The following is a 56779-nucleotide window of genomic DNA, read 5'->3' as shown; positions in this document are numbered from 1 at the left end:
GTTATTCTTGTCGGACAGCGTGATGGTGCCGCCGTCGTCGTCGAGGATGACGGTTCGTCCGCCCGGCGTGCTGATCGTGATCGAGGGCTTGTCGGCCTCCGACAGGACGATGCGCGTGTTCTGCTTGCCGACGAGACCCTTCTGCTTGGCATCGGTGAACCCCTCCGGCAGCTTGTTCTTGCTGCCCCAGAGGCGGCCGAGCACGACCGGATGCCTGGGATCGCCGCCGAGAAAGCCGACCAGCACTTCGTCGCCCGGCTCCGGCCGGACGCAGAAGCCGCGCTTGTCGCCGGCATCGGGACTGGCGATGCGCGCCCAGAGCGGTTTGGGCGGATCGGTGAGGACGGAGGAGACGCTGACCTGAATTCTGCTCTCGCCATCCGGATCTTCGTCCGAGGAGTCGGCAATGGTGCCGAGATGCAGCCCCGAGATCGGCGGCAGCAGGCCCCCGGCGGCCATGTCCGAAAGCTCGGGCAACCGGCCCGCGGGCTCGGCGGCGAGACCGAATTGCAGGTCGGTCGAGAAACCGTGCGTATCGATGCGATGGCGTACGCCCGTGACCAGCACCTTGCCGTCGAACAGGTCGCCGAGCCCGTTCAGCTCGGCAATGTCCATCGGCTTTGCAGCGGGAAGTCCTGCCACCGACATGCGGCCGCGGATCAGCGCGAGCCTGGCACGGGCCGCGCGCGCATTCGTCCAGGCTTTCACTTCGTCGGGCTGAAGAGGCACCATATGGGTGAGGCGAACGGGCCCCATCCCGAGTTCATCGCCGATCGATGCCGTTCCGATCTCCCCCTGCGGCAGGCTCAACGTCTCCGCCGCGGCAGGCTCGGCCGCCGCGAGCGCCTTCGGGTCCCACGCAACGCCGTCGATGCTCGGCGCCTGGCTCGCCGCGTCGAGCTCGAAATGCAGGTCGGTGATCGGGTCGAGCCCGAGCGAGAAGCTGTGCGCCGGCTCGCCGTCGACGGCGAGTTTCTTCAGCGACACGGCCCCGTCGAAGGCGACGACGCCGAGCCCCTGCGCATCGGCGCGGGTCAGGATGAAGTCCCAGTCGGTGCAGTCATGCTGCACCAGGGCTTTGTGCGTTGGCGTCGTATCGGGCGCGTCATCGACGGTCAGCTGCGCGTCGCCGACGATGGCGCGGATCGCGTCGCTATCGGGAGTGTCGGTCCAGATCCGGTTGTGGCGCGCGCCGGTGAGCTTGACCGTCTTGTCCTTGACCACCACGTCGAGCGTCGGCAGGCCCTCGCGCGTATGGACGAACAGAGCGGTGACGAGGCCCTTGAATACGCTGACGTCGTCCTCGCCGGCGCGGCGCAGCTTGATCTCGACCTCGGCCGCCGGCTTGAACGGACCGCCCGCCATCAGCGGCGCCTCGTCGGCCACGGGGCCCTTGGCGTGAATCGACAGCATCGCGGTGGGAATGCGGTTCACCGCCCGCATCACGTCGATCGACAGCGGCGCGAGGTTCGGCGGCAGCGCAGCTCCCGCGACGAGAATGGTGGGAATGGTGAAGCCGTCGGGCACCTCGAGCTCCTAGCGCGACAGCGGCGGAAAGATCAGCGTGCGGCCCGGCTCCAGGCCGCGCAGATGATTGAGCCCGTTGGCACGCGCGACCCGCGGCGTATGCACCGCGCTGCCGTAGACGGCATGGACCAGCAGCGGCAGCGTATCGCCGCCGCGCACCAGCCGGGCATGGGACACGTCGGGCGAGGTGAAGGCAAGCTGCGACTGCTGCTTGGCGACGTCATCGTCCGCCGCCAGGCTCAGCACCAGCTCGGCCCGCAGCGGCGAGCCGTCGCGCTCGAAGCTCGTGTAGTTGATGGTGACGGTGGTGAGCCGGCAGTTGAAGCTGAACTTGCCCCATTTCAGGTTCAGATAGCTCGGCTCGTGCGTCTCGCTCTGCGGCTGGTAGGCGATGGCAAGGAAGCTGTCGATGCGGTCCTTCACCGTCTTGGTGTCCGAGAACAGATTGACGAGGCCCATCTCCTCGACGCCCGTGCCATCGAGCAGCAGAGTGAGCTCGATCGCGCTCGGCTGTGTCCGGATGAAGGTCGCGACCTGCTCGGCGCCGCCGGCCGCCTTGCCCGGCTCGAACAGGTTGCTGTTGGTCTGGCTCAGGGTCTGCGGGTTGAACATCGCCACGAAAGGCGAGCCGTCGATCTCCTTGCTCTTCGAGCGCTTGGCATCGGCGAAGGCGGAGATCTGCAGCTTCTCGAGCTTGAACAGGTCGGGAAAACCCATGATCAGCGCTCCTTCTCGCGGCGCAGGATGCGCAGCGTCTCGTCGACGCAGGCCTGCACCAGTGCGTCGCGGTCGAATGCCGGGGCGTTCGCGGCAGGGCTCCGCGCGTCGACCTTGTGCGGATCGACCACGGCGCGGATAATCAGCTCGCGGATCTCGACAGGCATGGCTCAGAGCCTCATGATCTGCATGCGGGTGTAGGCCAGCTCCATCGTGTCGATCACGACGCCGGTCTGCCCGGCATCGAGATCCGAGGTCGCCCACCGCACCGGATAGGTGTTGAGGAACATCCATCCCGCCGTCGGCGCGCCGCCGTCGTCGAACAGCGTCACCAGCACGTTGGAGGCGGAGAATTTGAACAGCGACAGCGAGACGTTGAACTCGATGTCGAGCGGCGAGATCAGCGGTGCGCTGCGCTCCAGCACCAGGTTCTGGTAGCCGATGGTCTCGGGAAAGCGGTGCGTGTAGAGGTTCTGCCCGCCCTCGGCGTGGGTCTTCAGCGACACCGTCGCGCCCAGCCCCGACACCTTCTGGAAGCGGATGTCGATCGGGTTGGGCACGAGTCCGCCGACGAAGAAGAACACGCCGAAGCGGAAGCTTAAGGGGAGGTCCTTGACCGGCATGTCACAGATACTCGACGGAGATTCCACTGGCGAGCAGGTCGATCGTCTCGATGGCGATCTGCGTGCTGTTGACGTCGAAGCTCGGCGCTGAAAGCTTGACCGGGATCGCCTCCTTGACGTGCCAGACGACGACCGGCGTTCCCGCCTCGTCGCACAGGCTGATGGCGAGCGCCCGTGCGGTTGGCGGATCCGCCGTCAGCCATTGCGACAGGAAGTTGCCGCCGGGCATCACGCCCTTCTTCAGCGTCACCGTGCTGTGGCTTCGCTTGGGGACGCGCGTCACGTCCTCGCCCTCCCAGCGGCTGAAGCCGTGCCGGTAGGTCACGGTCTCGTACTCGCTGGCGAGCCCGGACACCTCGACGAAGCTCGCCGAGTCCGAATCCACGGCGACCTGGAAATTGTAGCCGGGCAGCGGATAGAGCAGCTTCTGCGTCGTCTTGTCGTCGGGCATCGGCGTGATCAGCCTTCGGTCATGGTGATGGCGTCGGCGCGCAGCTCGAGCGACTCGACGGCGACCTCGTTCGACTTGGCATCGAAGGCGGGTCCGTCGAGCTTGGTCGGGAAGGCGTTGATCACGGTCCAGCTGATGACCGGCTTGCCCTGCTCGTCGCACAGCCGGATGACGACGTCCTTCTTCTCGACCTGGTTCAGCGAGACGGTCTTGATCCAGCTGTAGAGCGCCGAGACGCTCGCCGTGCGCGCCACGCCCTTCTTGAGCGTGATGTTCACCGGCTGCGGCTGCGATGGCATGTGGATGATGCGCGGGCCGGCGCTGCCGCCGCCGGTCGGGCTTTCCTTGAAGGTCGTGACCTCATAATGGATCGACAGGCCGGACACCTCCGAGAACGCCACGGCGTTCGGACCGATCTCGACGCGGAAGTTGTAGACCGGCAAGGGATAGGTGGCCTTGATTTCGCTGGCGCTGACAGCCATCGGTGCGCTCCTCTATCGGTTCTGGTCGATCAGGCTTGCTGTAGCTTGTGCATGAAGCGCAGCACTATGAACTCGGCCGGCCTGACGGCGGCGATTCCGATCTCGACGATCAGCCGGCCCTCCAGCACGTCCTGCGGCGTCATGGTCTTGCCGAGGCCGACATTGACGTAATAGGCCGCTTCCGGCGTCGAGCCGGCGAGCGCGCCGCGCTCCCACAGCGAGTAGAGATAGCTCTCGATCATGCCCCTGACCTTCAGCCAGGTGGTGGCATCGTTCGGCTCGAACACGGCGAAGCCGGAGGCCTTGCGGGTGTTTTCCTCGATGGTGATGAACAGCCGCCGCACCGGCACGTAGCGCCATTCATTGTCGTTGCCGGCGAGCGTGCGAGCGCCCCAGACGATGGTGCCCTTGCCGGTGAAGTCGCGGATCGCATTGATCGATTTGCCGGCGGTCGGGTCGACGTTGAGGGATTCCTGATCGGCATCCGTCATCTTCTTGTCGACGCCGATCATCGCCATCACGCCGACATTGGCCGGCGCCTTCCAGACGCCGCGGTCGCGGTCGACGCGGGCGTAGATGCCGGCGATCGCGGCACTCGGCGGCAGGGTCACTCGCTGTCGGCTGAGCGCATCCTTGATCTGGTTGTAGCGCGCGGTGTCGCTGAGCTTGATGTCGCCGAGCGCGGGCGTCGGCGGCGCGCCGCCGCCGACCTTGACGAGATCGGCGCCGTCGCCGGCGGCCGTCGGCTGCAGCGCGGCCGTGCCATTGCCCTGCAGGCGGATGTCGAACCCCGACGGCGCCAGCGCGGCCTTCACGACGGCCCAACGGTCGACCACCTGCTTGGCAGTCTTGCCGCCGGCGACGTTGGTGATCACCAGCGTCGGCTTGCCGTTGACGATGGTGATGTCGATCGCCTGCGCATTGTCGCCGCCGACGAGCTGGACCTTTGGCGCGATCGCCGGATCGTTGCTCTGGAACGAGACGATCATGCCGTTGGGGTCGTTGGCGGGGAACTGCACCTCCTTGATCGTCGGCGGCACCTGGGCGTCGGTGATCTTGACCTGGATCTTGCCTTCGTCGACGGCGAAGTTCAGCGACGTTCGCAAATACGGGTGATAGGCGGCTCCGTAGGACAGGTAGTCGACGCCGATCTGGTTCCGGAACGTGGCGATGTCGCCCTTGGGAACATCCAGGATGGCGAAGCGATCCTTCAACCGCGCGCACTGGCTCAGCGCGGCCTGCGCAATCTCGAAATAGTCGCCGGCGGCGAGCAGTACCGCGTCGGTGAGGACGATCAAGGTCGGCTCGTCTTCCAGCGCCAGCAGATTGAGCGCTGTCAGGAAGTCGGCCTTGGCGAGGGCGCTCGCATAGTCGCCGAGCGAGAAGACGTAGCAGGGGCCGCCGCCATTGGCGAAGTAGTGGCTGACGGCATAATACAGCAGGCGGTCGGGGCTCGGTCCATTGGCGGCGGCGGGATCGGACAACGTGATCGTCGGCAGGCCCGTGGCCGCATCGGTCGTCGACGTGGCGACGAAGGCGGTCGGCTTGGCGCCGCCGAACGTGGCCGTGTACTCCAGCAGCGAGCTGATCCGCGCCATCGCGGGGCCCTTCTCGGTGTAGCCGAGGAACGCCGGTATTGCGGTCGACACTTCGGCGACGGATGGCGGCAATCGGGAGATCTCTTCGACGTAGACGCCCGGGGTCTTGTAGATCGGCATGACAATGCACCTTCGGAACGTGGTGAGGAGAGGTGGAAGGAATCAGTTCGTCAGCAGCGATAGGACCTGGTAGCGGACCATCTGGCGCGGCGCGGCCGCGGCGGTTTGCAGCAGCGTCAGGCGGTCAGGCGGCGGATTGGGCAGGCGCGTCAGCAGGGGCGTGTTGTCGAGGCGGAGCTCGAGCGCACCGAGGGGGACGTCGCGCGTCGGAATCGGCGCATCCGACAGCAGCCGGATGACCCGCCGGCCCGGATAGCGTCCGAGCAGGTCCATGCCGACCGGATCGCTGCCGACCATCGCCAGCGTCAGCTCGGTGCGGCCGGCGTCGGATATGGTGATGGCACGCGGCCCATTGCCCGGCGTCGCATCGACGACGCCGAGCGTGGAGAGGTCGCCGGCAAAATCCGTCACGACATAATAGGCCCAGCGCGAATCGGCGGAAGCCAGCGGGATGACATAGGCCCGCGGCGCCGGCGATGGTTTCAGCGCCTGCGCGGTCAGCGTCAGGGTGATGTCTGCGAGCGCGCCGCGCGCCGTCGCCGCGCGGACCGGATAGGAAACCTGAAAAGTGGTGGCTGGCAGAAGCGCCGATGTATCGATCGTGATGCGCTTGGAACCGGGCATGACGCTCGTGACGGCGCCTGCGCCAGCGACGGTGACGTCCGCCGGTGTGGTGCCGTCGAGCGGCGTGCCGGAAAGCACGAACGGCTCGGCGACAGCTGGAGCCGAGACGATGAGGCGCTCGCTCGCCGTGGCGCGGCGCGTGGTCAGGCGTAGCGGCAGCGGGTCCGCCGGCTGAACTCCCTCATTGGTGAAGAGGGGGGCGGGCTGCTGGGTGAGCTCACTGAGCCTGGTGATCGCGGCGTAGCCGGCCCCGCGCGGTTGCAGGGCGAACTCCAGCGACAGCGGCGCCGCGGCCGCGGCGATGGCGTTTCCCTTGGCGTCGAGCTCGGCATAGACGCGCAGGCGGTCGGCGAAGCTCTTGTGGGTGAGCCGCAGCCGCGCCATCGCGGATTCCGTCTGCGCCGCCGGCACGATCGCGAAATCGCCGCAGCGCAGATCCGCGTAGTAGTCGTGGGTGACGCGAACGTCAAACAGAGCGGCCGAGGGCATGTTCCAGCCTCCGTTCCGGCGGACCGGAGACCGGCCGCGTCATCTCTTCCTGACGATCCTCGAACACGAGCATGCGCACGCGATAGAGCAGGGAAGGCTGGAACGCGGCACGCAGCGCATTCCACAGATCGTTCTGCTCGTTGAGCGGAAGGGTGACCAGCTCGAGCGCCAGTTGTGGAATGCCTGCCGGCATGCTTGGCACGGCCTGGCGATCCAGCACCGGGTGCGACTGGAAGAAGGTGATGATCTGCGACAGCCGCGCCAGCGCCTGCTCATATTGCTTGAAGCGCGCCACGAACAGCACGCGCATGTTGAGACGGACATCGGGCTGGATGCGGTAGGCCGTACCGTCGGCAGCCAATCGCTGATAGGGGTTGGCCGCGCGCAGGATCGGCTCCTGCTCGACATTGATCAGCATCGTGGTGACGGCGCCCATGCGGAACGAGATCGGGTCGGTCTTGTCGCCGTCGAGAAAAATCACGGCATCCTCGGCCGGCGCCGCGTGACCCGGAACAGCGGGCCCCGTCAAATGCGCATTGAGCAGGTCGCGAAGGAAAATCATCGCTTGATCAATCACGTCCCGCTCCGCAACTAACAGCTGGCAACGACGTAGCGAAGGCTACCGCGACCAAGCGGTCGCGATATAACGCTCATGGCCGCCGACTTGGCGGCTCGATCAGGCCGTGAGTCTCGCACAACATGATCATTAAGCGTGTGTGTGCGGACCAGTCGATGTGGTTCAGGTCGTTCAATGAGGTTTGCGTCGAAAACAACAAATAGAAAGCATCGAAATATTCAACCACGATAACTTCAGTCGCCGAACGCGTCAAGTTGCAGCGATGCCACCTGAGGCTGATCGACGTCGAGCTATCATGCGAGCGAACGGAGATCGAGGGCCGGGTCAGAGAGTGCGACACGCGCGTGACAGACGCCGCATGACGGTGTCATGCAACCTGTGTCGGATCCGCGCAGCGGGCGGGTTCGTTGCGATGCATAGTGGAACGAAACGTCGCACTCTCGACAGATCGAGAATGCTCATGAGTTGTGGACGCAGGGACCGACGGTCGCTCGCGCAAACGGGAAAGGGCAGGCCGATCATCGGGCGGGATGAGGCTCGCCGTCCTGCAGGATCTTCGGAAGCGAGAGGCGTGCACCGTCCAGGAAGAGCGCGATGGCGTCGCGCACGGTCTGCTCGAGATCGGACGGCACCGGTGTTTCATAGATGAACTTGCGGATTGCAAGATAGAAGATGCGGCCGTGCAGGCCCCAGAACATCTCCGTCTCGCGGCTGCCGAGCGGGCAGGTCAGGGTGTCCGGCAATGCCAGCTCGTGGCGCAGTTCGATCGCCGCCGGCTCGATGATCTCGCGTCGGACGAGGTCGAGATAGCGTCCGGCGATTCCGAACGACTTCATTCCGGAGAAGACGAAGATCCGCACCCAATTGTACTCGAACACCCGGGCGACGTAGTCGAGATAGAAGCTCGTGAGCCGCACCTGCAGCGGCTGGCGGCGGTCTCGGATCAGCGGGGCCCAGTCCTGTGACCAGCGGCTCAGATAGACCTCCTGATAGACCCGTTCGATCAGCGCTTCCTTGCTCGGAAAGTGCCGGTAGATCACCGAATGGGCAATGCCCATGCGCTTGGCGAGCTCTCTCGTCTGGCCCTCGAAGCCGCGCTCGGCGAAGAAGCGGATCGCTTCATCGACGATCAGCCGCTCGCGGTCGGCCGCGCGCATGTTGCGGCGCCGCGTCTGCGAGGGAGCATCAGCTTGCCGCGTGCGTCCTGCACGTACACCGCTCGCCGCCTTGGTGGCGCTCGTCGTCTTCGGAGGTCTGGCCATGTCCTGAATCGTTGCCGCAGGGAGTTGCTTGATAGCTGAAAGCAGATTTGTGACCAATCGTTCGTTTCTGGTTGACCGCGAACCTATGACCGTGCAACTGTTTTGAGACCAGATGGTCACAAATCTGGAGTTCGGGCAGGCGAGCCCAGGCAGCGAGGAAATGGATGAAAGCGAGGGCTTTCAGCTATCACCGTGCACATTCGGTCGACGACGCGCGCGACGCTCATGCGCGGAGCGGCGACGATGCGCGCTACATCGCCGGCGGGCAGAGCCTCGTCCCCGCCTTGGCGTTGCGCCTTCAGGCGCCGCGAATTCTAATTGATATCAACCACATCGAAGAGCTGCGCGGCGTTCGTTGCGACGGCGAATGGCTTCGCATCGGCGCCCTGACGCGGCACTGCGAGATGTTGACCGATCCGCTCATCGCTGAGTTTGCGCCGCTGTTGCGCGCCGCAGCTCCGTTCGTCGCCCATCCTGCCATCCGCAATCGCGGCACGCTGGGCGGCAGCGTCGCGCTGGCGGACCCGGCGTCCGAGTTTCCCGCCATGATGCTGGCGCTCGATGCCGAGATCGAGATCGCGGGCACCTCGGGCCGGCGCCGCGTCAAGGCCGATGACTTCTTCATTGATCTGTTCGAGACGGTCGTGAGGCCGGGCGAGATCGTGACGGCGATCTTGGTGCCGCGCTTCCGCTGCAACCAGCGCATCTGCTTCGACGAACTGGCGCGGCGCCGTGGTGATTACGCGCTGGTCGGCTGCGGCATGTTGGCGACCTGCAAGGATGGCCTGGTCGAAACCATCCGCATCGCTTTCTTTTCGGTCGGCAACGTGCCGACCCGCGCCAGGTCGGCCGAAGCTGTGGTGAGTGGTGCTCGTATCGATGCCGATCGGATCGTTGCGGCTCAGGCCGCACTCGACCGCGATCTCGCGCCGCCGGAGAGCGACGAGGTGCCACCGGCCATGCGCCTGCATCTGGCGCGGGTGCTGCTCGGCCGGCTGCTGGCGCGGATGAGCGAGGCGGCATGAGCAGCGAGATCGACGATGCGGAAGAGGCGGTGCGGGTTCGCTTCACGGTCAATGGCCGTAAGGTCGCCTGCGAGGTCGCACCGCGTGACACGCTGGTCGACTGCCTGCGCAATGCTGTCGAATTGACCGGCACGCATGCCGGCTGCGAGATGGGGGCCTGCGGCGCCTGCCTGGTGCAGCTCGACGGCCGTGCCGTGCATGCCTGCCTGATGTTCGCCGTGCAGGCCGATGGCGCCCGGATCGATACCATCGAGGGGCTTTCCGAAAGCGGCGCGATTGCCGATCTGCAGGCTGAATTTCATCGACGCAATGCGCTTCAGTGCGGGTTCTGCACGCCGGGCATGCTGATCAATGCCCACGAGCTGCTGTCCCGGCTCACGGAGCCGAGCCGCGCCGCGATCCGCGATGCGCTCTCGGGAAATTTCTGCCGTTGCACCGGCTATGAGGCGATCGTCGACGCGATCGCGGCGGTGGCCGATGCTCGCGCCGCGAAGGCGTCGCAAGAGGGCTCGCCGGGATGAACGCGCTCACCTCGCTCGATCGTCCGAATTCCTATATCGGCCGCTCGGTGCCGCGGCCGAATGCGAAGCGCCTGCTGGCCGGGCGCGGACGCTATGTCACCGACATTCGCCTGCCGCGGATGCTGCATGCGGCATTTCTGCGCAGCCCATATGCGCATGCACGGATCATCAGCATCGACGTCGATGCCGCACGTGCGCTCGCAGGCGTGCATCTGGTTGCCACCGGCGCTGATCTCGCCAAGATCTGCGCGCCCTGGACCGGCACGCTCGATCATTTCAAGGGCATGACCTCGGAGCCGCAGCTGCCGCTGCCGCTCGATCGCGTGGTTTGGGCTGGGCAGGCCGTCGTCGCCGTCGTCGCCGAGAGCAGGGCGCTTGCCGAGGATGCGCTGGAGCTGATCTCGATCGGCTATGAGGAGCTGCCCGCCGTGGTCGATCTCGACGCGGCGCGCCAGCCTGGAACGCCCACGGTCAATCCGTCCGGAACCTCCAACATCTGCTTCCGCACCCAGCTCGACAGTGGCGGAGTCGACGAGGCTTTCGCCTCGGCAGCGCATGTCATCGAGGAGGAGTTCAGTTTCGGCCGTCACACGCCGGTCACGCTGGAACCGCGCGCCATCGTCGCGGACTACGATCCCGAGAGTGCCTCGCTCACCGTGCACCACGCCACGCAGACGCCGTATCAGTTCCAGGATCTCTACGCGCGTCACTACGACATCCCGGAAGCCCGCGTGCGGGTCATCGCACCTGATATCGGCGGCTCGTTTGGCATGAAGCTGCATGTCTACCACGAGGACATGGCGGTGGTCGGACTGTCGATCCTGCTCGCACGCCCTGTGAAATATGTCGCCGACCGGATCGAGTCGTTCGTGTCCGATATCCATGCCCGTGATCACCATGTCCGGGCGCGGATGGCCGTCGATGCGGACGGCAAGATCCTGGCCATGGACATCCACGATGTCACCGCGATCGGCGCATTCTCGACCTATCCGCGCACCAGCGTGGTCGAGGGCAACCAGGTGATCCGCCTGATCGGTGCGCCCTATGACTTCAAATCCTATCGCGCCGTGCTGGAGGTCGTGTTTCAGAACAAGGTGCAGACCAGCCAGTACCGCGCCGTCGGACACCCGATCGCTTGCGCAGTGACTGAGCGCATGGTCGATCTGGCGGCAAGCCATGTCGGGATCGACCCGCTCGCGATGCGCGCCAGGAACGTGATTGCCGACAATGCCTATCCGACGGCATCGCCGACGGGTTACAAATTCGAGGCGCTGTCGCATGAGAGATGCCTGTGGCGGCTGCGCGAAATCATGGATTACGACGCGCTGCGGACCGAGCAGGCCGAGCTGCGCCAGCGCGGCATTCATCGCGGCATCGGGATCGCCACCTTCGTCGAGATCACCAATCCGAGCCCTGCCTTCTATGGCGTTGGCGGCGCGCGCATCTCCTCGCAGGATGGCGCGACCCTTAGCCTGACGCCGTCGGGCGAGGTACGCTGCGCGATCTCCGTCACCGAGCAGGGGCAGGGCACCGAGGCGATCATCAGCCAGATCGTCGCCGACCAACTCGGCGTCGCCCAGGACCACGTCAAGGTCATCACCGGTGATACCGAGGTCACGCCGCATGGCGGGGCAACCTGGGCCTGCCGCGGCGCCGGCATCGGCGGCGAGACCGCTCTGCAGGCCGCGCGCCGGCTCAAGGCCAACATCCTGGAGATCGCGGGCCTGATCCTGCAGGAGCAGCCGTCAGCGCTGGACATCATCGATGGGCAGGTGGTCGGTGTCGCCACGGGACAGCCGCGACTGCCGGTCGCCGAGATCGCGCGCATCGCCTATTTCCGGTCCGACACCTTGCCGCCGGGCACCCAGGCGCAGCTCACCGTCAGCCATCACTTCGCGCCGCAGGGCTATCCGTTCGCCTTCACCAATGGCATCCAGGGCTGCTATCTCGAGGTCGACGTCCACACCGGCTTCGTCAAGCTCTTGAAGCATTACGTCGTCGAGGATTGCGGCCGCATCATCAATCCGATGCTGGTCGACGAGCAGCTGCGCGGCGGCGTCGTGCAGGGGCTCGGCGCTGCGTTGTTCGAGGAATGCCGCTACGGTGAGACCGGTCAGCTGCTCAACGGCTCGCTTGCCGATTACCTCGTGCCGATGGCGATGGAGATGCCCGACATCATCATCGACCATGTCGAGACGCCGACGGCCGACACCATTCTCGGCGCCAAGGGCTGCGGCGAGGCCGGCACGGCGGCGGCGTCCGCCTGCGTGCTCAATGCGGTCAACGACGCATTGGCGCCGCTTGCCGCGTCCATCAATGCCATTCCGATCACGCCCGCGCGTGTGCTCAAGGCACTCGGTCGATACTAAAACAACAAGTTGAGGGAGGACATCATGCCAAGCTACGAGACGAAGTCGCGACGAGCAGGACTATCCCGCCGTACGGCGCTGATGGGACTGTCGGCGGGCGTCGCCACGCTCGCGATGCCGCGGCTGGGCCGCGCCGCCGACGACACCATCCGCATCGGCTTCCCGACGCCGCTGACCGGCCCGTTCGCGGCCGAAGCGCGGGACCAGGTGAAGTGCGCGGAGCTTGCGGTCAAGCTGGTCAACGACAAGGGCGGCATCGGTGGCCGCAAGGTCGAGCTGCTGGTGCGCGACGACAAGCTCAACGCCGGAGAGGCCGCGACGCGGACGCTCGAGCTGATCGAGAAGGACAAGGTGCACGCCATCGTCGGCGCACTCTCCAGCGCGGTCCAGCTCGCCGTCAACGAGGTGACGCGCGCACGGGGCGTGATCTATGTCTCGATCAGCCAGTCCGATACCATCAACGAGGCCAAGGATTTCAGCAAATACACCTTCCACGAGGCGCTCAATCCGCACATGACCACGGCGGCGGTTGCGCGGCAGACCATCAAGAAGGGCATGAAGGTTGCGCACCTCGTCGCCGACTATGCCTATGGCCACGAGATGCTGCGCGGCTTCAAGCGTGCGCAGGCCGCGATCGGCGCCGAGAGCGTCGGGGAGATCCTGCATCCGTTCGGTGCGGCCGACTATTCGACCTTCATGCCGCGTCTGATGTCGCTGCGCCCGGACGTGCTGTGCATCAGCAATTTCGGCCGCGATCAGGCCAATGCGATCAAGCAGGCGGTCGATTTCGGCATCAAGCAGCAGATGAAGATCGTGGTTCCCGTGATCCTGCACAACCAGCGCCTCGCCGTCGGTCCGGACGTATTCGAGGGCGTCGTCGGCGGCGCCAACTACTATTGGGGTCTGGAGACACAGAACAAGACCGCGGCCGAGTTCAACAAGGCGTTCCGCGCAGCCAATGGTGGCGCGATCCCGACCGACTACGGTGCCTACGGATATTCCGGCGTCGGCTCCCTGCTGCAGGCGATGCAGGTGGCCGGCGGCACGGAGACCGACAAGGTCGTCGCGGCGCTGGAGGGTCTGCAATACGACCTGACCAAGGGGCCGCAGCATTACCGCAAATGCGACCACCAGTCGGTGCAGTCGGTGCTGGTGCTGGAATCCAAGAAGAAGGCGGCCATGGCCAGCGACAACGATCTGTTTGCCATCGTGGCCAGCGATCCCGGTGCGGACGAGATGCTGCGCAGCTGCGGCGAGCTCGGCCACGCGACCTGATCCCGGCCTCATGGACCTCTCGCTGATCATCATGCAGCTGTTTTCCGGCATCGCCCTCGGGGCGGTGCTGGTGATCACGGCGCTCGGCCTGACCATCGTGTTCGGCATGCTGGGCGTCGTCAACTTCGCCCATGGCGCGCTGTTCATGATCGGCGCCTATGCGGGTCTGTATCTGGCGTCGCTGACCGGCAGCTTCTGGTGGGGGCTGCTGCTCGCCCCCGTGCTGGTCGGCGCGTTCGGCATGCTAATCGAGTTCGTCCTTGTTCGCCGCCTGTACGGCCGCTCGATCGATGATCCCCTGCTGCTCACCTTCGGTCTCAGCTACATTTTGGTCGAGGGCGTGCGCATCGTGTTCGGCAGCGACGGCATTCCGTTTCCGACGCCGTCGCAATTGATCGGCGTCGTCGATCTCGGCGTCGGCTTCTTTCCGAAATATCGTCTGTTCGTGATTGCGCTGGTGGCGATCGTGCTGCTGCTGCTGTGGCTGATGCTGGAGAAGACGCGCGTGGGCCTGATCGTCCGCGCCGGCGCGCGTGATCCCCAGATCATGCGCGTGCTCGGCGTCGACATCGGCAGGGTGTGGCTCGCGATCTTCGGCCTCGGCGTCGGCCTCGCCGCGCTCGGCGGCGTGTTGGCCGGGCCGATGCGCAGCGTCAATCCGGAGATGGGCACGCTGGTGCTCGCGGAAGCCTTCGTCGTCACCGTGATCGGTGGACTCGGCTCGATCGTCGGCGCCGTCGTCGCCGGCCTGATGGTCGGCATCTGCATCAGCATGGTGGCGCTGTTCGCCCCTGAGATGGCGACCATCGTGATGTTCGCCCTGATGGCGGCCGTGCTGCTGGTCCGGCCGCAAGGTCTGTTCGGCCTCAAGGGGAGAGCGTGATGACGGTGCAGTCGACCGGCGAAGCACCGCCGCTTCCCCAGGCGCAGCGGCTTGTCACGGCTCTGGCCGATCACCGCGTGCTTTTGTCGCTGGTCGCGCTGGCGCTGCTGCCCTGGCTGCTGCCGTCGAAGGCGCTCGCCGTGAACGTCCTGATCTACGGCGTCGTGGTGATGGGCTACAATCTGTTGTTCGGCTACACCGGGCTGCTGTCGTTCGGCCACGCCGCCTTCTTCGGCACCGGCGCGTATCTGACCGGCATCGCCATCGGCCGCTGGGGCCTGCCGTGGTTTGCGGCCGTGCCGCTGGCGATTGCGGCGGGCACCGCGCTCGCCGCGGTGATCGGCGCGATCTCGACGCGGACCCGCGGCATCTATTTCTCGATGGTCACGCTGGCCTTGGCACAGCTCGTCTACTACGTCGCATTGCAGGCTTCGTCCTTTACTGGCGGCGAGAACGGGCTGCGCGGCTTCACCGTCGACCGCATCAATCTGCTCGGCCTGCAGCTCAACTTTCTCGATCCCGTCAATAAATACTACGTCCTGATGGCCTTCGCGGCGCTGGCGCTCTGGGTGCAGTCGCGCATTCTCAACTCGCCGTTCGGCGCCGTCATCGAGGCAATCCGTGAGAACGAGCAGCGGGCGCGCGCCTGCGGCTATGACGTCGAGCGCTGCAAGCTCATCGTGTTTATGCTGTCGGGCGCGATCTCGGCGATCGGCGGCTGCATGTCGGCGCTGCATCTGTCGATCGTGCCGCTCGATTCCCTGCATTACCAGACCTCGGGCATGATCGTGATGATGGTACTGCTCGGCGGCGCCCGCAGCTTCTTCGGCCCGTTCATCGGCGCGGCGACCTTCCTGATCCTGGAGGACGTCGTCTCGCTGTGGACGCCGCATTGGCAGATCGTGGTCGGCGCGATCTTCGTGGTGTTCGTGCTGTTCCTGCCGAAAGGCATCTGGGGCACGCTGCTGGATGTGCTGCCGTTTGCGAGGGAGCGGCGATGAGCACCACGCTGTTGCAGGCCGAGGGCATCGGCCGCCGGTTCGGCGGGTTCACCGCGCTCGAGGGCATTTCGGTGTCGTTCGCGGCCGGTGAGCTGACCTCGATCATCGGGCCGAACGGCGCCGGGAAGAGCACGTTCTTCAACATCCTCTCCGGCACGCTGTCGCCGAGCATGGGCACCTTGCGCTTCAAGGGGCGCGAGCTGAACGGGCTGCCGCAGCACCGCTTCGTGCACCAGGGCATCTCGCGGTCCTACCAGATCACCAACATCTTTCCCGATCTGTCGGTGCACGAGAACGTGCGGGTCGCAGCGCAGGCGATGCGCGTGAGCTATGACATCTGGCGCAGGCGCGCCGATCTCGTCGAGCTGAGCGAGCGCGCCGACGCGGCGCTGACAGCGGTGGGGCTGAGCGGCAAGCGCGCTGAGCAGGCGAAGTATCTCGCCCATGGCCAGCAGCGTGCGCTGGAGATTGCGATTGCGCTCGTGTCCGAGCCGGAGCTGCTGCTGCTCGACGAGCCGACGGCCGGGATGGGGCCGGAAGAGACCAAGGACATGGTGGCGCTGCTGGAGAGGCTGGCCGAGAGGCGGACGGTGCTGCTGGTCGAGCACAAGATGAAGATGGTGCTCGGCCTGAGCCAGCGCGTGCTTGTGCTGCACCACGGCCGGCTGCTCGCCGACGGCAGACCGGAGGAGATCCGCAGCAATCCCGACGTGCGCCGGGTCTATCTGGGACAGAGTGAGGGCTATGGCTGAGACCGCATTGCTCGAGCTCGATCAGGTCCAGGCCTGGTACGGCGCCAGCCACGTCCTGCACGGCATCACGCTGCGCGTGAACGAGGGCGAGGTGGTCGCGCTGGTCGGGCGCAACGGCGCCGGCAAGACTACGACGCTGCGCACCGTGATGGGACTGATGCCCAAGGCCGAGGGCCGCGTGCGTTTCGCCGGACATGATCTCCTGCCGCTGCCTGCGCATCGGCGCTTTCATCTCGGGCTCGCTTATGTGCCGGAGGAGCGGCGCATCGTGCCGGGCTTGTCGGTGCGGGAGAATCTGCGGCTCGGGCTCGTCGCGGCCAAGGCCGAGATCGACGAGCGCGCGGCGTTCGCTGAGATCGCTGAGACCTTTCCGCGCCTGCGCGAGCGGCTCGATCAGGAGGGCGTCACCTTGTCCGGCGGCGAGCAGCAGATGCTGGCGATCGCGCGCGCCCTGATCGCGCGGCCGCGCATGGTGCTGCTCGACGAGCCCTCGGAAGGCATCATGCCCGTGCTGGTCGAGGAGATGGGCGTGCTGTTCCGACGGCTGCGCGACCAGGGCAAGACCTTGCTGCTGGTCGAGCAGAACGTCGAATGGGCGCTGCGGCTCGCCGACCGTGCCGTCATCATCGACCAGGGGGAGGTCGTACACGAGAGCAGCGCGGCGGCGCTGCTCGCCGACAAGGACATCCAGGATCGTTATTGCGCGGTGTGAGGGTCCTGGCATCGTCAGGAGCCGCCGTGCTCCGGCGCCGGCAGCTGCGGCAGGCGCGCGAGGCTGATGCCGGCGGCCTGATGCTGGAACATGCGCGCGATCAGATCGGCGGCCTGCTTTGCAGCGTCCTCAGGCGCGAGCCCACCCTGGCGGACGTTGGAAATGCAGTTGCGCTCGGAATCGACGCGCCCGCGGCGTGGCATCCAGGTGAGATAGAGGCCGAGTGAGTCCGCGGCGCTGAGGCCGGGACGTTCGCCGATCAGGATGATCGAGGCGGACGCGCCGAGCAGCTCGCCGACGTGATCGGCGAGCGCGACCCGGCCTTGGGCGGCCACGGTCACCGGCGACAGCCTCCGGCCGGTCGTTGCGAGAAGCGGCATCAATGCTTCGAGCACGGGCAGGGCGTTGACCAGTACCGCGCGGCTGCTCAGTCCATCCGCCACCACCAGCGCAATGTCGACCGGCGCGCGCGGCTCCGACAGCAGCGCTTCGGACTCGGGCGAGAGCAGGCGGCCTGCATCGGGGCGCTGCAGATACGTCGCACGGTCGGCGGCGCGGCTGTGCACGGCGAGCGCGGGCCAGCCGCGCGCGGTGGCGTCATCCGCAAATTGCTCGGCATCGAACGGCTTGAGCACGGCATCGCGGGCTTCGGCATGGGCAGCCTGAAAGCCGAGATGCGCGGACGTCGGCACGCCCGGTCCGCAGCGGCCGAGCGCGATGCGCGCCTCCGTGTAGCGCGACAGCCAGGTCCAGGCGTCGACTGAATTCGTCGCGAGCTTGGTCGGGTCCGCGCCGCTCATCATTCGGCTCCCAGCAGCGGCAGCGACGGCATCAGCCGCGTCGGGTCGAAGCGCAACTCGCCTTGCGCATCGCTGATGCCGGTCGCCGCGAGCCACGCCTCGAACTCCGGCGCCGCGCGCTTGCCTAGCACTTTCCGCACGTACAGCGCATCATGGAACGAGGTGCTCTGATAGTTCAGCATGATGTCGTCGGCGCCCGGCACGCCCATGATGTAGGTGCAGCCGGCGACGCCGAGCAGCGTCAGCAGCGCGTCCATGTCGTCCTGATCGGCCTCGGCATGGTTGGTGTAGCAGACGTCGCAGCCCATCGGCAGCCCGAGCAGCTTGCCGCAGAAATGATCCTCGAGGCCCGCGCGCATGATCTGCTTGCCGTCGTAGAGATATTCGGGGCCGATGAAGCCGACGACGGTGTTGACCAGCAGCGGCCGGTAGCGCCGCGCCACCGCGTAGCAGCGTGCCTCCAGGGTCTGCTGATCGACGCCGCAATGGCCTGATGACGACAGCTCGCTGCCCTGTCCGGTCTCGAAGTACATCACATTGCCGCCCGCCGGGCAGCGTTGAAGGCTCTCCGCAGCAGCAAGGGCTTCATCGAGCAGCGACAGCGTGATGCCGAAGCCGCGATTGGCCTCCTCGGTGCCGGCGAGCGACTGGAAGACGAGATCGACCGGCGCGCGGCGCTCGATTGCCTTCAGCGCGGTCGTGACATGCGCCAGCACGCAGGACTGGATCGGCGCGTTCGCGGCCAGCCGCAGCGTCTCGATCATGTCGAGCAGGCGCAGCATGGTCTCGACGTCGTCGCTGGCGGGGTTGATGCCGATCGTGGCGTCGCCGACGCCATACATCAGCCCGTCGAGGATCGAGGCGGCGACGCCCTTGGGATCGTCCAGGGGATGATTGGGTTGGAGTCGCGTCGACATCCGGCCGGGCAGGCCGATGGTGCAGCGGAAGCGCGTGACCACCTCGCACTTCGCCGCGACCGTCACGAGATCCTGCAGCCGCATGATCTTGCAGACGGCCGCAACCATTTCCGGCGTGAGACCGGGCGACACGGTCGCGAGCATCATTGCGTCAGCCGTATCCGACAGGAGCCATTCCCGGAAGGCACCGACGGTGAGACTCGCGATCGGTGCGAACGCGGCGCCGTCATGCTGATCGACGATCAGCCGCGTGACCTCATCGCTCTCATAGGGAACGACTGCCTCGTTGAGGAAGTGCCGCAACGGCAGATCGGCAAGCGCCATGCGCGCCGCGACGCGCTCGGCCGCGTCCTGCGCGGCAAGCCCGGCGAGCGCGTCGCCGGAACGCATCGGCGTTGCTTTCGCAAGCAGCGTTCGGAGGTCGTCGAAGCGATAGGTCGTGCCGGCCAGCGTGTGTGAAAAACCCATTCGTCTCCGTCCTATGTCACGCCGTCGGTCATTATCGGCGGCACGTGTCGTCGTCACAAACCATGGGTACGCCGTCCACGCCTGCAAGCAGCGTGCGCGCGACCGAGAGCACCTGCCCAACGATGGTGCATCGATCGTAGGCAGTTGCTGATTTGCATGACATATGCGCAATCAGCGTAGACTTGGTTCCACAAATTTGCAAATAATCACTCAAATCCACAGACGATCGGACGGGATCGAGCCCGGGCCGCAGCTCATGAAGGGCATGACAATGTTGCAGTTGTTGAAAGGTCTCTCCGCAAGTCTCGCTCTGCTCATGCTCGGCGCGGTCGCGCAGGCGGGAACGGTCACGGTCTATACGGCGCTCGAAGAGGACGAGATCGCCGACTATGTGAAGGCGGCGAAGACGGCGCTGCCCGACGTCGACCTCAAGGTGCTCCGGTTGTCGACCGGCGATCTCGGCGCCCGCATCATCGCCGAGTCCGGCAATCCGCAGCATGACGTGATCTGGGGCTGGGCGGTCACCAACATGCTCGACCCGCGCATCACCGCGCTGCTCGAACCCTACGAGGCGAAGGGCACCGAGAAGCTGCCGGCCTCCGCCAAGGGCACTGATGCCAGCTGGTTCGCCGCGACCGGCTATGTCACCGCGTTCTGCGTCAATACCGAGGTGCTGAAGGCGAAGAATCTGCCGATGCCGACCTCTTGGAAGGATCTCACCAACCCCGTCTACAAGGGCGAGGTGGTGCTGCCGAACCCGGTCTCCTCCGGCACCGGCTACATGCAGATCGCCGGCATCCTGCAGTCGCAGGGCGAGGAGAAGGGCTGGCAGTTTCTCAAGGCCCTCGACGGCAACGTTGCCCAATACATCAAGTCCGGCTCGCGGCCGTGCAAGGCGGCGCGCGGCGGTGAGTTCGCCATCGGCGGCTCGCTCGCCTTCGCCGCGATCAAGTCGATCGAGGAGGGCTTTCCGATCAAGATGGTGATCCCGACCGACGGCGCGGGCTATGAGCTCGAGGCGTCCGGCTTGATGAAGGCCGCCAAGAACAAGGCTGATGCCAGACGCTTCCTCGACTGGACCTTGTCGCCGGAGGCGGCCGCGCTCTACACCAGCTACAAGGAGCTCGTGACCATCTCGGGCACGCCGCCGTCGAAGGCCGCGCAGACCGCGGGCTTCCCCGCCGATGTCGCCAAGGCGGTCTATCCGATCGACTTCGCTCGTTCCGCCAGGGAGCGCGACGGCATCCTGAAAAACTGGCAGACCAGCATCGGCCGCTGAACGGAGCCGGCCATGACGCTCGAGCTCGACCGGCTGCACAAGACGTTCGACGATTTCGTTGCGCTCGATCGCATCTCGCTCAAGGTCGAAGGCAGCGAGTTCGTCTGCCTGCTCGGGCCGAGCGGCTGCGGCAAGACCACGCTTCTCCGCATCATCGCCGGCCTGCTGACCCAGGACAGTGGGCGGTTGCTGCTCGACGGCCAGGATCTCAGCGCGGTGCCGGCGCGCGAGCGCGGCTTCGGCATCGTGTTCCAGTCCTACTCGCTGTTTCCCAACATGACCGTGGCCGAGAACATCGGCTATGGCATGCGCATCCGGAAAGTGGAGCGCGGCAGGATCGCCGCGCGCGTCGCCGAACTGCTGGAGTTGATCAAGCTGCCGCATCTGGCCGATCGGCTGCCGTATCAGCTGTCCGGCGGACAGCAGCAGCGCGTCGCGCTGGCGCGGGCGGTGGCCGTCGATCCGCGGCTGATCCTGCTCGACGAGCCCCTGTCGGCGCTCGACGCCAAGGTGCGGGCCGACCTGCGGGTCGAGATCCGCGAACTGCAGCGCCGGCTTGGCATCCCCACCATCATGGTCACGCACGACCAGGAGGAGGCGATGGTGCTGTCCGACCGGATCGTCTGCATGAACGCCGGCCGCATCGAGCAGGTCGGGAAGCCCGAGGCGCTCTATCTCAGGCCGGCGACGAAGTTCGTCGCCGACTTCATGGGCAGCAGCAACCTGCTGCCGACCGACTGGGTGCGCGACGCCATGCCGGCGCTGCTCGCCTCGCGTCCCGACGGCGCCGATGCGGATTTCCTTGCCTGCCTGCGTCCCGAGCATGTGCGGCTTCAACCTCTCGCGTCGGGTGAGGCGAAGGTGGTCGACGTCACCTTCCTCGGCAACATCAGCCGCACCCGCGTCGCCTGGAAGGGGCGCGAGCTGATGGTGCAGACCGGCCCGATCGACGGCGTTGCGCCTGGAGCCGCGGTGGCCGTTTCCGCCGATGCCGCCGGCTGCGGCTGGGTGCGCGCGTGAGCATCGCCGCCGTCGAGGTCGCAGAGCGCGCCGGCTTTCGCCTGCGGCGGGCCGGCCATGATCGGGTGCTGATCGCGGCGGCGATTGCGCTGCCATGCCTCGCGCTGCTCATCTTCTTCGTCTTCCCGCTGGCGATGATGCTGTGGCGCAGCCTGGTCGCCGAGGACGGCAGCATCGGCTTTGCCAACTACATCGCGCTCGCGCGCACGCCCGGAATCATTAGGGCGACGCTCAACAGCCTGACGCTCGGGCTCGCCACGACGGCGGTCTGCCTCGTCCTCGGCTTCGTGCTCGCCTATACGATGACACGAACCCGCGTGCCCGGATCGCGCATCATCTCCGCGGTGCTGGCGCTGCCGATGCTGGCGCCGTCGCTGGTGCTCGGCCTCGGGCTGATCTTCCTGCTCGGGCGCAACGGCCTGATCAGCGGCATGCTGGGCAAGCGCATCGACATCTATGGCTTCCCGGGGCTCCTGATCGCCGACGTGCTCTACGCGCTGCCGCAGGCGGTGCTGATCCTGAAAGCCGCGCTCGCCCATGCCGACGCACGCTATTACGACGCCGCCGAGGTGATGGGCGCGGGGCGCTGGCGCCAGTTCTTCGACATTACCCTTCCGAACGTGAAGTTCGGCCTGCTCAGTGCCGGCTTCGTCGTGTTCACCGTCACCATCACCGATTTCGGCAATGCTGCCGTGATCGGCGGCGACTATGCGGTGCTGGCGACCGAGATCTACAACCAGGTCACCGGGCAGATGAAGTTCGGCATCGGCGCCGTGGTGGGCCTCTTGCTGCTCGCGCCCACGGGGCTCGCCGTCTACATCGAGCGCGTGGCTGCGCAGCGTCAGTTCGGCGGCGGATCCGAGGGGGCTGTGCCGCCACAGCCGAGCTTCGTCCCCGCGCGCGACGTGCCGCTGGCGGTCGTCACCCTCCTTGCCACGCTCTCCGTGCTCGCCGTCATCGGCGTCGTCGTCTATGCGAGCTTCATGCGGCTGTGGCCGTACCGGCTGAGCTTCACGCTCAAGCATTACGATATCACGCTGAGCGGCGGCTATGCGCCGCTTTGGACGTCGCTGCTGGTCTCGGCGGTCGCCGCGGGCCTCGGTACCTTGCTGCTGTTCGCGCTGGTCTATGGCATTCGTCGGCTGCCGTCCTGGCCTGCCAAGCTCGTCTATCTCGTCGCGGTCATGCCGGTCGGCGTGCCCGGCCTCGTGCTCGGCCTGTCCTACATCTTCGCCTTCAACATCGCCGGATCGCCGCTGTCCGTCCTCTACGGCTCCACCTTGCTGCTCGCGCTGTGCAACTTCTATCACTACCACACCCAGGGTTTTCTCACGATGGTGACCGGCATGCGCGCCGTGCCGCCGGCACTGGAGGAGGCCGCGACGTGCCTCGGCAGCGGAGCAGGGCAGGTGCTCGCCAATGTCATCATTCCCGTGATGTCGCCCACGCTGATCTCCGGGTTCTTCTTCCTGTTCATGCGCTCGATGGTGACGTTGTCGGCCGTCATCTTCCTGGTGACGCCGTCGCTCGGCCTCGCCGCCGTCTCGGTGATGCGGCTCGACGAGGCCGGCTTCGTGTCGCAGGCCGCGGCGTTCTCGACCTGCATCATGGCGGTGGTCTGTGCGGCGGCGCTGGTGATGCAGCTGGCGTTGAAATGGCTGGCCGCGCGCGGCGGGCGCCGATGATGCTGCAGGAGGATCGCCACCAGCGCATCCGCGCGCTGCTCGCCACCGTCGGCCGCGCCACAACGGACCGTATCGCCACCGATCTCGGCGTCTCCCGCGAGACCGTGCGACGCGACGTGCTGGCGCTCGAGGCCCGCGGCGAGCTGCGCCGCGTCCATGGCGGCGTCGCTGCGATCGCGCCGGAGGCCGAGCCGCCGATCACCGTCCGTGCGCGCGTGCGTCTGGCCGAGAAGACGCGCATCGCGCAGGCTGCGGCGCGCATGGTCAGCCCCGGCCAGACGCTGTTCCTCGACGTCGGCTCGACCGTCTCGATCCTCGCCCGCGAGCTCGCGACGTTGTCGGGGCTCACCATCGTCACCAACTCGTTCGAGGTCGCGACCATCATCGGCGGCTCCCAGGGCGAGCGCGGCAACCGCGTCATCGTGCTCGGCGGCGAGCTCGGCAGCACCCTGCCGGCGACGTTCGGCTCGACCACGGTCGCCGAGATCCAGCGCTGGCAGGCCGACGTCGCGCTGCTGTCGCCGGTCGGCATCGATCATCGCTATGGGGCGACCAGCTTCGACATCGAGGAAGCCAATGTCGCGCGCGCGATGGCAGCGGCCGCCAGGCGCGTGCTGATCCTCGCCGACCACAGCAAGATCGGCCAGACCAGCCGCGTCGCGTATCGCGCGCCGGACGGCATCGACAGCCTGATCACCGACGCGCGCGCCGCCGATGCGCCTGCGCTCGGCGCGCTGCGCGGCGTCGTCGGCGAGGTCGTGATCGCCTGAGCTCGACGACGTCCGGCATGTTGCGCTTGGCGGCAACGGCGCTAAGGTCGCGCGCCACGCAACGCAATTCGAGGGAACATCGCCATGGCGCGCATTCGCTGCATTACCGAGATGGGCATGGGCGTCGACGTCCATGGCCGCGACGCCACCAAGGCGGCGAAGCGCGCGGTGTCGGATGCGATCCGCCATTCCAGCCTCGGCTTCTTCCGCATGGTCGGCAAGACGCCGCAGGACATGCTGGTCGACGTCACCGTCGCGGTTCCCAATCCGGAGGCCGTCGACACGGAAGCGGTCGCCAAGGAGTTGCCCTATGGCACGGTGACGGTCACCGCCGTGAAGGGCGGGCTGGAGATTCCCGCCGAGGCCGGCAGCGATGCCATCATCATCGCCAATGCCGCGGTGCTGGTGCATCTCGACGACGGCAAATGAGCGCGCGCATCAAGTGAGTGCGCGCATCATGGGCGTGTCGTTCTGATGTGAATGTCAAACAGCGGAGCATGTCGTGGCGATCCCGCGATGCCAAGCGCACCCGGGTGATGTCCGAACGATGTCCCCCTGTCAAACAGAGGGCGCAGGGAAGACCGGGTATCCGCTGATACCCGCGGCCCCCGTGCGTGAAGAAGTGCACGGGGCAGGAACCACAGGCTCAGCCGGACATTCCGGCCTTCCCTGCGCAACGGTTTTCCGGCTTATACGTGCTCTCCCCGGGGATCGGCTGTCTTGCCCCCGTCACCGGCGGATCATCAACACCACCGGCTTGGCATCAGCACCGCGATGCCAGGACCACACGATTTCGCCGGCGCATCCCACCGTTCGTCCGCATGGCAAGCCATGCTGCGGCAGAACGCGCCCGTCGCATCACCGCCTCCACGTTCGTGACGATCGCGAAGCGCCCCTCATGGCGAGGCGGGACGGACGGAGTGTTTCACAGATTCCGAAAAAACGAAAGCGAAATCTTTTTCGCGGCGGGACTGGACAGGGCTGATATCGTTGAGGTCGCGGAAGAAAAGAGATTCCCGGCGCAAGCCGGCTGGCCCCGAAGCTTTGGACAGTGAACCATCGATGGATTGACGGCGGCGGTAAAAAGCCGGAAACACGCATCGGACGCATTCATCGATTTATTCGCTCGACACGTGATTGCAGGGATGGGGACGGGACATTGACCAGCTTCTACGAGCGGCCGATTCTCAATTCGCCCTATGCTGCGCCGCAGTTGCACCATCCGATGGACGATCACGGCCAGCCGCTGGACGGTCCGCCGCGACCGGGGCGGAGGCCGTCGCGGTTCATCGTTCCCGTGCCCGCGGCGCGGAAGAAGCAGGCTAGCGCGCAGGCGTCGCTGGAGCTGGAGACCTACAGCGAGAACGCGCTGATCAACGAGATCCGCGGCCACGTCGATTCGTGGCGCGGCTTGCGCAATCCCGCCGATTGGGGCGTGACATCGGCGACGCAGCGGTTGCTGGAGCATTGGCGGCACCATCGCTTCGTCGGCCCGCGGCCGTTCTTCTGTCAGATCGAGGCGGTCGAGACCATCATCTGGTTCACCGAGGTCGCGCCGAAGCGCGCCGCGACGAAGAAATTCCTGGATGAGCTCCGCAAGGCCAATGACGAGGCCAATCCGGAGCTGTTCCGGCTGGCGCTGAAGATGGCGACGGGCACCGGCAAGACCACGGTCATGGCAATGCTGATCGCCTGGCAGACCGTCAATGCCGTGCGCAAGGATTCAAAAGACTTTTCCCGCGCCTTCCTGATCGTCACGCCCGGCATCACCATCCGCGACCGGCTGCGCGTGCTCATGCCGAGCGAGCCCGACAACTACTACGAGACGCGCGAGATCGTCCCGCCGGAGATGCTGCCGGACATTCGCCGCGCCGAGATCGTGATCACGAACTACCACGCCTTCCAGCATCGCGAGACGCTGTCGCTCAGCAAGGTGGCGCGCAGCTTCCTCACCGGCAACGCGCCGGAGCCGATCAAGACGACGCAAACCGACGCGGAGATGTTGCAGCAGGCCTGTGGGAAGTTGCTCAACTTCGAGCGCGTCAATGTCATCAACGACGAGGCGCATCATTGCTACCGGCACAAGCAGGACGGTGACGAGGAGGGCGCCCTCACCGGCGAGGACAAGAAGGAGGCGGCCGAGAACGAGGAGGCGGCACGTCTCTGGATCAGCGGCATCGAGGCGCTGAACCGCCGGCTCGGCAAGGGCGTCCGCGCGGTCTATGATCTCTCGGCGACGCCGTTCTTCCTGCGCGGCTCGGGCTATCGCGAGGGCGTCCTCTTTCCCTGGGTGGTCTCCGATTTCAGCCTGATGGATGCGATCGAGAGCGGCATCGTCAAGCTGCCCCGCGTCCCGGTCACCGACAATCTGGTGCAGACCGATGCGGTGGTCTATCGCGATATCTGGAAGCACGTCGGCAAGGACCTGCCGAAGACGGCCGCCAGCGCCAATAAGCTCACCCCGTTCGACCTTCCGGACATGATGAAGACAGCGCTGTATGCGCTGTACAGTCATTACGTGGGAGAGTTCGAGCGCTGGGAGGCTGCTGGAATCGGAGTTCCTCCAGTCTTCATCGTGGTTTGCCAGAACACGGCGATCTCGAAGCTGGTGTTTGAATATGTCGCCGGGTTCGAGCGGGACCCAGGGGATAGCGAGCGATCGGCTTTTCAGCCCGGAGAACTGAAGCTCTTCAGCAACTACGACGATCTGGGAGCTCGTCTACCGCGGCCTCGCACTCTGCTGATTGACTCGCGTCAGCTCGAATCCGGCGAGGCGCTCGATAAGGGCTTTCGGGAGGCGGCCGGCCCTGAGATCGAGCAGTTCAAGCGCGAGCGCGCAGGTCGCGAGGGCGCCGGCGGGAATGGCGAGGTCAGCGACAGCGAGATCCTGCGTGAGGTCATGAATACGGTCGGCCGCAAGGACCGACTCGGCGAGCAGATCCGCTGTGTGGTCTCGGTGTCGATGCTGACCGAGGGCTGGGACACCAACACGGTGACGCACATCTTCGGCATTCGCGCCTTTGGCACGCAGCTCCTGTGCGAGCAGGTGGTGGGCCGCGGCCTGCGCCGGCAATCCTACGAGCTCAATCCCAAGACCGGCCTATTCGATGTCGAATATGCCGACATCATGGGCATTCCGTTCGACTTCGCGTCCTCGCCCCAGGTGACCAAGCCGACGGCGCCGAAGCCGGTGACGCGGGTCCATGCGATCAAGGAGCGCTCCAGTCTGGAGATCGTCTTCCCTCGCGTGAGCGGCTACCGCCGGGATCTGCCGTCCGAGAAGCTCCAAGCGGAGTTCACGGCCGACAGCCGGTTGGAGATCACACCGCAGGACATCGGCCCGACCAAAGTCGTGATGGAAGGCATCGTCGGGGCAGGGGTCACCATCGAGCCTGAAGAATTGAAGGGGCTGCGGCCTTCGGAAATCAGCTTCAATCTGGCCAAGCATCTGCTCTACACGCATTTTCGCGACGATGACGGCTTTCCCAAGCAGCACCTGTTTCCCCAAATCCAGCGCATTGCGCGGCGTTGGATCGACGAGGGCTATCTGGTTACGCGAGGCGTGCCGATCGGCGCTATCCTCTATCGGAATCAGCTCGCGCGCGCCGCGGAGAAGATCAACATCGCCTGCACCCGCGGCAGCGCCGGGCAGCTGCTGGCGGTGCTCGATCCTTATAACCCGAAGGGCTCGACACGCTTCGTCAATTTCATCACCTCCAAGCCGGTGTGGAAGACCGGCGCACAGCCGCCGAAATGCCAGATCAGCCACGTCGTGCTCGACAGCGACTGGGAGGAGCAGCTCGCGCTGACCCTGGAGGGCCACTCGCGCGTGCTCGCCTATGCCAAGAACCAGGCGCTCGGCTTCGACATCCCCTATCTCGATGCCGGCGTGATGCGCCGCTACATCCCGGACTTCATCGTCCGGCTCGACATCGGCGCCGAGGAGCCGCTGAACCTCGTGCTCGAAGTGAAGGGCGTCCGCGACGAGAGCGACAAGGCAAAGGCGCAGACTGCGCGCGACCTCTGGGCCCCGGGCGTCAACGCCCTCGGCGGCTTCGGCCGCTGGGCGTTCGCGGAGTTTCGCGACTGGGCGACGATGGGCGAGGATTTTGCGAGGCTGGTCGAGCGTTTTGTAGGAGGCGCGAATGGCTGACTGGAAACCTTACGCTGCCACGGACGAGAACTTGATCGCACACGGTCTGGCCCCGGCAATGCGCTGGCTGGTTGCAGTAGCGCTCGACGGGACGGACATGACCTATGGCAGGCTGAGGAAGCGGCTGGAGAATGAAGTCGGATTCTCGCCTATATTTACAACTCGGACAGGAATCGTTGCCGGCGAACTTATGAACGCGATACAAGCGGTCGAGCCTGATGCTCCTCTCATCAACGTTCTGGTCGTCAACAAGAACGATCACCAGCCAAGCGACGGAGCTGGCTGGTATATGGGCGAACGATTCAGCGAACCGCTTCTCAAACAGAAGCACGCCAAGGAGAAGTATCCCATCCTGTGGGAGAAGACTTTCAAGCGGGCTGTGGCAGAAGTCTACAGATATGAAGATGCGCAATGGGCAGATTTGTACGAGCGAGTGTTCAGCAAACGGTTGGATATTAAGCAGATCCGGCGTGAACGGGAACAGCGCCACAAAGGAACGGAAAACGACGGTATCCCCAGCGGTCGCAGATATGGCCCGGGAGGAGAGGGGCCGCTTCACGAGGCGCTACGCCTATGGGTGAAGGACAACCCCGCGGAAATACGGAAATACTTCAAAGACGCTTCCACAGAGACCGAGGTAGACCTCGATTCTGGCGACCGAGTAGACGTTGTCTATAAAGTTAAGGACCGCATCGTCGTCCTAGAGGTCAAGTCTAGAATATCTGATGAGCTCGACTTAAGGCGTGGCGTTTTCCAGTGCGTCAAATATAGAGCTGTTCGTCGAGCGATGGATGTACGAGACGACGCCATCGTCGAGGCTTATCTCGTTACTGAGAACCCGCTCCCCAACGAGATCGCGGCTCTGGTCAAACGGCACGACATTCACCATATCCAAGTCCCGCAAGATCGAAATTGACATGGCCCGTTCGCCGAAAACCCCGAAGCCGACCAAACCCACCCGGCAGGTCGACGCGCTCAAGCATGATGCCGCCAGCCGGAAGAACATTCCGACCGCGGAAATGGAGAGCTTCTTCCGGCGCGACGAGGATGCCTCGCCGCTGCCGCCGAAGCATTATCCGCGGGCGCGGCCGTTGCCGGAGGGCACGACGCGCACGCCGGAGGAGCCGAGCCAGCCGGAACTGATCTGGAACGGCATGCGCATCACCATCACCGAGGCGCAGAGGCAGGAGCTGGCCGAGACCGGCAAGCTGACGCTGTCGGATGCGCAGCTCGTGTGGCGCGGCAAGGACCGGCAGGACTGGTCCGACCTCGTCGTCAACGTGCCGCCGCTCTACATCCAGGAGAAGATCCATCCCAAGGCCATCATCGACGATTTGAAGCGGCACACGGAGACGCGGCGCGAGGCCGAGAGCGACGCGCCCGACCTGTTCGCGGACTTCAACGGCATCGAGCCCGACCAGCGCGCTGAGTTCTACCAGCACGACCAGCACTGGTCGAACCGCATGATCCTCGGCGACAGCTTGCAGGTCATGGCGAGCCTCGCCGAGCGCGAGGCGCTGCGCGGCAAGGTGCAGTGCATCTATTTCGACCCACCCTATGGCATCAAGTTCAATTCGAACTGGCAGGTCTCGACCCAGTCACGCGACGTCAAGGACGGCAAGCAGACGGACATCAGCCGCGAGCCGGAGCAGGTGAAGGCGTTCCGTGATACGTGGAAGGACGGGATACATTCGTATCTCGCTTACCTGCGCGACCGGCTGACAGTGATGCGAGATCTGTTGACGGATAGCGGATCGATTTTCGTGCAGATCGGCGACGAGAATGTTCATCGTGTTCGAGCTGTGATGGACGAGCTCTTTGGTGAGGAAAATTTCGTCGTTCAGATCTCAATCGAGAAAACAAGCAGCCAAACTCAAGACTACATCGCACCAGTTACAGATTACGTAATTTGGTTTGCTCGCAAAAAATTGCAGCTGAAATTTCGATCTGCTGTGCTGCCCAAGGCTGATTTAGGCGCAGGATTTTCAGAGTACAGCCGCATTGAGTTGGACGATATCTCGCGCCGCACGATGACGGGCAAAGAGAAGGCGAACGAAGTCGAGCTTCCCAAGCATGCCCGAATCTATCGTCAGGACAACTTGACGTCCCAGAGCGTTGGTCGCGCGAAAGGCGAGGGGGCGGCCTCTTGGTTTGCCGTGGCAGTAGATGGTGAAACATTTCAGCCAAGTATGCAGAACCGCTGGAAGACCAACGAAGAGGGAATGGCTCGGCTCGTGAAGGCTCGCCGTGCGGAGGCGCGGGGAACGAGCTTGTCCTATGTTCGGTTTTTGGATGACTATCCGGTTGGCGCGATCAACAACATCTGGCGAGATGTTAAGTTTTCTAGCCGGGCCGAGGATAAGACCTATGTTGTCCAGACATCGGCGGCCACGATCCAGCGTTGCATACTCATGTCGACAGATCCTGGTGATCTCGTACTTGACCCCACCTGCGGCTCCGGCACGACGGCCTATGTCGCTGAGCAATGGGGCCGGCGCTGGATCACCATCGACACTAGCCGTGTTGCGTTGGCGCTCGGACGAACGCGGCTGATGGCAGCGCGCTATCCCTGGTATCTGCTGGCGGATAGCCGCGATGGCCGCGCCAAAGAGTCCGAACTGACGCTACGTGCGCCAGCCGACACGCCTATCCATCACGATATACGCCAGGGTTTCGTCTACGAGCGCGTGCCGCACATCACGCTCAAGTCGATCGCCAACAATCCGGAGATCGATGACGTCTGGGAGAAGTGGCGGGCGGTGCTGGAGCCGCTGCGCGCTACGCTCAATGCGGCGATGAGCAAGACCTGGGAGGAATGGCAAATTCCGCGCGAACTGCCGACCGATGCGCCTGCATCCGCGAAAGAACCGCATGCGAAATGGTGGGAGGCGCGGATCGCGCGGCAGCGCGAGATCGATGCGTCGATCGCGGCGCGGGCCGAGGTCGAATATCTCTACGACAAGCCGTATCAGGACAATGGCCGCGTCCGCGTCGCCGGCCCGTTCACCGTCGAGAGCCTGTCGCCACACCGCGCCGCGCCCGCGAGCGAGGAGGAATTGATCGACCTGATCGACGCCGCCGCGGGCAAGCGTTCGGCCGTCGATGCAGATCTCGCCGGGCAGGACTTTGCGGCCATCGTGATCGACTATCTCAAGACCGAGGGCGTCAAGCAGCAGGCCAAGGGCGACCGCATCTCGTTCGAGAGCCTCGCGCCGTGGCCCGGCAATTTCATCGGCGCCAGCGGCAGCTTCATCGAGGGCGACAACGGCCCCGAGCGCCGGGCCGCGATCCTGATCGGCCCGGAATATGGCACGGTCGGCCGTCAGGACCTCGTCGCCGCCGCGCGCGAGGCGGTCGACAACCGCTTCGACGTGCTGATCGCCTGCGCCTTCAATTTCGATGCGCATTCCTCGGAGCTGGGCAGCCTCGGCAGCCTGAAGATCCTCAAGGCGCGCATCAATCCGGACATGCACATGTCCGACGAATTGAAGAACACCGGCCGCGGCAACATGTTCGTCGTGTTCGGCGAGCCCGACGTGCAGATCCTCGACGAGGGCGGCTCGGAGATCCGGGTCAAGGTCAACGGCGTCGACGTGTTCGATCCCAACACCGGCGACATCCGCTCCAACGACACCAAGGGCATCGCCGCCTGGTTCGTCGACACCGACTACAACGAGGAAAGCTTCTTCGTCCGCCAAGCCTATTTCCTCGGCGCCAACGATCCCTACAAGAGCCTCAAGACCGCGCTCCAGGCCGACATCGACGAAGACGCCTGGGCGACGCTCTATTCCGACACGTCCCGCTCGTTCCCACGGCCGAAGAGCCGTAGGATTGCGGTGAAGGTCATCAACCATTTTGGCGACGAGGTGATGAAGGTATTTGGAGTATAACGATGAACGAAACTTGTGGGGCGATCGTCAATACTGACGCGCTTAAAAAAGCCAACGATGATGCCGTTGCGGCCTATATCAAAATACTTGAGAACTTCTATTCTTTTCTGATTAGCTTTGCGCTGACTCAGGCAACTATGAAGCTTGCCGACGGTTGGATCGCGGACGGCCTTTCCGTCAGTACGCTTGGCCGCGGCGTTCTTTATGTGTCTCTGCTTATCACTATTGTTCCATTTTACCAGGGGATGAACCGGTTTCTGTACCAGACCCACGTTGTTCGACCAATTGAGAAACCAAGTTCCCGCTCGTCGCCGATGTTGCTCGATCTGTACGCATTCTTGTTGATGAGCTGTATCCTCTTTGCGATGGGACGCTTCCTCGATAACCCAAAGACCTTTTTTTACTTGTGGTCCGCGCTGCTTGTTCTCGATGTGGTGTGGTCGGTTCTGGTCTGGCTAATTCAAGGAAGTCGGCGGCCTATCTGGGCAGGTAACAATTTTGCTTGGCTGCTTGCAGCTTGGGCGTACTGCGAGGCGACGAGCTATTGGTCTCCACTGCCGGCCAATCTGCAGGGGCTCGATCCGCTTATTCCTTACGGTTTCGTGTTTTTCGAGTTCGGTCGCACGCTCGTTGATTACTGGCTCAATTGGCGTTTCTATTTCCCATTTGAATATAGAGGCTCGTGAATGACCGGTGTTTCATTGCCCAGCTCGGTTATCATCTACTTGGCAGGACCATATTCCAACGATGCGCCTGCAAATCCGCTGAAAAGGTCATCAGCGGAGAAGCGTCTTGCTCGTTTCAATGCAATCACAGAGGCTGCTCGACAGCTCGTCGAGCAGAGCAATATTATCTATAGTCCGTTGACAATGACGCATCCAATCGATGTTAGAATGCAGCACGATCCCGGATCTGCGTTTTGGGTTGCTTTCGACGAGGCTTTCATGGCGCATTGTGGGCGCTTGATCGTTCTCAAACTCCCCGGATGGGAGGCGAGTTCTGGAGTATTGAAGGAGATAGAGTTCTTTCGGAAACGAGGTATACGGCCAGAGTGGCGGGAGCCGGCGGAGTTTGGGCTTTCGAGAGACACTCCAGAGTTTGCGGCTGCGTTTGAATAATGCCATGAACTTCCTGCTCGCCGATACATTCACCGCGTCGTTCGCCAAGCTTGCCGGCGCGGACCAGAAGGCCGTGAAGGCGAGCGTGTTCGACCTGCAGCTCGACCCCGGGGGCAACGGGCTGCAACTGCACCGGATCGACAATAGCAAGGATCGCAATTTCTGGTCGGCGCGGGTCAATCGCGACGTCAGATTGATTTTGCACAAGACTGGCGACACCGTGCTGGTCGCCTATGTCGGCCATCACGACGACGCCTATGCCTGGGCGGAGCGGCGGCGGATCGAGGCGCATCCGCGCACCGGCGCGATCCAGATCGTCGAGGTGCGCGAGCGGGTCGAGGAGGTGGCGCGGCCGGCGACGCTGGATCTCGTTTCGCCGGAGCCGGCGGAGGGCAGGGCCAAAGCGGCGCCGCTGCTGTTCGCCGGGCTCGACGACGAGGCGCTGCTCTCGATCGGCGTCCCCGCCGACTGGCTCGCCGACGTCCGAGCGGCTGACGAGGACGGCTTCTTCACGCTCACAAAGCATCTGCCGGCGGAGGCCGCCGAGGCGCTGCTGGAATATGCCGCGACGGGGAGGCTGCCGGTCCCGGCGCCGGCCGTCGCCGATCCCTATGCGCATCCCGATGCGCTGCGCCGCATCCGGCCCATCGCCGGCCACGAGGAGCTGGAGCAGGCGCTCGCCTACCCCTGGGAGAAGTGGGGCGTCTTCCTGCATCCCTCGCAGCGCGCGCTGGTCACGCGCAGCTTTGCCGGACCGGCGCGGGTGGCGGGCTCGGCCGGCACCGGCAAGACCATCGTCGCGCTGCATCGCGCGGTCAGGCTCGCGCGCGACAATCCCAGTGCAAAGATCCTGCTGGCGAGCTTTTCGCAGCCCTTGGCGGATGCGCTCGCGAAAAAGCTCCTGGTGCTGGCGCCGGAGACCGGCGGCGTGGTGCCACGGATCACCACGGCGTCGTTCAAGGGCATTGCCGAGCAGATGTATCAGCTCGAACACGGCTTCCGGCCGCGCATCGCCTCCGAGCAGGTGCTGCGCGAGCGGTTGCGCAAGGCGGCCGCTGACCTCAAAGGATTTTCCGAGCGCTTTCTGCTGTCGGAATGGAGCAACGTCGTCGATGCCTGGGGGCTCGACTCGCTCGACGCGTATGCCAAGGTGCAGCGGATGGGGCGCAAGAGCCGGCTCGGTCCCAACCAGCGGGCGCGGCTGTGGCCGGTGTTTGCGGCGGTGCGCGCGGCGATCGCGGCCGAGCGCTACACGACCTGGGCCAACGTGTTCACGGAGCTTGCCACGGCGCTGGAGGGCCGGGCGGCCAAACCGTTCGATCATGTCGTGATCGACGAGGCGCAGGACCTCGCGCCGGCCGAACTGCGCTTCTTCGCCGCGCTGGCGCCGAAGGCCAGTGACGGGCTGTTCCTGGCCGGCGATGCCGGGCAGCGCATCTTCCAGCATCCCTATTCCTGGGCGAGCCTCGGCGTCGACGTACGCGGTCGTTCGTTCACCTTGAAGGTCTGCTACCGCACCTCGCAGCAGATCCGCCGCGCCGCCGACCGGCTGCTGCCGACGGTGCTGCGCGATGCCGACGGGCTGGAGGACGAGCGGCGCGGCATCATCTCGGTGTTCGAGGGACCGCGGCCGGAGGTGAAGGCGTTCGCCGATGTCGCGGCGGAGGGCGCGCATGTCGGCGCGGCCATCGCGGCATGGTTGGCGGACGGCATCGCGCCGCAGGAGATCGGCGTGTTCGTGCGCACCGAGGCGCTGGTGGCCCGCGCGCGGGCCGCCCTTGCCGGGCTTGCCGGTGCTGAGGCGATCACCACGGGTGCGATGAGCCTCGCCAAGGGACTGGAATTCCGCGCCGTCGTGGTGATGGCCTGCGACGAGGGCATCCTGCCGCTCGACGAGCGCGTCGAGGACGCCGCCGATGAAGCCGAACTCGACGACATCTACGAGACCGAGCGGCGGCTGCTCTATGTCGCCTGCACCCGGGCGCGGGAGCATCTGCTGCTGACGGGGACAAACCCGACGTCGGAATATCTCGCCGACTTCACACAGTGAGACGGCTGCGCATCGTTGGATGACAGCAGCGCGAGCTCGATGCGTCAGGCTGTCGTGGTCTTCGAGATTGTTGCGGCAGGCGAAGTTGGGAAACCAAGAGGAGGCAACATGGCCACCATTACGATCGATGTCATCAACGAGAGCCTCGAGCCGCAGAACTTTTTCATCTTCGAGGAGCCGGCGGAGGATTCGGGTGAACCGCAGGTCTATTCGAACAGTCTCGATAGCGAAGCTTTGCTGCCCCATGCCACGTCGAACGCTCATGTCACTTTTTTGATCCAGGAGTCCGACTGTCAGCCGGACACGATCTTCTACGTCCAGACCGGGAACTATCCCCCGGGAACCGTCGTGAACGCCACGGACGCGTCGATCAATGCGGCGGTGTGCGACGCGACGTCCGGATGCACGACGTTCAACGTGACGTACAATGCTGATGGAAGCTGGACCGTACAGGCCATGGCTTCGTCAGGGGGAGCCGAGGATTAGCTAGATCTGGTCGACGTGGCCGATCAGCCGATCCCGGCCGGGGCGACCAGGTTCGATGTCGTGGTCAGGAATGAGGCGGATCCAGAGATCATTTCCACCGGACAGACAGACGGTTTCGATGGCCGGTGACGATCACCGACCTCAGCAGCCTCGGCCCAGGACCTGCAGGGGACCGCAGCAAGATCCGGATTGAGGCTCGGTTCCGTCACCGGCCGCCCTCGCTGACCCACCGCGCCAGTCCCTCCGCCAGCCCGTCGAACATCGCGCGGATCGGGGCAGCGTCCTTCTGGTCCTCGTGCACGGCGAGCCAGCAGTCGAGCTCGAAGGCAACCTGGTTGGCGAGCACCGGGACCAGCGCCGGATTGCGCTTGGCCATGGCGATCTGCATGCCGCCGATGCCGAGGCCGGCTTCGATCGCCGTGACCTGGGCGACGTCGGAGTCGGTGCGGTAGGAGAAGAGCTCGCGTGAGATCGGCAGCTGTGAGCTGGCGACCGAGCGGGCCGAATGATCGTCGCGGTCGAAGCCGATGACGTGGTGGGCGGCGAGCGCCTCGATCGTGTCGGGCAGCCCGAAGCGGCCGATGTAGTCGCGATGCGCATAGAGGCCGAGCGGGACGCTGCCGATCCGGCGCGCGACGAGACCGTCCTGCTTCGGCCTGATCATCCGCACCGCGATGTCGGCGTCGCGCCGCAGCAGGTCGTCGGTGCGGTTGTTGAGCACGAGCTCGATGATGATCTCCGGATAGCGCTTGCGGATGCCGGCGAGGATCGTCGGCAGCACGAAGGTGCCGACGATCTCGCTCGCGGAGATCCTGACGACGCCGCGCGGCTGCCGCGCATCGCCTCCGCTCCTGGCCGCGCGCACCAGCGCCGCGAACGCCGCCTCCATCGCTTCCGCGTGCGGCACCAGTGCCGTCGCCGCTTCGGTCGGCAGCAGGCCGGCCTGGGAGCGGGTGAACAGGGCGACGCCGAGGCCGGCCTCGAGCTCGTCGATGTGGCGGCCGACGGTCGGCTGCGTCAGCCCGGTCGCCCGCGCTGCGGCCGACAGGCTGCCGCGCCTGATGACCGCGAGGAACGAGCGCAGCAGGCTCCAATCCGAGGGTTCAATCATACAGAAACGTATAGCATCTCAAGAATGATTGGCAATTTTCGTTTTGGGACGGCCGGGTCAGATTGCCGGGCACAGCAGGAGATCGACTCATGTCCCACGACACGAACATCCCGACCGCCTTGATCCTCGGCCTGACCGGTGCGATCGGCGGCGCCATTGCCAAGGCGCTGGCAAAGCGCGGCTTCGCCATCCGCGCGCTGACGCGCCGGCCGCCGGCCGAGCGGAATTCGTTTGCCTTCCCGGTCGACTGGCGCGATGGCGACGCCCGCGATCCGGCGTCGGTGCTGGCCGCGGCCGCGGGCGCGAGCCTGATCGTTCACGGCGTCAATCCGCCGGGCTATGCGCGCTGGCGCGAGGACGCGCTGCCGATGCTCGCCAACACCATCGCGGCGGCGAAGGCCGTCGGCGCGACGATCGTGTTTCCGGGCAATGTCTACGTCTACTCATCAGCATCGCCGGCGGTGGTCAGCGAGACCTCGCCGCGGCGGCCGACGACGCGGAAGGGCCAGGTGCGGCTGGAGATGGAGGAGATGCTGGAGCAGGCCGCGCGCGACCATGGCGTCCGCGTCATCGCCATCAGGGCGGGCGACTTCTTCGGCCCCGGTGTAACCAATTCCTGGTTCGCCCAGGCGCTGGCGAAGGGCGGCATGGCCGTGACCTCCGTGCAGCGCCTGACACGCCCCGGCATCGGCCATGCCTGGGCCTACGTCCCCGATCTCGCCGAAACCTTCGCGCGCCTGGTCGACATTCGCGCCGATCTGCCGGCCTGCACGATGCTGAACTTTGCCGGGCACTACGATGCGACCGGGCATGACATGACCGACGCCGTTCGCCGCGTCATCGGCCGGCCCGATCTGCCGGTGAAGCCGTTCCCCTGGATCATCCTCTGGCTCGCCGCGCCTTTCGTCGGCTTCATGCGCGAGGCGATCGAGATGCGCTGGCTGTGGAAGCAGAGCCTCGCGCTCGACAACAGCAAGCTCGTCGGCCTGCTCGGGGCGGAGCCGCATACGCCGCTCAACGGCGCCGTCAAGGCGGCGCTCGCATCCAACCGCTGAACCCATTGCCCCAAAAGGATCGATCCCATGACCACCGCAACGACTGCGGCGCCGATGACGCGCGCCGACATGCTCACGCTCGTCCTGCTCGTCGCCGCGCAGGTCGTCCTGTTTCTCATCCCGCTGATCGTGCTCGGCCGCGCGATCGGCTGGCCGGCCAGCCTGCGCCTGCCGGCCGGCGAAGCGCTGCCGCTGATCGCGCGCCATGCGACGGCGGTGCAGATCGGCTACTGGGGCTATCTCCTGACGGCGACCGCGATGGTGCCGCTCGCGCTCGCCTTGCGCCATTTTGCGCAGGCGCACGGCGTTCGCGGCGGGTTACCCGACGTCATGGGGGCGATGGGCGTCGCTGCCGCTGTCCTCAAGACGCTCGGCATCGTGCGCTGGCTGATCGCGATGCCGAACCTCGCGATGCTCCATGCCGGCACCAACGATCCGATCATCCGGGCCGCCGTCGAGGTCGGGTACGTTGCGCTCAACGGCTATGCCGGCGCCGTCGGCGAACTGCTGGGCGTGCAACTGTTCTCCGGCATCTGGCTGATGCTGGTCGGCACGATGCTGCTGCGTGCGAAGCTTTGCGTCAACGGTCTCGCCGGCCTCGCCATCGGCGCTGGCTTTGCAACGACGGCGCTGCGGACGTTCGTGCCGGCATTTGAGATACTTGGCGCCATCGTTCCGCCGCTGGCGCTGGGATGGTTCGTGGCGCTCGCCGTGACGCTGGCGCGGCGCGCGCTCCCCGGAAGCTGAGACGCTCCCGTTGAGAGGGCGAAGCCATACATGGGATAGCCAGCTAGGTTAGGATTGACGCCGGCGGTGAAACGACGGAAACACGCATCAACGTCCCAATCCAATTGGCTTGGGAGGCGCTAGGAGAGCGAAACGGTAGCCCATCAATCACGCAAATGATCGATGCGATGAGTCGATACCGCAATGGCGAAAGAGTTACGGCACAGACAATGATTGGGTGCCGCGTCTTGGCGGCAAGGCCTGTCTAAGGTGATGTCGCTATGGCTGGTGTGTGGTAGGAGCTTTTGGACCTACCTCAATTCAGTAGCCGAGTTTGAGTCTCGGATCGACGGTGCCGCGTGTCCTCTTGAAGACGTCTGCAAACAAATCTTCCTTCTCGTCGGCGGGGTGAGCGTGTTCGATCGGACGCGTGGCCGGCTTCTTGCGTTTGGACCGCGCGTGCTCCGCAATGCGATAGGTCGTTTGCTCCGCCAGAGGTAGAATTTCGTTTGGTCTCTTTCTCTTGCGCATGGGGACCTCCTGGCAAAAAAAAGCGGTTCTGCAGGCCGACTGTATGTCTTGGAGTCTCGATCAATGCTGGGGTCGCAGGCCCTCACTCCACCGCATCCTTCTTCGCAATCCTATGCAGCTGCTCGAACAGATCGGCCTGCTCGCTGGTGCACAGGCACACGCCCTGCGCCGAGTCCGCTTCGCCGGCGTTGAGGTAGGCGTGGCCCATGGTGCTGTCGAGATACATGCCGTCGCCTTCGTGCAGGATCTCCGGCGCGTAGAACTCGGTGTGGACGGCGATGGTGCCGCGGGTGACGAGAAAATACTCCTCGCCGCTGTGGCGGAGCAGGGGACCGAACTCGTCGAGGGTGCGGGCGCGCACCTCGGTGATCATCGGCACCATGCGTTTGCCGATCAAATCGGTGCATTGATAGGTGTAGGTGTAGAACTTCGTGCTGACCACCTGGCCCTGGCCGGCGCGGCTGATGCTGCGGCGGGCCGTGACGGGACGCCCGGGCTCGGGGCGCGGCGCGGCCGGGCTGAACAGCTCGGCGATGTCCATCTGCAGGCCTGACGTCAGCTGCAACAGCTTGTCGTAGGTCAGCGACATCAGGCCGTTCTCGACCTTGGACAAGGTCGACAGCGCCATGCCCGTCTTTTCCGCCACCTGCTTCAGGGTCAGGCCGCGCGCCTGCCGGGCCGCCTTCAGGCAGTGGCCGAGCTGGGAGTGGGGGCCTTCGGCGGCGGTCTCGCTGACGACGGTGTCGGTCACGGGGGGCTCCGGAAAATCCGTTAGCGGATCGGGTGGTCTTCGGTGCGGCGGCGGTCGGGCAATGTCGCGCGAAAGTGGCTGATCGATCAATGGGCTGGACGTCCGGCCTCACGGTCATGCGTAACGCGCGGTGGAACATTGCGTTTTCAAGCCGTGCATTCGATTTCTTATGTGCTAAATAGTTTTCCGAAACGGAAAAGAGAAGCCCTGTGGAATCGATTTGCGACAAGACGGCCGGCGAACTGGTCAAGCTTCTGAAATCGAAGGCGATCTCGCCGGTCGCGCTGCTCGATTCGTGCCTGGAGCGGATCGCCGCGGTCAACCCGGCGGTCAATGCCGTGGTCACCCTGGACGAGCCGGGAGCCCGGGCTGCCGCCAAGCGGGCCGAGGCGGAGCTTGCCCGCGGCGAGCATAAAGGGCCGCTGCACGGCCTGCCGGTGCTGATCAAGGACACCCAGGACACCGCCGGGATGCGCTCGACCTATGGCAGCCCGATCCTGGCCGACAACGTGCCCGCGATCGACCAGGCCTCGGTGGCGCGGCTGCGCGCGGCCGGCGCGATCATCTTCGGCAAGACCAACACGCCGGAATGGGCGGCTGGTGGCAACACCCGCAATCCCGTGTTCGGTGCCACCGGCAATCCGTTCGATACGCTGCGCTCGGCGGCCGGCTCCTCCGGCGGCTCGGCGGCGGCGCTGGCCTGCGGGATGGCGCCGCTCGCCTCGGGCTCGGACACCGGCGGCAGCTTGCGCAATCCGGCCGGCTTCTGCGGCATCGTCGGCATGCGTCCCTCCTACGGACTCGTCGCCAGCGAGAAGCGCGCCCATGGCTGGTCGTGCCTGTCGACCGACGGGCCGATGGCGCGCAATGTTGCGGATACGGCGCTGATGCTCTCGGTGATGGCGAGCGACGATGCGCGCGATCCGCTCGCCTATACGCTGCCGGGCGAGGCGGTGCGCGGTGCGCCTGCGCGCTGGGCGGTGCCGCCGCAGGTCGACTTGCACAAGCTCAAGCTCGCCTTCACCGAGGACTTCGGCTTTGCGCCGACGGAAGCGTTGATCCGCCGCGCCTTCCGCGCGCGCGTGACGCGCATCGCGCCGCTGTTTGCGGACGCCTGCGAAGCGACGCCCGATTGCAGCGGCGCCGACGAGACCTTTGCGGTGCTGCGCGCCTCGCTGTTCCTCACCCAGCATGGCAAGAATTATCGCGAGCGCCCCGAGATGATCGGGCCGAACGTGCGTGCCAATGTCGAGGAGGGGCTGTCCTACAGCCTCGACGATTTTTCGCGCGCGAGCGCGAACCAGACCCGGATCTACCGGTCCTATCAGTCGTTCTTCGCTCAGCACGACGTGCTGATCAGCCCGACCATCACCTTGAGTCCGCGGCCGTGGTCGGAGCTGTATCCGGCCGAGATCGACGGCGTGCCGACCAAGTCCTATTTCCATTGGCTGGCGCTGGCCTATGCGGTGACGCTGGCGGGACATCCGGCCCTCAGCCTGCCGCTCGGCGTTGACGACAACGGGCTGCCGTTCGGATTGCAGATCATCGGTCCCCGTGGCGGCGATGCGCTGGTGCTCGGCGTGGCCGCGGCGCTGGAGCAGGCCTTTGCGGGTGACGCCGAGCTGCGCCGTCCGCAGCCGGATCTCGAGAAGCTCGCCGCGCTGCCGCCGCTGGCGCAGACGCCGGGATTCATGGCGTGGGATTGAGCCGCGCCGACATGATCAACATCTTCTGGAGCTAACAATGTCCGACGCTTCCTCATGGCCGTTCTCGCTGGTGCGCCGCGCCGGCGGCCTCGTGTTCCTGTCGGGCGAGGTCCCGGTCGCCGATGACGGCAGCATTCCCGAGGGCATCACGGCGCAGACCGACCTCGTGTTCAAGCTGATCTCGGAGACGCTGGCCGCCGAGGGGCTGACGCTCGACGACGTCGTGTCCTGCATGGTGCATCTCGCCGACAAGGCCGACTTCGCCGAATACAACGCGGCCTATCGCAGGCATTTCAAGGATCCGCTGCCGGTGCGCACCACGGTGCAGGCACAGATGATCGCGGACGTTCGATTAGAGGTCACCGTCGTCGCGGCGGCGCGGACCTGACAGGGAGTGACGACGATGCGGAGCGCAATCGTTCTCGGAGGTGGCATGGTCGGCGTCGGCACGGCGCTGCACCTGCAGAGCCGCGGCTGGTCGGTGGCGCTGGTCGATCGCCGCGAGCCGGGACGCGAGACCAGCTACGGCAATGCCGGCATCATCCAGAGCGAGGCCGTCCGGCCTTACGCAATGCCCTATGACATCGCCGGCGTGCTCGACATCGCGCTGGCGCGCACCAACGACGTGCACTACAGCCTTCCGGCCCTGCCGTATCACGTGAAGCCGCTGCTGCGTTACTGGTGGAATTCGTTCCCCGGCCGGCACGAGGTGCTGACGCGCACCTACGCGCAGCTGATCTCGCGCGCCGCGCCCGAGCACGAGCCGCTGATCACGGCCGCCGGCGCCGGCAATCTCGTGCGCCGCGACGGCTTTCGCGTGCTGCACCGGAACCAGGCGCAGTTCGACAAGGAGGCCAAGGAGGCCGAAGCGGTCGGCAAGGCGTTCGGCGTCAAGTTCAAGCTGCTCAGTGCAGCCGAGCTGGCCAAGGTCGAGCCCGGCCTGAACGAGAGCGGCATTGGCGGCCTGCATTGGCAGGAGCCGTGGACGGTGTCCGATCCGGGCAGCCTGGTGACCTCTTATGCCGATCTGTTCGTCAAGCGTGGCGGCAAGCTGCTGCTCGGCGATGCGACCACGCTGGCGCAACAGGGCAGCGGCTGGGCGGTGACGACCAGCGAAGGCCGGATCGAGGCCGAGGCGGTCGTGGTCGCGCTGGGTCCGTGGTCGCCGGAATTCCTGAAGCGGTTCGGCATGGACATCCCGATGGTGCGCAAGCGCGGCTATCACCGGCACTACAGCGGCGGCGCGCCGCTCGACCTGCCGCTGCGCGATGCCGCGTTCGGCTATCTGATGAATCCGATGGCCAAGGGGGTCCGCATCACCACCGGCGCCGAGCTGTCGTCGCCGGATGCGAAGCTGACGCCGGTTCAGCTCGGCAAGGCCGAGGCCGCGGCACGCCAGCTGATCGATCTCGGCAAGCCGGTGGAGCCCGAGCCGTGGCTCGGCACACGGCCCTGCATGCCCGACATGCTGCCGGTCGTCGGACAGGCGGCGCGGCACAAGGGTCTCTGGCTGCATTTCGGCCACGGCCACCAGGGCTTTACGCTGGGACCGGCCACCGGCCGCATCCTCGCCGAGCTGATGAGTGGCGAGACGCCCAGCGTCGACGTCGCCGCCTGTGCGCCGGCGCGATTCGGGGCGTGAGCCGTCTGCCCTGCGACCGCGAGAGAGGGTGATCCGGGAAGGCCGCAAGTGACGGCTGCAAAACGCAGCCAGTCGTTTACCAAGCGCGCCTTTCCGGAGCCCGGAAAACCCCCGCTTCACCAATTCGCAAGCCCGCTCTCCTAGCGTGGCGGTGCCGGTTGGGGCCAGGACACTGGGGCGAACGCAGTTCGTGAGTTCTGCCGTCGGCCAGCGATCCGAACATCGTGTGGGGGAGCAGATGAACTTCGCGGGCCTAGCCTACCGCTTCATATCCAATTTCGTGTTTCTCGCGGCTGTCTTTCTCAGCCTGAACTACATCGAGAAATACCAGAACCGCGCCGTGCTGGCGCTGGTGGTGCTGATCTATGCCGGCATGCGCGCCGTGACGGTGGTACGAACCTTCCACTTCTTCGGACGGATCGAAAAGATGGAATCCGACGTTCGCCGGCTGGCGGGCATGCTCGGCGAAGGGCCGGTCGCCCAGGTCGTCAGCAAGCAGGTGGTCGCCGACGTCGGCTCGCTGCGCAAGGACGGCGAGAAGAAGTCCTATATGGACCTGTTCTTCCTGGCCGCGGCCGTCATCCTCTGCGTCAGCAAGCTCATCTCGAACTGACGCGCGGGAGAATGCATCGGGCGTGAGGCCAGCCAGATTGCTCAATTGAAAAAGGGGCGCGTCAGCGCCCCGTTTTCGTTTCGAAGATCGTTGCTTTGATCTCAGCGCCGGCGCAGGGCCGCGAGGCGAACCGGGCGACCGGCCGGCTTGGTGGCGGCCTGGCCCTCGACCCGGACGACCTGATGCCGGCGGGCGGACAATGGTGCGGCGGGCGGCCAGGCGAACAGCTGGGCGGAGGGCGCGGGAAGCGCGGGAGCCGTCGCGATTCGCGCCTTGACCGCAGGCCGCGGCCAGGACGGCTTCGGCAGGGGGCGTGCCGCCGCAGGCGGCAGGTCCAGATTGCCGAAATCGTCCAGCGTGGCACGGGCGCGCGTGTCGGCGCCGGCGAGGTTGGTTGGCGTGATGGCCGGCCAACGCGCCACCGGCGTCTCGTCCGACGGCCGGTGCACCAGCCAGTCCTCCGGCTCGGTCGGCGTTGCCGGCCGGTCCGGCGTCGCGGCGACGACATGCACGACGCGATAGTTCTTGGCCTTGAGATCGGCGAGGATCTTCGGCAGCGCTGCGACGGTGCGCGCCTGGATGTCGTGCAGCAGCAGGATGCCCTTGCCGCGCGCCTCCAGCCGCTTCATCGCGAGCTCATGGACCTTGGCGCCGGAGATGTTGCGCCAGTCGTCGGCCAGAAAGTCGGCGCTCCACACCTGCAGGCCGAGCGTCGCGGCGTAGCTCTCCACGGCGTCGCCGCGGAGCAGGCCGGGCACGCGGAAGAACGGCGACAGCGCGGACGGATCGGTCAGCGCGGCCTTGGTCCAGGCGATGCCCTGGTCGACCTCGGGCTGGACCTGCTCGAGCGTCATCTTGTTGAAGCTCAGCGGATGGTTCTGGCTGTGGGTGCCGACGGTGTGGCCGGCGGCCACGAGCTTGCGCACGCCTTCTGGATCGGCCTTGGCCTGGCGCCCGATCGTGAAGAACGTCGCCTTGACGCACTCGTCGGCGAGGATCTGCAGCACCTGGTTGCTGTACTTGCGCAGCGGCCCGTCGTCGAAGGTGATGACCACCTCGTGATCGCGCAGCGGCAGCGTCTCCTTGTACTGCATGGCGCCGAGCCGCGGATGCTCGCGCGGATCGACCACCAGGACGCGTGACGTGCCGAGCGCGTTGGGGTGGCCAGGACAATCGGCGGCCGATGCATCCGGGCTCGACGTGATCAGGGCGAGGGCGCCCAGCAGTGCTGCGAGCCATGTTGGCCGTCCGACGCAAGCCCACTCATGATCACGCATCACGCTGCTCACATTGTCTCTTTCTGCGGTGGCCGGCTTCTTCGGTCCACCTGCCTCATTGCCCCTATGAATCGCAGCCGCGCGGCCGGGGCAAGCGACCGCCAAGACATAGCAGGGATGTTGGCCCGTCGCGACATCGCATCACCCCGGGTTCCGGTTTGCCCGCGGCTGTTGCCGGATTGCAAGAGGCTGGAATGGCCGCGGCCGCAACGGTCAAGCGTAAACGACGGCCCTGAACGCCCGATTAACCACCTTCATGGGCCGTCTCCGGCGCGGGAGACGGCCGTTCGCTGTGCTGCTCGTTGTGCTTCTCCTCGGAAGGCACGACGTGCACCACGCGGTAGCCATGATCCTTCAAGTAGCGCAGGAAGGCCGGCAGCATTGCGACGGTGCGCGGCTGCGGGTCGTGCAGCAGGATGATGCCCTTGCGCGCCTGGTTGAGGCGGCTGGTCAGGAGCTTCAGCGTCTGCTGCGGCGACATCGGGTTCCAATCGCTGGCCCAGAGATCGGCGCCGAACACGGCGATGCCGCGCGACGCCAGCAGGTCGAGCGTGGCCGGCGTCGATTCGAAATAGGGGAAGCGGAAGAACGGCGTCGACGGCGTGGTCGTCTCGACGCCGTTGAGCGCCTTCTCGTCGGCGGCGATGCCGCGGTCGATCTCCTCGATGGCCTGCTCCGGCGCGATATGCGCGAGATGCGCATGCGTGTAGGTGTGATGGCCGATCGTGTGGCCTTCGGCCGCGATCTTCTGCACCAGCGCCGCGCGGCCCGAGGCCGGCTTGCCGACGAGGAAGAACGTCGCGCGCACGCATTCCTTGGCGAGCGCGGCGAGCACCTTGTTGGTCATCGGCGGCGAGGGCCCGTCATCGAAGGTCAGCACCACCTCGCCGTCGTGCAGCGGCAGCGTCTCGGGGAAGCTCTTCAGGCCGATGCGCGGATGTTGCTTCGGGTCGACGGTGAGGATGCGCGAGGTGCCGAGCGTGTGCTCGCGCGGACAGTCGGCCGGCGCCGCGGCGGCGCCGTGTACCACGAGCAGCGCGGCCGCCGCGCCGGCTGCGTTTACCCATCGTGATGTCCGTCGCGCCTGAGACATCTTTTCCCGTTGCGCTCGCAGTGACCGATTATGTAATGCGTCAAAGCACAAATCAGACCAGTTGTCTGAAGATGGCTTGGTGAGGCACGTCATGAACGAGACATTGGACGTTGCCCCTGCCGATGCAACTCTAGCCGATCGCGCGGCGATGCGCACCGAATCCGGCGAGATTCGCGCCGAATTCATCGCCGCCATGACCGCCGCCATCGCCGCCGAGGACGAGGCGTTCCTGCGCGCCGAGGTCGCCGAGCTGCACGAGGCGGATCTCGGCGACCTGATCGCCGCGCTTGCCCCCGACGACCGCGTCAGGCTGGTCGAGCTGACCGGCACCGATTTCGACTTTTCGGCGCTGAACGAGGTCGACGACGCCGTCCGCGAGGAGATCCTCGAGGAGCTGGAGCCGGCCACCGTCGCCGAAGGCGTCCGCGAGCTCGAATCCGACGACGCCGTCGAGCTGCTGGAGAGCCTCGACGAGGAGGACAAGGAGGAGATCCTCGAGCGCCTGCCGCCGTCCGAGCGCGACGTGCTGGCGCGCAGCCTCGACTATCCCGAGGGCTCGGCCGGCCGGCGTATGCAGAGCGAGTTCATCGCGGTTCCGCCGGCATGGACCGTCGGCCAGGCCATCGACTACATGCGCGAGACCCCGGATCTGCCCGAGCGGTTCTACGAGATCTATGCGGTCGATGAGGCGCGGCACTGGCAGGGTGCGGTCTCGCTCGACAAGCTGCTGCGCGCCCGCCGCCCGGTGCCGCTGGCCGAGCTGATCGATGAGGATCGTCGCCGCGTCACGGTCACCGACGATCTCGCCGAGGTGGCGCGGCTGTTCGGCAAGTACAATCTCGTGGCGGCCCCCGTGCTCGATGCCGACAACCGGCTGGTCGGCGTCATCACGATCGACGACGTCGTCGACGTGATCGAGGAGGAGGCGGACGAGGACTTCAAGGCGCTCGGCGGCGTGTCGGGCGACGAGGAGCTCTCGGACAGCGTCTGGACCATCGCCAAGGGCCGCTTCAACTGGCTGCTGATCAATCTCGCCACGGCGTTCCTGGCGTCCTCGGTGCTCGGCCTGTTCGAAGGCCAGCTGCAGCAGATGGTCGCGCTTGCCGTGCTCGCGCCGATCGTGGCGAGCCAGGGCGGCAATGCCGCGACCCAGACCATGACGGTCGCGGTGCGCGCGCTGGCGACGCGCGAGCTCGGGCCGAACAATGCGATGCGCGTCGTGATGCGCGAGGTGCTGGTAGGACTGGTGAATGGTCTCGCTTTCGCGCTGGTCACCGGCCTCGCCGCGTTCGCGTGGTTCAAGACGCCTGGGCTCGGCATCGTGATCGGGCTCGCGATGATCTCAAACCTGGTGGCCGGCGCGCTCGGTGGCATCCTGATCCCGATGGTGCTCGAGCGTGTCCGCGCCGACCCCGCGGTGGCGTCGGGAACCTTCGTCACCACGGTCACCGACGTGGTCGGTTTCTTCTCGTTTCTGGGCATCGCAACGCTCTGGTTCGGCTTGAAATAACCACAGCGCCTGAACGACTTATATCGTTAATCCGGCCTTAACGCAGCTCGGCGACACTCTCATCCGAGACGGAGTCGGACGATGCAACGCTTGCGGCTGAAGGCAGATGGACGGATCGTGGAGCTGCGCGATGGCGGAGAGTTTCCGCTCGCGCCGTCGGAAGCTGCGCCGGCAGCGCCGCTCGAGGTGCGCGACCTCCGGCGGCGGGTGCAGCTGACACAGCAGGAATTCGCCGCCAAGCTCGGTGTGCCCGTCGAGACCATCCGCAACTGGGAGCAGGGCAAGCGCATGCCGCGCGGCCCGGCGCGCGCGCTGCTCACCGTGATCGCGCACGCGCCCGACACGGTGTTTGCGGCCTTAGCTAAGACTTAAGCCAAAAACCGGTCGTGCGTTGGCAAGGCCTCGCGTGTGCCTACATAATGTTACACGCGGTCTGGAGTGCACGGCCATGCTGACGATCGAGGCCAATGGTGCCAGGATTCCTGCCCTGGGTCTGGGGACCTGGGAGCTACGCGGACGGACCTGCGCGCGGATCGTCGAGCAGGCGCTCACCCTCGGCTACCGGCACATCGACACCGCCCAGGTCTATGAGAACGAGCAGGAGGTGGGCGAGGGCCTGCGGGCCTCCCGCGTCCGGCGCAACGAGTTGTTCCTGACCACCAAGGTGTGGACGACGCACTTTGCACCGCATGACCTGGAGCGCTCGACCAAGGAGAGCCTGGTCCGCCTGCGCGTCTCCGAGGTCGATCTCTTGCTGCTGCATTGGCCGAACTCGCACGTGCCGCTGGCCGAGACGCTGGGGGCGCTGGCGCACGCCAAGACGCTCGGGCTGGCGCGCCATATCGGCGTGTCCAATTTTACGGTCGCGCTGCTCGACGAAGCCGTGGCGCTGTCGCCGGAGCCGCTGGTGTGCAACCAGGTCGAGTATCATCCCTATCTCGACCAGACCAAGGTCCGCGAGGCCTGCGCCCGGCACGGCCTCGCATTGGTCGCCTATAGCCCGATCGCCAAGGGCAAGATCAAGAACGATCCGACCCTGACCCGGATCGGCCGCGCCCATGGCAAGAGCCCGGCGCAGATCTGCCTGCGCTGGCTGGTGCAGCAGAACGTCGTGGCGATCCCGCGCACCTCGAAGATCGAACGGCTGTCCGAGAACCTCGAGGTGTTCGATTTCGAGCTGTCCGAGCAGGAGATGGCCGACATCTTCGCCATGGGCAGTCCGGAAGGGCGGATGACCAACTTCGCCTTCGCGCCGAAATGGGATTGAGCGGCGCCCGGGCCGGCATGCTAGAGTGGCAGGAGCGGGCAGGTGGCCCGCGCTCAACCCTGGCGATGACCCCCGCGACAGCGCGTGCCGCATGCGCCAGGCCGCGAGCGGGCGCAAATGAAGCAGCATGGAACGTTGGCAGTTCATACGTTGGGGCATCGCCGCATCCGTGCTCGTGCATCTCCTGATCTTCGGCGGCGCCGTGGTCTCGACCTCGGTGCGCCCTTACGAGATGCCGAAGTCCGACGAGATCGCGGTCAATATCGTCGACGCTGACGAGCCGCAGAAGACGCCGGAACCGTTGGTCACGCCATCACCGTCGCCGACGCCGGAGCTGGTCCTGCCGCAGCCGGCCCCGAGCGCCTTGCCGGCGGCCGCCGCGCCACCTCCGCCCAGTCCTCCGCAAGAGGCCAAGGAAACTCCGACTCCGCAGGCGCCGGCCGCACCGGCGGCGAAACAGCCAGTGCCGGCTGCATCGCCCAAAGCGGCGAAGTTGGCCGCCAGATCGGAGGTCAAATCCGCCGCCAAGCAGACCCCGCCACCAGCGCCGGTTCCAGCGCCGAGCTATGTGCCCCCAGAGCCGGACCTCACCGTGAAATACGGCGTCATGCTCGGTCTGCCCGAGCCGCTCTCACCGCTGCCGCGAGCCGGGGCCTCGGAGGATGGCAAGGAGGCGGGGTCGGTCGCGACGACGAACCTTGCTCCCAATCTCGAGACAGCGCTGCGGGAGAAGGTCAGGAGCTGCGCGCGTCTGCCGGTCTCGCTGTCGCTGTCCGACAACGTGCTGATCAGGCTTCGCTTCGGCATGACACCGGATGGACGGCTTGCGACCGAGCCGGAGGTGATCGAGGTCGTCGCAGCCTCGAAGGCCATTCAGCTCAAGGAGAGCGCGGTCCAGGCGTTGAACGCCTGCCAGCCTTACGCGATGCTTCCGCCCGATCGCTACAACGAGTGGAAGATCATCGAGATGTCGTTCACGCCGCGGGACTTCGTCCGCTGATCGCCACCGGCGCATGCGTGTCGGGAGAGAGCGGGCGTCGCATGGTCGCGCTTGGCTGTCGACGCGATGGCCGTTCATCCTGTATGCGATCCTCGATCGCGCGGGTCCCCAATGCGGGGGATGCACGGGCGGTCCACGCTCGAGATGCGGAGACGGTGCGACATGACGCTGAAGCTGGTGATCGGCAACAAGAACTATTCCTCATGGTCGATGCGGCCGTGGCTGGCGCTGCGCGGCTGCGACATCGCCTTCGAGGAGATCGTGATCCCGCTCTACACCGACGATCCCGCCGACAAGGCGCGTATCCTCAGCCACTCGCCTGCCGGCAAGGTGCCGATCCTGATCGATGGCGCCGTGACGGTGTGGGACTCGCTCGCGATCATCGAATATCTCGCGGAACGTTGTCCGGAGGCCGGGCTCTGGCCCGCTGATGCGGCGGCGCGCGCGCATGCGCGGTCGGTCTCGGCCGAGATGCATTCCGGCTTCCAGGCCCTGCGCAACGAGTGTCCGATGAACCTGCATCGCGAGATCAGGCCGGTGGAGCTGTCCGCGGACGCCCGGGCCAACATCGCCCGGATCGAGGACATCTGGCGCGACTGCCGGGCGCGCTACGGCGCCGGCGGTCCGTTCCTGTTCGGCCGCTTCAGCGGAGCAGACGCGATGTACGCTCCGGTCGTGACGCGCTTCCACACCTTCGCGGTTCCGGTCGCGGCGGACACCCGGGCCTACATGGCGACGATGATGGCGATGCCGGCCTTCGCAGCCTGGGTGAAGGACGGGCTTGCAGAAACCTGGACCATCGACCGGGTGGAGAACGTCTGACGTCCGATGGGTTGTCCAGAGCCTGTCCGGGCCTGTTAGTCCAGGAATACCGGTCGCGGCGCCATCTCGTTGAAGAAGCTCGCAATATCAGTGTTTGCCATGTCACGAGGCCGCTGGCCACGGCCGGCGGCGGCGTGCTATAGGAGAGATATTATTAAAGACACGCCGGCCCGGGCAGCGGGACCAGGGGCTCTTGCCGGCATGCGAGCAGGAGAGGGCGTTGAAACACAAGTTCCCCATTGGGTCGACGGTCTATTTTACCGCGAGCAACGTCTCGCGTCCGGCGGCCAGCGGTACCTATGAAATCATCCGTCAACTTCCGACGGATGGGGACGACTGCCAGTACCGGATCAAGAGCTCGACGGAAGCCTTTGAACGGGTTGCAAGAGAGAGCCAGTTGGCCTTGTCTTGAGGACGGCACGATTTTCGGCAGGCTCGGCGCGTCGGCGGACGCAGCCGGTCGATAGGGAGGAGAAACGGCAGTCTCAACGGGGCTCGAAGCCCGGTTTCGAAGGTTTTGTCCGAAGGTGTGACTCCGAAGGTGTTACGAAGGCTGCGCGATCCCCCTGGGGATAGCGGGTAGCTCCGCACCATCCCGTGCCCGCACGGGGCATGGAATCGTCGTATTGTCCTGGAGCGGGGCGTCATGGATCGGGTGATCGTTTGAATTTGGTGATCGTTTCACTTGTGTCCCATGTCGGGATGCCATCGGGGCCGATTTGCTTGGCCCGCGTCAGGAATCAGCGCGCATGAATTCGACCTTGAATTCGACCTGGCCCTCGTCGTTCGACCAGCTCCTGAACTCGCCGGCGTTCCCGATGTGGCTCACCGTTGCGGCGGCGGGCTTCTTTGCTTTGATCGTGCTGATCACGCTGCTGCGGGCCGAGAAGTCGGTCGCCAACGGCGCGCTGACGGTGATCACCCTGCTTGCCGTCGGCATCGCGGTCGCTTCGATGATGCGCAGCCAGGATGCCTCGCCCCGCGGTGGCAATGGTGATGCTGCGACGACGGCTTCGGTCGGCGTCTCACCGCCCGCGCTCGCCTGCGTCGACGATCTCGCCGGCGATCTGGTGCTGTCGAATTGTGAGCGGGGCCTGTTCGGGTCGGCCGAGATGACGGCGGCCGCCGTCAGCTATGCGGCGGGCATGCTGAGCCGGCTGACGCAGGCGGGGGATGTCGCCAGCGCCAACAAGGTCATGACCGCCGAGTTGCTGGCGCTGCGCCGTGCCGTGGAGCGTGATCGCTATGGCCTGATGGCCTATGTGCTGCTGACGCGCGACCGCTGCACGCCGACCGACTGCGTGATGTTCCGTGCCGTGGCGGACCGCCAGCAACTCGTCAACAACATGGAAGGCCGGACCTATGAAGGGCTGGTGACGCGCTATGCCTCGCAGTGGAACGCGCCGCCAGCCGCTGCTGCGGGTCAGCAGCCGGCCGCCGGCACTTTCGCCGGCCTGGCGCCCTCGGCGCCGTCCGGCAAGCCCACGACTGCGGAGTTTCCCAGCTCGGCCAACACCCCGCCAGTCAGCATCATGAACCCTGAGCCGACGGCCTCGACGCGTTCGGCTGCGCCTGCGGCGGCGCCAAAGCCGCCGACGCAGCTTGCGCCGGCACCGGCTGCGCCGGCCAGCGTCGCGGCGAGCCATGCGCAGGCGCCTCCTGCGGCCAAGAAGGCGGCGGCCCCTAGGCCGAAGCCGCCGGCGGCAGCGCCGCAGGCCGCGCCTGAGGCGGCCGAGCCGGCCGCCAAGGACGAATAGAGCCCGCTGATCGAACCGCCATCATGCCCCTGCATCTGATCAAGCTGGCCGTCGGCTGCGAGTCGGTCAAAGAGCTCAAGGAATGGATCGCCGAGCGCATGCTCGCGGCCAAGAAGAAGGGCCTGCCGCAGCAGCACGTGCACGTCACGCGGATGACGCCGAAACGGGTCGAGGACATTCTCGGCGGCGGCTCGCTGTACTGGGTGATTCGCGGCGAGGTCGCTGCGCGCGAGAAGATCGTCGGCATCGAGCCGTTTCGCGACGGCGACGGCATCGGACGCTGCCGCATCATCATGCAGCCGAGGGTGATTGCCGTGTCGCCGCGGCCGATGCGCCCGTTCCAGGGCTGGCGCTATCTGACCGCGGAGGATGCTCCCGCCGATCTCGGCAAGGCCAGCGCCGCCGGCGTCGAGGCCATGCCCGAGCCGCTGCGGCGCGAGCTGCGGGATCTGGGGCTGCTGTAAGGGCGCGAGTTCCAATGCTGGCGTGCCGCAGCTCACTCTCGAACAGAACCATCCGCTCCGCGATGCCAGTTGCTGCGCCCTCGGCCCTTGCGGGAGAGGGCATCACCGGCCCATCCACATACGCGATCGGGTGAGGGGTATCTTTCCGCAAGAAAACGTGTGGAGAGATACCCCTCACCCGACCGAGCCCGCCGTGCTGTCTACATGCCTTCTCCCGCAAGGGGAGAGGGCGCAGTCATTTGCACCTCGCAGACGGTGTAACCCGCCTGTTCTGGTTCCGGCGCTTGTGCCGCTTCCTCTCGCGATTCTCACGCCGCGATGTTGTCGATCAACCGCGTGGTTCCGATCTTGGCTGCCACCAGAATCCGCTTCGGCCCGGACTCCTTGGGTCCGATCGGCGCCAACGTTTCCGCGTGGCGGACCTCGAGATAGTCCAAGGCAAAGCCGGCTTCGGTGATCGCGGTAGCGCCATCACGAACCGCCTGCCGCATGTCCTCGCCCGCGCGCAGCCGCGTCGCGATCTGCTTCAGCACCCGGTGCAGCGTCGGTGCAACAGAGCGCTGCTCTGCACTGAGATAGACATTGCGCGAGGACATCGCGAGACCGTCGCGTTCGCGCACCGTGCGGGAGCCGACGACGCGCACGCCCAGATCGAGGTCGCGCGCCATCTGTGCGACGACGCGGAGCTGCTGATAGTCCTTCTCGCCGAAGATCGCGACGTCGGGCCGGCATTGCGTGAACAGCTTGGCGACCACGGTCGCCACGCCGCCGAAGAAATGCGGCCGGAAGCGATCCTCCAGTCCGGCCAGCGCCGCGCCCTCGGGCACGATCCGCGTCACGAAGCCGTCCGGGTACATCGCCTTCGCGTCGGGGTGCCAGATCAGATCGACGCGCTCGGCCGCCAGCTTTCCAACATCCTCTTTCCAGGTACGCGGGTACGAGCCGAAATCCTCTGTCGGCGCGAATTGAGTCGGGTTGACGAAGATCGAGACGACGACCTTGTCGGCGCGGCGCTTCGCCAGTCGAACGAGCGAGATGTGGCCTTCATGCAGCGCCCCCATCGTTGGCACGAGCGCGATGCTGGCTTTTCGCGCACGCAAGCCGTCGAGCTCGCGTCGGAGGGCTGGAATGGTGCGGGCGACATGCGGGGGTCGTGACATTTTTGCTCGATCTCACAGCGAAAAAACGCGGATTTTCTGTTCGGCCTTGACGCTCGGGCGACTGCCTTTCACAAGAACGCGACAAGCCGCTCAGCTTACTTGAATACGCCTGTTAGCACGTCTCCGCAGCAAATGCGGAGTTGGTAAACGCGCGCGTCAAGTAGTAGCGGAGGATGCGTCCCCCGTGGGATTCACGATGATGATGCATTTCACTTGACCGCAGACGACCGTGACTCGAAGATGATCGTAAGGGGTCGAACACATGCTGGTGCAGACTAGCCAAGGACAATCGGGCTCGGCCCACGTGGTTGTGCTTGGAAACGAGAAGGGCGGGTCTGGCAAGTCCACCACCGCCCTGCACATCGCCGTTGCACTTCTCAAGGCTGGCCAGCGCGTCGCCACCATCGATCTCGACTGTCGTCAGCAGAGCTTCACCCACTACATCAACAATCGCAGCGCCTGGGCCCGCCGCACCGGCCTGCGCCTCGAGCTGCCGACGCATTATTGCATCCAGCTCGGCCAGACCTTGCAGATCGACGAGAACGAGAACACCGAGTTCCAGCAGTTCATGGAGGCGGTGAGTGCGGTCGAACGGTCGTTCGATTTCATCGTCATCGATACGCCCGGCAACGACAGCTACCTGATGCGTCTCGCGCATTCGATGGCCGACACGCTGGTCACCCCGATCAACGACAGCTTCCTCGATTTCGACGTGCTCGGAACGGTCGACGCCGCGACCTATGCGGTGACCGGGGAGAGTCACTACGCCGAGATGGTGCGCGACGTCCGGCGCAAGCGCCGCCAGATCGACGGCGCCATGACCGACTGGATCGTGGTCCGCAACCGGCTGTCGATGCTCGGCTCGCGCAACAAGCAATTGGTGGCCGAGGGCCTGAAGGATCTGTCGCTGCGGCTCGGCTTCCGCGCCATCGACGGCTTCGCCGAGCGGGTCGTGTATCGCGAGTTCTTCCCGCGCGGGCTGACTGCGCTGGACGACATCGACGAAGCGACGCTCGGCACGCGCCCCAATCTCGGCCATGTCACGGCGCGGGAGGAGGTCACGAGCCTGCTGCGCCAGCTCAAGCTGCCGCTCGACGAGCGCGGCCGCCGCCGCGCCGCCAACCGGGCCGAATGGTTTGCCCAGGTCGACAAGCCGCTCGACCTGCACGACATCATCAGCGCCTGAACCCGTCGGCGGGGCGCGACCGCTGCGACCTCGCGCCAGTCCGATGGCCGTCATCCCGTCGTCGTCATCCTGATCAGTGAGCTGAGCCGGCGGTTGCGGCCTGAGACATCGTGCGCATTGAATGAGCGCCGACGCTTCGGCTAGTCGTCAGTGCAACGGGATCCGGCGATCGTGGTGCAGGCCGTCGGCCGGGCGGCTGGATTTGTCTCAGGTCAACGCCGAAGCCACAGTTTTCGCTAGATTACCGTCAAATTCATGACTGATTTGAACCCGACGTTGAGGGTTCACGTCACATGGGAAGGGCGGATGTGACGGTATGCTGCACAGCAACTAGGTGCGCCGCACAACGAACGGGCGATGGATACACAACATTTAGCCTTCCTGTCACAGCCCCGTTACATATATTAGACACCACGGGTCACGAGAGTCTTACAGGTCTTAAACTACCTTTGATTGTAGCTCCCGAGGAACGAACATGAAGCGTGGAATAACCGTCCTGTTGTCCGTCAGCGTGCTGGCGGCCGTCGGCTACTTCACTGCCAGCAAGTGGGCGATCCGGCACGAAACCGTCAGGTTCTATGACGCCTCCCGCGGCAATCGCCTCGTCGAGGTCGCCGTGGCCATCCGGCGTGACAAGGAGATGCAGGCCGAGGCCGGCATGATCAAGCTTCCGGTGGCGATCCTCAATCACGGTAATACCGTCAAGTTCACCGAGTACTCGTTCGTGGCCAACGTGTTTGCCGCCCGCGGCTACATGGCGGTGAGCATCCAGCATGACCTGCCGACCGATCCGCCGATGGTGACCAAGGTCGGCGAGCCCTATGTCGGCCGCCTGCCGCAGATCCAGCGCGGCGTCGCCAATATCCGGTTCGCCGTCGAGCAGATGCGCCAGCTGCAGCCGAATGCGGACTACGACCACCTGACCATGGTCGGCCATTCGATGGGCGGCGACATTTCGATGTATTTCGCCAAGCAGTATCCCGACGACGTCAAGAAGGTCGTCACGCTCGACAATCTGCGCGTTCCCTTCGTGACCGACGGCAAGTTCAAGATCCTGTCGTTCCGCTCCAAGGATCCGCAGTTCAAGACGGATCCTGGTGTGATCCCGAGCGACGACATCTGCGAGAAGGAAGGCATTACGGTCGTCAACACCGACTTCCAGCACAATGACATGCGTGATACCGGGCCCGACGATGCAAAGTCGTCGATCCAGGCCATGCTCGACAAGTTCCTGGCCGACAGCGACAGTTCCAGCGCCATCGCGCCGGTGAAGACCAGGACCCCCTTGCTCGATCCCGGCCCGGTTCCGCCTTATGCGCCGGTCGGCAAGGCCGCGGCCCCAACCAAGGCGCTGACGAACTGATCGTGCGGGCGCGAGGCGCGATCAGCTAATCCCGAGGACATGCTCGGGATGCGTCGGGCGCCTCTGCGACGTGACCCGAGACTTGGCCCAAAGACTTGGCC

54 protein-coding genes (1 of these 54 cut by a window edge) are annotated in these 56779 nt (G+C 65.6%); 36 read left to right on the top strand and 18 right to left on the bottom strand.

Going from position 1 to position 56779, the window contains the following annotated elements:
* The 10 genes from QX108_RS06720 to QX108_RS06675 all read right to left on the bottom strand — a co-directional run.
* Positions 1 to 1527, bottom strand: the 5' portion of a protein-coding gene (locus QX108_RS06720; protein ID WP_315780299.1) for a phage baseplate assembly protein V. It extends 111 nt beyond the left edge of the window; 1527 of the gene's 1638 nt are visible here — the first part of the coding sequence; it begins with the start codon at positions 1525 to 1527; the stop codon falls past the left edge of the window.
* 9 nt (positions 1528 to 1536) lie between these two features.
* Positions 1537 to 2244: a CIS tube protein gene (locus QX108_RS06715; RefSeq protein ID WP_172113890.1), complete on the bottom strand. Its 708-nt coding sequence runs from the start codon at positions 2242 to 2244 to the stop codon at positions 1537 to 1539.
* A 2-nt stretch (positions 2245 to 2246) separates the two neighbouring features.
* Complete coding sequence (locus QX108_RS06710) at positions 2247 to 2411, bottom strand: DUF5908 family protein (RefSeq protein WP_172113891.1); 165 nt, start codon at positions 2409 to 2411, stop codon at positions 2247 to 2249.
* A 3-nt stretch (positions 2412 to 2414) separates the two neighbouring features.
* Positions 2415 to 2867: a phage tail protein gene (locus QX108_RS06705; RefSeq protein ID WP_172132797.1), complete on the bottom strand. Its 453-nt coding sequence runs from the start codon at positions 2865 to 2867 to the stop codon at positions 2415 to 2417.
* Between the two features lies 1 nt (position 2868).
* Positions 2869 to 3318: a phage tail protein gene (locus QX108_RS06700; protein WP_172113893.1), complete on the bottom strand. Its 450-nt coding sequence runs from the start codon at positions 3316 to 3318 to the stop codon at positions 2869 to 2871.
* An 8-nt stretch (positions 3319 to 3326) separates the two neighbouring features.
* Positions 3327 to 3800 carry a phage tail protein gene (locus tag QX108_RS06695; RefSeq protein ID WP_172113894.1) on the bottom strand — a complete coding sequence of 158 codons (474 nt, stop codon included), beginning with the start codon at positions 3798 to 3800 and terminating at the stop codon, positions 3327 to 3329.
* A 29-nt stretch (positions 3801 to 3829) separates the two neighbouring features.
* Entirely contained in the window at positions 3830 to 5518 is a 1689-nt protein-coding gene (locus QX108_RS06690) for a phage tail sheath family protein (RefSeq protein ID WP_315780303.1), read from the bottom strand.
* A 42-nt stretch (positions 5519 to 5560) separates the two neighbouring features.
* Positions 5561 to 6631 carry a hypothetical protein gene (locus tag QX108_RS06685; RefSeq protein ID WP_315780304.1) on the bottom strand — a complete coding sequence of 357 codons (1071 nt, stop codon included), beginning with the start codon at positions 6629 to 6631 and terminating at the stop codon, positions 5561 to 5563.
* The gene (locus tag QX108_RS06680; RefSeq protein WP_315720641.1) at positions 6609 to 7193 is read right to left on the bottom strand and encodes a DUF4255 domain-containing protein; all 585 of its coding nucleotides are present in this window, start codon (positions 7191 to 7193) and stop codon (positions 6609 to 6611) included. Before QX108_RS06680 ends, QX108_RS06685 begins: the two co-directional genes overlap by 23 nt.
* A 533-nt stretch (positions 7194 to 7726) precedes the next feature.
* Positions 7727 to 8365 carry a helix-turn-helix domain-containing protein gene (locus QX108_RS06675; protein ID WP_315726217.1) on the bottom strand — a complete coding sequence of 213 codons (639 nt, stop codon included), beginning with the start codon at positions 8363 to 8365 and terminating at the stop codon, positions 7727 to 7729.
* 269 nt (positions 8366 to 8634) lie between these two features.
* Here QX108_RS06675 and QX108_RS06670 point away from each other — a divergent pair, with 269 nt between their 5' ends.
* The 8 genes from QX108_RS06670 to QX108_RS06635 are packed head-to-tail and all read left to right on the top strand — an operon-like array spanning position 8635 to position 17008.
* Positions 8635 to 9495, top strand: a complete 861-nt coding sequence (locus QX108_RS06670) for a xanthine dehydrogenase family protein subunit M (protein ID WP_315720640.1) — start codon at positions 8635 to 8637, stop codon at positions 9493 to 9495.
* Positions 9492 to 10016 (top strand): (2Fe-2S)-binding protein, encoded by a 525-nt coding sequence (locus QX108_RS06665; RefSeq protein WP_315780306.1) that lies wholly within the window; start codon positions 9492 to 9494, stop codon positions 10014 to 10016. Before QX108_RS06670 ends, QX108_RS06665 begins: the two co-directional genes overlap by 4 nt.
* The gene (locus QX108_RS06660; RefSeq protein ID WP_315780308.1) at positions 10013 to 12385 is read left to right on the top strand and encodes a xanthine dehydrogenase family protein molybdopterin-binding subunit; all 2373 of its coding nucleotides are present in this window, start codon (positions 10013 to 10015) and stop codon (positions 12383 to 12385) included. Before QX108_RS06665 ends, QX108_RS06660 begins: the two co-directional genes overlap by 4 nt.
* A 24-nt stretch (positions 12386 to 12409) precedes the next feature.
* Entirely contained in the window at positions 12410 to 13660 is a 1251-nt protein-coding gene (locus tag QX108_RS06655) for an ABC transporter substrate-binding protein (RefSeq protein ID WP_315780310.1), read from the top strand.
* 10 nt (positions 13661 to 13670) lie between these two features.
* Positions 13671 to 14543 (top strand): branched-chain amino acid ABC transporter permease, encoded by an 873-nt coding sequence (locus QX108_RS06650; RefSeq protein WP_315720636.1) that lies wholly within the window; start codon positions 13671 to 13673, stop codon positions 14541 to 14543.
* Positions 14543 to 15544: a branched-chain amino acid ABC transporter permease gene (locus tag QX108_RS06645; protein WP_315780312.1), complete on the top strand. Its 1002-nt coding sequence runs from the start codon at positions 14543 to 14545 to the stop codon at positions 15542 to 15544. Before QX108_RS06650 ends, QX108_RS06645 begins: the two co-directional genes overlap by 1 nt.
* Positions 15541 to 16296 (top strand): ABC transporter ATP-binding protein, encoded by a 756-nt coding sequence (locus QX108_RS06640; protein ID WP_315780314.1) that lies wholly within the window; start codon positions 15541 to 15543, stop codon positions 16294 to 16296. Before QX108_RS06645 ends, QX108_RS06640 begins: the two co-directional genes overlap by 4 nt.
* Positions 16289 to 17008 carry an ABC transporter ATP-binding protein gene (locus QX108_RS06635; protein ID WP_315720633.1) on the top strand — a complete coding sequence of 240 codons (720 nt, stop codon included), beginning with the start codon at positions 16289 to 16291 and terminating at the stop codon, positions 17006 to 17008. The genes QX108_RS06640 and QX108_RS06635 overlap by 8 nt, the downstream gene beginning before the upstream one ends.
* A 14-nt stretch (positions 17009 to 17022) precedes the next feature.
* On the opposite strand, the gene eutC is transcribed toward QX108_RS06635, so the two are convergent.
* Both eutC and QX108_RS06625 read right to left on the bottom strand, forming a co-directional pair.
* The gene (gene eutC / locus QX108_RS06630) at positions 17023 to 17811 is read right to left on the bottom strand and encodes an ethanolamine ammonia-lyase subunit EutC (protein WP_315780316.1); all 789 of its coding nucleotides are present in this window, start codon (positions 17809 to 17811) and stop codon (positions 17023 to 17025) included.
* A complete protein-coding gene (locus QX108_RS06625) occupies positions 17808 to 19193 on the bottom strand; it encodes an ethanolamine ammonia-lyase subunit EutB (RefSeq protein WP_315720631.1) in 1386 nt (461 codons plus the stop codon). The genes eutC and QX108_RS06625 overlap by 4 nt, the downstream gene beginning before the upstream one ends.
* 271 nt (positions 19194 to 19464) lie before the next feature.
* On the opposite strand from QX108_RS06625, the gene QX108_RS06620 reads away from it, so the two are divergent.
* The 12 genes from QX108_RS06620 to QX108_RS06565 all read left to right on the top strand — a co-directional run bounded on the left by QX108_RS06620 (position 19465) and on the right by QX108_RS06565 (position 35644).
* The gene (locus tag QX108_RS06620; RefSeq protein WP_315780318.1) at positions 19465 to 20472 is read left to right on the top strand and encodes an ABC transporter substrate-binding protein; all 1008 of its coding nucleotides are present in this window, start codon (positions 19465 to 19467) and stop codon (positions 20470 to 20472) included.
* Between the two features lie 12 nt (positions 20473 to 20484).
* Entirely contained in the window at positions 20485 to 21492 is a 1008-nt protein-coding gene (locus QX108_RS06615) for an ABC transporter ATP-binding protein (RefSeq protein ID WP_315780319.1), read from the top strand.
* On the top strand, positions 21489 to 23177 hold the full coding sequence (locus tag QX108_RS06610; RefSeq protein ID WP_315780320.1) for an ABC transporter permease subunit: 1689 nt from the start codon (positions 21489 to 21491) through the stop codon (positions 23175 to 23177). The genes QX108_RS06615 and QX108_RS06610 overlap by 4 nt, the downstream gene beginning before the upstream one ends.
* Positions 23147 to 23947, top strand: coding sequence for a DeoR/GlpR family DNA-binding transcription regulator (locus tag QX108_RS06605; protein WP_315780321.1), 801 nt, complete (start codon positions 23147 to 23149; stop codon positions 23945 to 23947). Before QX108_RS06610 ends, QX108_RS06605 begins: the two co-directional genes overlap by 31 nt.
* 84 nt (positions 23948 to 24031) lie before the next feature.
* Complete coding sequence (locus QX108_RS06600) at positions 24032 to 24376, top strand: Lin0512 family protein (protein WP_172183789.1); 345 nt, start codon at positions 24032 to 24034, stop codon at positions 24374 to 24376.
* A gap of 730 nt (positions 24377 to 25106) precedes the next feature.
* Positions 25107 to 28100 (top strand): BPTD_3080 family restriction endonuclease, encoded by a 2994-nt coding sequence (locus tag QX108_RS06595; RefSeq protein WP_315780322.1) that lies wholly within the window; start codon positions 25107 to 25109, stop codon positions 28098 to 28100.
* Positions 28093 to 29016: a hypothetical protein gene (locus tag QX108_RS06590; RefSeq protein WP_315780323.1), complete on the top strand. Its 924-nt coding sequence runs from the start codon at positions 28093 to 28095 to the stop codon at positions 29014 to 29016. The genes QX108_RS06595 and QX108_RS06590 overlap by 8 nt, the downstream gene beginning before the upstream one ends.
* 1 nt (position 29017) lies before the next feature.
* Positions 29018 to 31990, top strand: a complete 2973-nt coding sequence (locus QX108_RS06585) for a site-specific DNA-methyltransferase (protein ID WP_315780573.1) — start codon at positions 29018 to 29020, stop codon at positions 31988 to 31990.
* 2 nt (positions 31991 to 31992) lie between these two features.
* The gene (locus QX108_RS06580) at positions 31993 to 32676 is read left to right on the top strand and encodes a hypothetical protein (RefSeq protein WP_315780324.1); all 684 of its coding nucleotides are present in this window, start codon (positions 31993 to 31995) and stop codon (positions 32674 to 32676) included.
* Complete coding sequence (locus QX108_RS06575; protein WP_315780325.1) at positions 32677 to 33108, top strand: DUF1937 family protein; 432 nt, start codon at positions 32677 to 32679, stop codon at positions 33106 to 33108. It begins immediately after the preceding gene.
* Between the two features lie 4 nt (positions 33109 to 33112).
* On the top strand, positions 33113 to 35158 hold the full coding sequence (locus QX108_RS06570) for a UvrD-helicase domain-containing protein (RefSeq protein ID WP_315780328.1): 2046 nt from the start codon (positions 33113 to 33115) through the stop codon (positions 35156 to 35158).
* A gap of 108 nt (positions 35159 to 35266) precedes the next feature.
* Positions 35267 to 35644, top strand: a complete 378-nt coding sequence (locus QX108_RS06565; RefSeq protein ID WP_315780330.1) for a hypothetical protein — start codon at positions 35267 to 35269, stop codon at positions 35642 to 35644.
* Between the two features lie 205 nt (positions 35645 to 35849).
* On the opposite strand, the gene QX108_RS06560 is transcribed toward QX108_RS06565, so the two are convergent.
* Positions 35850 to 36755, bottom strand: a complete 906-nt coding sequence (locus QX108_RS06560) for a LysR family transcriptional regulator (protein WP_315780332.1) — start codon at positions 36753 to 36755, stop codon at positions 35850 to 35852.
* A gap of 89 nt (positions 36756 to 36844) precedes the next feature.
* On the opposite strand from QX108_RS06560, the gene QX108_RS06555 reads away from it, so the two are divergent.
* Both QX108_RS06555 and QX108_RS06550 read left to right on the top strand, forming a co-directional pair.
* The gene (locus QX108_RS06555; protein ID WP_315780334.1) at positions 36845 to 37810 is read left to right on the top strand and encodes an NAD-dependent epimerase/dehydratase family protein; all 966 of its coding nucleotides are present in this window, start codon (positions 36845 to 36847) and stop codon (positions 37808 to 37810) included.
* Between the two features lie 27 nt (positions 37811 to 37837).
* Entirely contained in the window at positions 37838 to 38557 is a 720-nt protein-coding gene (locus QX108_RS06550) for a DUF4386 family protein (RefSeq protein ID WP_315780336.1), read from the top strand.
* 300 nt (positions 38558 to 38857) lie between these two features.
* Here the strand turns inward: QX108_RS06550 and QX108_RS06545 are convergent, their stop codons facing one another.
* Complete coding sequence (locus QX108_RS06545; RefSeq protein ID WP_315780338.1) at positions 38858 to 39067, bottom strand: hypothetical protein; 210 nt, start codon at positions 39065 to 39067, stop codon at positions 38858 to 38860.
* An 82-nt stretch (positions 39068 to 39149) separates the two neighbouring features.
* Positions 39150 to 39818, bottom strand: coding sequence for a helix-turn-helix domain-containing protein (locus QX108_RS06540; protein WP_172113928.1), 669 nt, complete (start codon positions 39816 to 39818; stop codon positions 39150 to 39152).
* A gap of 209 nt (positions 39819 to 40027) precedes the next feature.
* Here QX108_RS06540 and QX108_RS06535 point away from each other — a divergent pair, with 209 nt between their 5' ends.
* The 4 genes from QX108_RS06535 to QX108_RS06520 all read left to right on the top strand — a co-directional run bounded on the left by QX108_RS06535 (position 40028) and on the right by QX108_RS06520 (position 43779).
* The gene (locus QX108_RS06535) at positions 40028 to 41524 is read left to right on the top strand and encodes an amidase (protein WP_315780340.1); all 1497 of its coding nucleotides are present in this window, start codon (positions 40028 to 40030) and stop codon (positions 41522 to 41524) included.
* Positions 41525 to 41561: 37 nt separating this feature from the next.
* Complete coding sequence (locus tag QX108_RS06530) at positions 41562 to 41912, top strand: RidA family protein (RefSeq protein WP_315720620.1); 351 nt, start codon at positions 41562 to 41564, stop codon at positions 41910 to 41912.
* Between the two features lie 15 nt (positions 41913 to 41927).
* Positions 41928 to 43166: an FAD-binding oxidoreductase gene (locus QX108_RS06525; protein WP_315780342.1), complete on the top strand. Its 1239-nt coding sequence runs from the start codon at positions 41928 to 41930 to the stop codon at positions 43164 to 43166.
* A 238-nt stretch (positions 43167 to 43404) separates the two neighbouring features.
* The gene (locus QX108_RS06520; protein ID WP_315720618.1) at positions 43405 to 43779 is read left to right on the top strand and encodes a hypothetical protein; all 375 of its coding nucleotides are present in this window, start codon (positions 43405 to 43407) and stop codon (positions 43777 to 43779) included.
* 101 nt (positions 43780 to 43880) lie between these two features.
* Here QX108_RS06520 and QX108_RS06515 read toward each other — a convergent pair whose 3' ends face one another.
* Positions 43881 to 45056: a polysaccharide deacetylase family protein gene (locus tag QX108_RS06515; RefSeq protein WP_315780344.1), complete on the bottom strand. Its 1176-nt coding sequence runs from the start codon at positions 45054 to 45056 to the stop codon at positions 43881 to 43883.
* A gap of 244 nt (positions 45057 to 45300) precedes the next feature.
* Positions 45301 to 46149, bottom strand: a complete 849-nt coding sequence (locus tag QX108_RS06510; protein ID WP_315780346.1) for a polysaccharide deacetylase family protein — start codon at positions 46147 to 46149, stop codon at positions 45301 to 45303.
* A 91-nt stretch (positions 46150 to 46240) separates the two neighbouring features.
* Between QX108_RS06510 and mgtE the strand changes: the two genes are divergently transcribed.
* From mgtE to QX108_RS06470, 8 genes are all read left to right on the top strand, one after another.
* Positions 46241 to 47659, top strand: a complete 1419-nt coding sequence (gene mgtE, locus QX108_RS06505; protein ID WP_172113941.1) for a magnesium transporter — start codon at positions 46241 to 46243, stop codon at positions 47657 to 47659.
* An 81-nt stretch (positions 47660 to 47740) separates the two neighbouring features.
* Positions 47741 to 48031: a helix-turn-helix domain-containing protein gene (locus QX108_RS06500; protein ID WP_172113943.1), complete on the top strand. Its 291-nt coding sequence runs from the start codon at positions 47741 to 47743 to the stop codon at positions 48029 to 48031.
* 76 nt (positions 48032 to 48107) lie between these two features.
* On the top strand, positions 48108 to 48926 hold the full coding sequence (locus QX108_RS06495) for an aldo/keto reductase (protein WP_315780349.1): 819 nt from the start codon (positions 48108 to 48110) through the stop codon (positions 48924 to 48926).
* A gap of 127 nt (positions 48927 to 49053) precedes the next feature.
* The gene (locus tag QX108_RS06490; RefSeq protein ID WP_315780350.1) at positions 49054 to 49926 is read left to right on the top strand and encodes a hypothetical protein; all 873 of its coding nucleotides are present in this window, start codon (positions 49054 to 49056) and stop codon (positions 49924 to 49926) included.
* Positions 49927 to 50088: 162 nt separating this feature from the next.
* Complete coding sequence (locus tag QX108_RS06485; RefSeq protein ID WP_315780352.1) at positions 50089 to 50748, top strand: glutathione S-transferase family protein; 660 nt, start codon at positions 50089 to 50091, stop codon at positions 50746 to 50748.
* A 220-nt stretch (positions 50749 to 50968) separates the two neighbouring features.
* Entirely contained in the window at positions 50969 to 51160 is a 192-nt protein-coding gene (locus QX108_RS06480) for a hypothetical protein (RefSeq protein ID WP_172113948.1), read from the top strand.
* Between the two features lie 406 nt (positions 51161 to 51566).
* Complete coding sequence (locus QX108_RS06475; RefSeq protein ID WP_315726215.1) at positions 51567 to 52505, top strand: hypothetical protein; 939 nt, start codon at positions 51567 to 51569, stop codon at positions 52503 to 52505.
* A 23-nt stretch (positions 52506 to 52528) separates the two neighbouring features.
* Positions 52529 to 52969 (top strand): DUF1489 domain-containing protein, encoded by a 441-nt coding sequence (locus tag QX108_RS06470; protein ID WP_315780354.1) that lies wholly within the window; start codon positions 52529 to 52531, stop codon positions 52967 to 52969.
* A 308-nt stretch (positions 52970 to 53277) separates the two neighbouring features.
* Here the strand turns inward: QX108_RS06470 and panC are convergent, their stop codons facing one another.
* A complete protein-coding gene (gene panC / locus QX108_RS06465) occupies positions 53278 to 54129 on the bottom strand; it encodes a pantoate--beta-alanine ligase (protein ID WP_315780356.1) in 852 nt (283 codons plus the stop codon).
* A gap of 262 nt (positions 54130 to 54391) precedes the next feature.
* Here panC and QX108_RS06460 point away from each other — a divergent pair, with 262 nt between their 5' ends.
* Together QX108_RS06460 and QX108_RS06455 are read left to right on the top strand one after the other, a co-directional pair.
* Complete coding sequence (locus QX108_RS06460) at positions 54392 to 55315, top strand: division plane positioning ATPase MipZ (protein ID WP_172113951.1); 924 nt, start codon at positions 54392 to 54394, stop codon at positions 55313 to 55315.
* A 475-nt stretch (positions 55316 to 55790) separates the two neighbouring features.
* Complete coding sequence (locus QX108_RS06455; protein ID WP_172132772.1) at positions 55791 to 56678, top strand: alpha/beta fold hydrolase; 888 nt, start codon at positions 55791 to 55793, stop codon at positions 56676 to 56678.
* Positions 56679 to 56779 lie beyond the last annotated feature (101 nt).

The sequence above is a fragment of the Bradyrhizobium sp. SZCCHNR1002 genome (genome assembly GCF_032381435.1).
Taxonomy (GTDB): Bacteria; Pseudomonadota; Alphaproteobacteria; order Rhizobiales; family Xanthobacteraceae; genus Bradyrhizobium; species Bradyrhizobium aeschynomenes.
Note: the sequence above shows the minus strand (reverse complement) of the source record. Positions and strands in the feature narration are given on the sequence as shown.

Coding starts and splice junctions, on each gene's coding strand:
- QX108_RS06715 (WP_172113890.1), bottom strand. CDS start 2,244: ATGGGTTTTCCCGACCTGTTCAAGCTCGAGAAGCTGCAGATCTCCGCC.
- QX108_RS06710 (WP_172113891.1), bottom strand. CDS start 2,411: ATGCCTGTCGAGATCCGCGAGCTGATTATCCGCGCCGTGGTCGATCCG.
- QX108_RS06705 (WP_172132797.1), bottom strand. CDS start 2,867: ATGCCGGTCAAGGACCTCCCCTTAAGCTTCCGCTTCGGCGTGTTCTTC.
- QX108_RS06700 (WP_172113893.1), bottom strand. CDS start 3,318: ATGCCCGACGACAAGACGACGCAGAAGCTGCTCTATCCGCTGCCCGGC.
- QX108_RS06695 (WP_172113894.1), bottom strand. CDS start 3,800: ATGGCTGTCAGCGCCAGCGAAATCAAGGCCACCTATCCCTTGCCGGTC.
- QX108_RS06690 (WP_315780303.1), bottom strand. CDS start 5,518: ATGCCGATCTACAAGACCCCGGGCGTCTACGTCGAAGAGATCTCCCGA.
- QX108_RS06685 (WP_315780304.1), bottom strand. CDS start 6,631: ATGCCCTCGGCCGCTCTGTTTGACGTTCGCGTCACCCACGACTACTAC.
- QX108_RS06680 (WP_315720641.1), bottom strand. CDS start 7,193: ATGATTTTCCTTCGCGACCTGCTCAATGCGCATTTGACGGGGCCCGCT.
- QX108_RS06675 (WP_315726217.1), bottom strand. CDS start 8,365: ATGCGCGCGGCCGACCGCGAGCGGCTGATCGTCGATGAAGCGATCCGC.
- QX108_RS06670 (WP_315720640.1), top strand. CDS start 8,635: ATGAAAGCGAGGGCTTTCAGCTATCACCGTGCACATTCGGTCGACGAC.
- QX108_RS06665 (WP_315780306.1), top strand. CDS start 9,492: ATGAGCAGCGAGATCGACGATGCGGAAGAGGCGGTGCGGGTTCGCTTC.
- QX108_RS06660 (WP_315780308.1), top strand. CDS start 10,013: ATGAACGCGCTCACCTCGCTCGATCGTCCGAATTCCTATATCGGCCGC.
- QX108_RS06655 (WP_315780310.1), top strand. CDS start 12,410: ATGCCAAGCTACGAGACGAAGTCGCGACGAGCAGGACTATCCCGCCGT.
- QX108_RS06650 (WP_315720636.1), top strand. CDS start 13,671: ATGGACCTCTCGCTGATCATCATGCAGCTGTTTTCCGGCATCGCCCTC.
- QX108_RS06645 (WP_315780312.1), top strand. CDS start 14,543: ATGACGGTGCAGTCGACCGGCGAAGCACCGCCGCTTCCCCAGGCGCAG.
- QX108_RS06640 (WP_315780314.1), top strand. CDS start 15,541: ATGAGCACCACGCTGTTGCAGGCCGAGGGCATCGGCCGCCGGTTCGGC.
- QX108_RS06635 (WP_315720633.1), top strand. CDS start 16,289: ATGGCTGAGACCGCATTGCTCGAGCTCGATCAGGTCCAGGCCTGGTAC.
- eutC (WP_315780316.1), bottom strand. CDS start 17,811: ATGATGAGCGGCGCGGACCCGACCAAGCTCGCGACGAATTCAGTCGAC.
- QX108_RS06625 (WP_315720631.1), bottom strand. CDS start 19,193: ATGGGTTTTTCACACACGCTGGCCGGCACGACCTATCGCTTCGACGAC.
- QX108_RS06620 (WP_315780318.1), top strand. CDS start 19,465: ATGTTGCAGTTGTTGAAAGGTCTCTCCGCAAGTCTCGCTCTGCTCATG.
- QX108_RS06615 (WP_315780319.1), top strand. CDS start 20,485: ATGACGCTCGAGCTCGACCGGCTGCACAAGACGTTCGACGATTTCGTT.
- QX108_RS06605 (WP_315780321.1), top strand. CDS start 23,147: ATGGCTGGCCGCGCGCGGCGGGCGCCGATGATGCTGCAGGAGGATCGC.
- QX108_RS06600 (WP_172183789.1), top strand. CDS start 24,032: ATGGCGCGCATTCGCTGCATTACCGAGATGGGCATGGGCGTCGACGTC.
- QX108_RS06590 (WP_315780323.1), top strand. CDS start 28,093: ATGGCTGACTGGAAACCTTACGCTGCCACGGACGAGAACTTGATCGCA.
- QX108_RS06585 (WP_315780573.1), top strand. CDS start 29,018: ATGGCCCGTTCGCCGAAAACCCCGAAGCCGACCAAACCCACCCGGCAG.
- QX108_RS06580 (WP_315780324.1), top strand. CDS start 31,993: ATGAACGAAACTTGTGGGGCGATCGTCAATACTGACGCGCTTAAAAAA.
- QX108_RS06575 (WP_315780325.1), top strand. CDS start 32,677: ATGACCGGTGTTTCATTGCCCAGCTCGGTTATCATCTACTTGGCAGGA.
- QX108_RS06570 (WP_315780328.1), top strand. CDS start 33,113: ATGAACTTCCTGCTCGCCGATACATTCACCGCGTCGTTCGCCAAGCTT.
- QX108_RS06565 (WP_315780330.1), top strand. CDS start 35,267: ATGGCCACCATTACGATCGATGTCATCAACGAGAGCCTCGAGCCGCAG.
- QX108_RS06560 (WP_315780332.1), bottom strand. CDS start 36,755: ATGATTGAACCCTCGGATTGGAGCCTGCTGCGCTCGTTCCTCGCGGTC.
- QX108_RS06555 (WP_315780334.1), top strand. CDS start 36,845: ATGTCCCACGACACGAACATCCCGACCGCCTTGATCCTCGGCCTGACC.
- QX108_RS06550 (WP_315780336.1), top strand. CDS start 37,838: ATGACCACCGCAACGACTGCGGCGCCGATGACGCGCGCCGACATGCTC.
- QX108_RS06545 (WP_315780338.1), bottom strand. CDS start 39,067: ATGCGCAAGAGAAAGAGACCAAACGAAATTCTACCTCTGGCGGAGCAA.
- QX108_RS06530 (WP_315720620.1), top strand. CDS start 41,562: ATGTCCGACGCTTCCTCATGGCCGTTCTCGCTGGTGCGCCGCGCCGGC.
- QX108_RS06525 (WP_315780342.1), top strand. CDS start 41,928: ATGCGGAGCGCAATCGTTCTCGGAGGTGGCATGGTCGGCGTCGGCACG.
- QX108_RS06520 (WP_315720618.1), top strand. CDS start 43,405: ATGAACTTCGCGGGCCTAGCCTACCGCTTCATATCCAATTTCGTGTTT.
- QX108_RS06515 (WP_315780344.1), bottom strand. CDS start 45,056: ATGCGTGATCATGAGTGGGCTTGCGTCGGACGGCCAACATGGCTCGCA.
- QX108_RS06510 (WP_315780346.1), bottom strand. CDS start 46,149: ATGTCTCAGGCGCGACGGACATCACGATGGGTAAACGCAGCCGGCGCG.
- mgtE (WP_172113941.1), top strand. CDS start 46,241: ATGAACGAGACATTGGACGTTGCCCCTGCCGATGCAACTCTAGCCGAT.
- QX108_RS06500 (WP_172113943.1), top strand. CDS start 47,741: ATGCAACGCTTGCGGCTGAAGGCAGATGGACGGATCGTGGAGCTGCGC.
- QX108_RS06495 (WP_315780349.1), top strand. CDS start 48,108: ATGCTGACGATCGAGGCCAATGGTGCCAGGATTCCTGCCCTGGGTCTG.
- QX108_RS06490 (WP_315780350.1), top strand. CDS start 49,054: ATGGAACGTTGGCAGTTCATACGTTGGGGCATCGCCGCATCCGTGCTC.
- QX108_RS06485 (WP_315780352.1), top strand. CDS start 50,089: ATGACGCTGAAGCTGGTGATCGGCAACAAGAACTATTCCTCATGGTCG.
- QX108_RS06475 (WP_315726215.1), top strand. CDS start 51,567: ATGTGGCTCACCGTTGCGGCGGCGGGCTTCTTTGCTTTGATCGTGCTG.
- QX108_RS06470 (WP_315780354.1), top strand. CDS start 52,529: ATGCCCCTGCATCTGATCAAGCTGGCCGTCGGCTGCGAGTCGGTCAAA.
- panC (WP_315780356.1), bottom strand. CDS start 54,129: ATGTCACGACCCCCGCATGTCGCCCGCACCATTCCAGCCCTCCGACGC.
- QX108_RS06460 (WP_172113951.1), top strand. CDS start 54,392: ATGCTGGTGCAGACTAGCCAAGGACAATCGGGCTCGGCCCACGTGGTT.
- QX108_RS06455 (WP_172132772.1), top strand. CDS start 55,791: ATGAAGCGTGGAATAACCGTCCTGTTGTCCGTCAGCGTGCTGGCGGCC.